Annotated in this window: 56 protein-coding genes (1 of these 56 only partly in view); 25 read left to right on the top strand and 31 right to left on the bottom strand. The window is 56.6% G+C overall.

Features of this window, described 5'->3' with window-relative positions; all coding sequences use genetic code 11:
* Nucleotides 1–6 precede the first annotated feature (6 nt).
* Nucleotides 7–1,272 carry an ABC transporter substrate-binding protein gene (locus tag WG622_RS07250; protein ID WP_209357713.1) on the bottom strand — a complete coding sequence of 422 codons (1,266 nt, stop codon included), beginning with the start codon at nt 1,270–1,272 and terminating at the stop codon, nt 7–9.
* 147 nt (nt 1,273–1,419) lie between these two features.
* Between WG622_RS07250 and WG622_RS07245 the strand changes: the two genes are divergently transcribed.
* The 6 genes from WG622_RS07245 (at nt 1,420) to WG622_RS07220 (ending at nt 8,621) form a co-directional block, all read left to right on the top strand.
* The gene (locus WG622_RS07245; RefSeq protein WP_339402969.1) at nt 1,420–2,199 is read left to right on the top strand and encodes an IclR family transcriptional regulator; all 780 of its coding nucleotides are present in this window, start codon (nt 1,420–1,422) and stop codon (nt 2,197–2,199) included.
* 23 nt (nt 2,200–2,222) lie between these two features.
* Entirely contained in the window at nt 2,223–3,284 is a 1,062-nt protein-coding gene (locus tag WG622_RS07240) for an ABC transporter ATP-binding protein (RefSeq protein WP_339402968.1), read from the top strand.
* Between the two features lie 166 nt (nt 3,285–3,450).
* Nucleotides 3,451–4,188 (top strand): OB-fold-containig protein, encoded by a 738-nt coding sequence (locus WG622_RS07235; protein ID WP_339402967.1) that lies wholly within the window; start codon nt 3,451–3,453, stop codon nt 4,186–4,188.
* Nucleotides 4,189–4,198: 10 nt separating this feature from the next.
* Nucleotides 4,199–5,872, top strand: coding sequence for a flotillin family protein (locus WG622_RS07230; protein WP_339402966.1), 1,674 nt, complete (start codon nt 4,199–4,201; stop codon nt 5,870–5,872).
* 166 nt (nt 5,873–6,038) lie between these two features.
* Nucleotides 6,039–6,650, top strand: a complete 612-nt coding sequence (locus WG622_RS07225; RefSeq protein WP_339402965.1) for an NAD(P)H-dependent oxidoreductase — start codon at nt 6,039–6,041, stop codon at nt 6,648–6,650.
* Nucleotides 6,651–6,653: 3 nt separating this feature from the next.
* Complete coding sequence (locus tag WG622_RS07220; RefSeq protein ID WP_339402964.1) at nt 6,654–8,621, top strand: cation:proton antiporter domain-containing protein; 1,968 nt, start codon at nt 6,654–6,656, stop codon at nt 8,619–8,621.
* A gap of 59 nt (nt 8,622–8,680) precedes the next feature.
* On the opposite strand, the gene WG622_RS07215 is transcribed toward WG622_RS07220, so the two are convergent.
* Nucleotides 8,681–9,241 (bottom strand): DUF4202 domain-containing protein, encoded by a 561-nt coding sequence (locus WG622_RS07215; RefSeq protein WP_339402963.1) that lies wholly within the window; start codon nt 9,239–9,241, stop codon nt 8,681–8,683.
* Nucleotides 9,242–9,406: 165 nt separating this feature from the next.
* On the opposite strand from WG622_RS07215, the gene WG622_RS07210 reads away from it, so the two are divergent.
* The 6 genes from WG622_RS07210 to WG622_RS07185 all read left to right on the top strand — a co-directional run bounded on the left by WG622_RS07210 (nt 9,407) and on the right by WG622_RS07185 (nt 13,194).
* Nucleotides 9,407–10,018: a ribonuclease D gene (locus tag WG622_RS07210; protein ID WP_339402962.1), complete on the top strand. Its 612-nt coding sequence runs from the start codon at nt 9,407–9,409 to the stop codon at nt 10,016–10,018.
* Nucleotides 10,019–10,047: 29 nt separating this feature from the next.
* Nucleotides 10,048–10,626 (top strand): LPS export ABC transporter periplasmic protein LptC, encoded by a 579-nt coding sequence (gene lptC, locus WG622_RS07205; protein ID WP_339402961.1) that lies wholly within the window; start codon nt 10,048–10,050, stop codon nt 10,624–10,626.
* Between the two features lie 10 nt (nt 10,627–10,636).
* On the top strand, nt 10,637–11,122 hold the full coding sequence (locus WG622_RS07200) for an LptA/OstA family protein (RefSeq protein WP_339402960.1): 486 nt from the start codon (nt 10,637–10,639) through the stop codon (nt 11,120–11,122).
* On the top strand, nt 11,122–11,880 hold the full coding sequence (gene lptB / locus WG622_RS07195) for an LPS export ABC transporter ATP-binding protein (RefSeq protein WP_339402959.1): 759 nt from the start codon (nt 11,122–11,124) through the stop codon (nt 11,878–11,880). The genes WG622_RS07200 and lptB overlap by 1 nt, the downstream gene beginning before the upstream one ends.
* 245 nt (nt 11,881–12,125) lie before the next feature.
* Nucleotides 12,126–12,692: a ribosome hibernation-promoting factor, HPF/YfiA family gene (gene hpf, locus WG622_RS07190; RefSeq protein ID WP_209357723.1), complete on the top strand. Its 567-nt coding sequence runs from the start codon at nt 12,126–12,128 to the stop codon at nt 12,690–12,692.
* 37 nt (nt 12,693–12,729) lie between these two features.
* Nucleotides 12,730–13,194 carry a PTS sugar transporter subunit IIA gene (locus WG622_RS07185; protein ID WP_339402958.1) on the top strand — a complete coding sequence of 155 codons (465 nt, stop codon included), beginning with the start codon at nt 12,730–12,732 and terminating at the stop codon, nt 13,192–13,194.
* Here WG622_RS07185 and WG622_RS07180 read toward each other — a convergent pair.
* From WG622_RS07180 to cysQ, 6 genes are all read right to left on the bottom strand, one after another.
* On the bottom strand, nt 13,191–14,612 hold the full coding sequence (locus tag WG622_RS07180) for a nodulation protein NodH (RefSeq protein ID WP_339402957.1): 1,422 nt from the start codon (nt 14,610–14,612) through the stop codon (nt 13,191–13,193). The two genes, WG622_RS07185 and WG622_RS07180, sit on opposite strands and share 4 nt — an antisense overlap.
* Nucleotides 14,613–14,618: 6 nt before the next feature.
* On the bottom strand, nt 14,619–16,316 hold the full coding sequence (locus WG622_RS07175) for a DUF5927 domain-containing protein (RefSeq protein WP_339402956.1): 1,698 nt from the start codon (nt 16,314–16,316) through the stop codon (nt 14,619–14,621).
* Nucleotides 16,313–17,299 carry a glycosyltransferase family 2 protein gene (locus tag WG622_RS07170; RefSeq protein WP_339403013.1) on the bottom strand — a complete coding sequence of 329 codons (987 nt, stop codon included), beginning with the start codon at nt 17,297–17,299 and terminating at the stop codon, nt 16,313–16,315. Before WG622_RS07170 ends, WG622_RS07175 begins: the two co-directional genes overlap by 4 nt.
* Nucleotides 17,300–17,448: 149 nt before the next feature.
* Entirely contained in the window at nt 17,449–18,411 is a 963-nt protein-coding gene (locus tag WG622_RS07165; protein WP_339402955.1) for a glycosyltransferase family 2 protein, read from the bottom strand.
* Nucleotides 18,412–18,612: 201 nt separating this feature from the next.
* Nucleotides 18,613–19,503, bottom strand: coding sequence for a UTP--glucose-1-phosphate uridylyltransferase GalU (gene galU / locus WG622_RS07160; RefSeq protein ID WP_209357728.1), 891 nt, complete (start codon nt 19,501–19,503; stop codon nt 18,613–18,615).
* A gap of 334 nt (nt 19,504–19,837) precedes the next feature.
* Nucleotides 19,838–20,635 (bottom strand): 3'(2'),5'-bisphosphate nucleotidase CysQ, encoded by a 798-nt coding sequence (gene cysQ / locus WG622_RS07155; protein ID WP_339402954.1) that lies wholly within the window; start codon nt 20,633–20,635, stop codon nt 19,838–19,840.
* Between the two features lie 148 nt (nt 20,636–20,783).
* On the opposite strand from cysQ, the gene WG622_RS07150 reads away from it, so the two are divergent.
* Together WG622_RS07150 and WG622_RS07145 are read left to right on the top strand one after the other, a co-directional pair.
* Nucleotides 20,784–21,605 (top strand): ABC transporter permease, encoded by an 822-nt coding sequence (locus WG622_RS07150; RefSeq protein WP_209357730.1) that lies wholly within the window; start codon nt 20,784–20,786, stop codon nt 21,603–21,605.
* Complete coding sequence (locus WG622_RS07145) at nt 21,602–22,228, top strand: SH3 domain-containing protein (RefSeq protein ID WP_339402953.1); 627 nt, start codon at nt 21,602–21,604, stop codon at nt 22,226–22,228. The genes WG622_RS07150 and WG622_RS07145 overlap by 4 nt, the downstream gene beginning before the upstream one ends.
* A 52-nt stretch (nt 22,229–22,280) precedes the next feature.
* Here the strand turns inward: WG622_RS07145 and WG622_RS07140 are convergent, their stop codons facing one another.
* Nucleotides 22,281–22,892 carry an alpha-ketoglutarate-dependent dioxygenase AlkB family protein gene (locus tag WG622_RS07140; RefSeq protein ID WP_339402952.1) on the bottom strand — a complete coding sequence of 204 codons (612 nt, stop codon included), beginning with the start codon at nt 22,890–22,892 and terminating at the stop codon, nt 22,281–22,283.
* Nucleotides 22,893–23,093: 201 nt separating this feature from the next.
* On the opposite strand from WG622_RS07140, the gene dnaK reads away from it, so the two are divergent.
* The 3 genes from dnaK to radC all read left to right on the top strand — a co-directional run bounded on the left by dnaK (nt 23,094) and on the right by radC (nt 27,135).
* The gene (dnaK, locus tag WG622_RS07135) at nt 23,094–25,010 is read left to right on the top strand and encodes a molecular chaperone DnaK (RefSeq protein WP_339402951.1); all 1,917 of its coding nucleotides are present in this window, start codon (nt 23,094–23,096) and stop codon (nt 25,008–25,010) included.
* A 77-nt stretch (nt 25,011–25,087) separates the two neighbouring features.
* Entirely contained in the window at nt 25,088–26,236 is a 1,149-nt protein-coding gene (dnaJ, locus tag WG622_RS07130) for a molecular chaperone DnaJ (protein WP_209357734.1), read from the top strand.
* A 134-nt stretch (nt 26,237–26,370) separates the two neighbouring features.
* On the top strand, nt 26,371–27,135 hold the full coding sequence (gene radC / locus WG622_RS07125) for a RadC family protein (RefSeq protein ID WP_339402950.1): 765 nt from the start codon (nt 26,371–26,373) through the stop codon (nt 27,133–27,135).
* Here the strand turns inward: radC and WG622_RS07120 are convergent.
* The 3 genes from WG622_RS07120 to secA form a co-directional block, all read right to left on the bottom strand.
* Nucleotides 27,132–28,691, bottom strand: coding sequence for a phosphate ABC transporter substrate-binding/OmpA family protein (locus tag WG622_RS07120; protein ID WP_339402949.1), 1,560 nt, complete (start codon nt 28,689–28,691; stop codon nt 27,132–27,134). The genes radC and WG622_RS07120 overlap by 4 nt on opposite strands.
* A 17-nt stretch (nt 28,692–28,708) precedes the next feature.
* A complete protein-coding gene (locus WG622_RS07115) occupies nt 28,709–29,779 on the bottom strand; it encodes a translocase (RefSeq protein WP_339402948.1) in 1,071 nt (356 codons plus the stop codon).
* 105 nt (nt 29,780–29,884) lie between these two features.
* Nucleotides 29,885–32,584 carry a preprotein translocase subunit SecA gene (secA, locus tag WG622_RS07110; RefSeq protein ID WP_339402947.1) on the bottom strand — a complete coding sequence of 900 codons (2,700 nt, stop codon included), beginning with the start codon at nt 32,582–32,584 and terminating at the stop codon, nt 29,885–29,887.
* 171 nt (nt 32,585–32,755) lie between these two features.
* Between secA and WG622_RS07105 the strand changes: the two genes are divergently transcribed.
* Genes WG622_RS07105 through WG622_RS07095 form a run of 3 tightly spaced genes read left to right on the top strand, consistent with a single transcriptional unit; the run spans nt 32,756 to nt 35,233 of the window.
* Nucleotides 32,756–33,607 (top strand): peptidylprolyl isomerase, encoded by an 852-nt coding sequence (locus WG622_RS07105; RefSeq protein WP_339402946.1) that lies wholly within the window; start codon nt 32,756–32,758, stop codon nt 33,605–33,607.
* Between the two features lies 1 nt (nt 33,608).
* Nucleotides 33,609–34,838 (top strand): bifunctional glutamate N-acetyltransferase/amino-acid acetyltransferase ArgJ, encoded by a 1,230-nt coding sequence (argJ, locus tag WG622_RS07100; protein ID WP_339402945.1) that lies wholly within the window; start codon nt 33,609–33,611, stop codon nt 34,836–34,838.
* The gene (locus tag WG622_RS07095) at nt 34,835–35,233 is read left to right on the top strand and encodes a (deoxy)nucleoside triphosphate pyrophosphohydrolase (RefSeq protein WP_339402944.1); all 399 of its coding nucleotides are present in this window, start codon (nt 34,835–34,837) and stop codon (nt 35,231–35,233) included. Before argJ ends, WG622_RS07095 begins: the two co-directional genes overlap by 4 nt.
* Before the next feature lie 101 nt (nt 35,234–35,334).
* On the opposite strand, the gene infB is transcribed toward WG622_RS07095, so the two are convergent.
* From infB to pip, 11 genes are all read right to left on the bottom strand, one after another.
* The gene (infB, locus tag WG622_RS07090; protein ID WP_209357742.1) at nt 35,335–37,824 is read right to left on the bottom strand and encodes a translation initiation factor IF-2; all 2,490 of its coding nucleotides are present in this window, start codon (nt 37,822–37,824) and stop codon (nt 35,335–35,337) included.
* Between the two features lie 8 nt (nt 37,825–37,832).
* On the bottom strand, nt 37,833–38,465 hold the full coding sequence (locus WG622_RS07085) for an RNA-binding protein (RefSeq protein ID WP_339402943.1): 633 nt from the start codon (nt 38,463–38,465) through the stop codon (nt 37,833–37,835).
* Nucleotides 38,466–38,489: 24 nt separating this feature from the next.
* Entirely contained in the window at nt 38,490–40,115 is a 1,626-nt protein-coding gene (nusA, locus tag WG622_RS07080) for a transcription termination factor NusA (protein ID WP_339402942.1), read from the bottom strand.
* Nucleotides 40,115–40,690: a ribosome maturation factor RimP gene (rimP, locus tag WG622_RS07075; RefSeq protein WP_339402941.1), complete on the bottom strand. Its 576-nt coding sequence runs from the start codon at nt 40,688–40,690 to the stop codon at nt 40,115–40,117. The genes nusA and rimP overlap by 1 nt, the downstream gene beginning before the upstream one ends.
* Nucleotides 40,691–40,847: 157 nt before the next feature.
* Nucleotides 40,848–41,468 carry a CDGSH iron-sulfur domain-containing protein gene (locus WG622_RS07070; protein WP_339402940.1) on the bottom strand — a complete coding sequence of 207 codons (621 nt, stop codon included), beginning with the start codon at nt 41,466–41,468 and terminating at the stop codon, nt 40,848–40,850.
* 106 nt (nt 41,469–41,574) lie between these two features.
* Entirely contained in the window at nt 41,575–42,009 is a 435-nt protein-coding gene (gene rpiB, locus WG622_RS07065) for a ribose 5-phosphate isomerase B (RefSeq protein ID WP_339402939.1), read from the bottom strand.
* Between the two features lie 122 nt (nt 42,010–42,131).
* Nucleotides 42,132–43,676, bottom strand: coding sequence for an ABC transporter substrate-binding protein (locus tag WG622_RS07060; protein ID WP_339402938.1), 1,545 nt, complete (start codon nt 43,674–43,676; stop codon nt 42,132–42,134).
* A gap of 55 nt (nt 43,677–43,731) precedes the next feature.
* The gene (locus WG622_RS07055) at nt 43,732–45,384 is read right to left on the bottom strand and encodes an ABC transporter ATP-binding protein (RefSeq protein ID WP_339402937.1); all 1,653 of its coding nucleotides are present in this window, start codon (nt 45,382–45,384) and stop codon (nt 43,732–43,734) included.
* Between the two features lie 10 nt (nt 45,385–45,394).
* Nucleotides 45,395–46,594: an ABC transporter permease gene (locus WG622_RS07050; protein ID WP_339402936.1), complete on the bottom strand. Its 1,200-nt coding sequence runs from the start codon at nt 46,592–46,594 to the stop codon at nt 45,395–45,397.
* Complete coding sequence (locus WG622_RS07045; protein WP_209357751.1) at nt 46,591–47,589, bottom strand: ABC transporter permease; 999 nt, start codon at nt 47,587–47,589, stop codon at nt 46,591–46,593. The genes WG622_RS07050 and WG622_RS07045 overlap by 4 nt, the downstream gene beginning before the upstream one ends.
* A 196-nt stretch (nt 47,590–47,785) precedes the next feature.
* Complete coding sequence (pip, locus tag WG622_RS07040; protein ID WP_339402935.1) at nt 47,786–48,757, bottom strand: prolyl aminopeptidase; 972 nt, start codon at nt 48,755–48,757, stop codon at nt 47,786–47,788.
* 49 nt (nt 48,758–48,806) lie between these two features.
* Between pip and ubiG the strand changes: the two genes are divergently transcribed.
* On the top strand, nt 48,807–49,553 hold the full coding sequence (gene ubiG / locus WG622_RS07035; RefSeq protein WP_339402934.1) for a bifunctional 2-polyprenyl-6-hydroxyphenol methylase/3-demethylubiquinol 3-O-methyltransferase UbiG: 747 nt from the start codon (nt 48,807–48,809) through the stop codon (nt 49,551–49,553).
* A 1-nt stretch (nt 49,554) separates the two neighbouring features.
* On the opposite strand, the gene WG622_RS07030 is transcribed toward ubiG, so the two are convergent.
* From WG622_RS07030 to WG622_RS07010, 5 genes are read right to left on the bottom strand one after another with little or no spacing between them, the layout of a single operon-like run.
* The gene (locus WG622_RS07030; protein WP_339402933.1) at nt 49,555–49,722 is read right to left on the bottom strand and encodes a hypothetical protein; all 168 of its coding nucleotides are present in this window, start codon (nt 49,720–49,722) and stop codon (nt 49,555–49,557) included.
* Nucleotides 49,719–50,171: a MarR family winged helix-turn-helix transcriptional regulator gene (locus WG622_RS07025; protein WP_209357756.1), complete on the bottom strand. Its 453-nt coding sequence runs from the start codon at nt 50,169–50,171 to the stop codon at nt 49,719–49,721. The genes WG622_RS07030 and WG622_RS07025 overlap by 4 nt, the downstream gene beginning before the upstream one ends.
* A complete protein-coding gene (locus tag WG622_RS07020) occupies nt 50,152–50,979 on the bottom strand; it encodes a carbon-nitrogen hydrolase family protein (RefSeq protein ID WP_339402932.1) in 828 nt (275 codons plus the stop codon). The genes WG622_RS07025 and WG622_RS07020 overlap by 20 nt, the downstream gene beginning before the upstream one ends.
* A gap of 2 nt (nt 50,980–50,981) precedes the next feature.
* On the bottom strand, nt 50,982–51,236 hold the full coding sequence (gene grxC / locus WG622_RS07015; protein WP_339402931.1) for a glutaredoxin 3: 255 nt from the start codon (nt 51,234–51,236) through the stop codon (nt 50,982–50,984).
* A 35-nt stretch (nt 51,237–51,271) separates the two neighbouring features.
* Nucleotides 51,272–52,000 carry a double zinc ribbon domain-containing protein gene (locus tag WG622_RS07010; protein ID WP_339402930.1) on the bottom strand — a complete coding sequence of 243 codons (729 nt, stop codon included), beginning with the start codon at nt 51,998–52,000 and terminating at the stop codon, nt 51,272–51,274.
* A gap of 14 nt (nt 52,001–52,014) precedes the next feature.
* Here WG622_RS07010 and WG622_RS07005 point away from each other — a divergent pair, with 14 nt between their 5' ends.
* The 3 genes from WG622_RS07005 to WG622_RS06995 all read left to right on the top strand — a co-directional run bounded on the left by WG622_RS07005 (nt 52,015) and on the right by WG622_RS06995 (nt 54,494).
* Complete coding sequence (locus WG622_RS07005; RefSeq protein WP_339402929.1) at nt 52,015–52,836, top strand: methyltransferase domain-containing protein; 822 nt, start codon at nt 52,015–52,017, stop codon at nt 52,834–52,836.
* A gap of 128 nt (nt 52,837–52,964) precedes the next feature.
* Entirely contained in the window at nt 52,965–54,017 is a 1,053-nt protein-coding gene (hemH, locus tag WG622_RS07000; protein WP_339402928.1) for a ferrochelatase, read from the top strand.
* A gap of 45 nt (nt 54,018–54,062) precedes the next feature.
* Entirely contained in the window at nt 54,063–54,494 is a 432-nt protein-coding gene (locus tag WG622_RS06995) for an MAPEG family protein (RefSeq protein ID WP_339402927.1), read from the top strand.
* Between the two features lie 80 nt (nt 54,495–54,574).
* Here the strand turns inward: WG622_RS06995 and WG622_RS06990 are convergent, their stop codons facing one another.
* Nucleotides 54,575–54,754, bottom strand: coding sequence for a hypothetical protein (locus tag WG622_RS06990; RefSeq protein ID WP_339402926.1), 180 nt, complete (start codon nt 54,752–54,754; stop codon nt 54,575–54,577).
* A 148-nt stretch (nt 54,755–54,902) separates the two neighbouring features.
* Nucleotides 54,903–55,505 (bottom strand): L,D-transpeptidase, encoded by a 603-nt coding sequence (locus WG622_RS06985; protein ID WP_339402925.1) that lies wholly within the window; start codon nt 55,503–55,505, stop codon nt 54,903–54,905.
* A 169-nt stretch (nt 55,506–55,674) separates the two neighbouring features.
* Between WG622_RS06985 and dalA the strand changes: the two genes are divergently transcribed.
* Complete coding sequence (dalA, locus tag WG622_RS06980) at nt 55,675–56,223, top strand: divisome-associated lipoprotein DalA (RefSeq protein WP_498371365.1); 549 nt, start codon at nt 55,675–55,677, stop codon at nt 56,221–56,223.
* On the opposite strand, the gene WG622_RS06975 is transcribed toward dalA, so the two are convergent.
* Nucleotides 56,224–56,258, bottom strand: partial view of a L,D-transpeptidase family protein gene (locus WG622_RS06975; protein ID WP_339402924.1) — the end only. 454 nt of this gene lie beyond the right edge of the window; 35 of the gene's 489 nt are visible here — the last part of the coding sequence; its start codon lies off the right edge, out of view; its stop codon occupies nt 56,224–56,226. It lies immediately after the preceding gene.

Genomic DNA, 56,258 nt, shown 5'->3' with positions numbered 1-56,258 from the left:
TAGAGCTTATTTATAGATGCGCTGCGCTGCGCGATCCAGACGTGCGATGATCTTGTCCAGATTGTCTGGCTTGACCATGAACTCCTGGAAGCCTTCCATCGCAACTTTCGCCATTTCAGCAGGTGCGTCGCGGTCAAAGAACTGCGCAACACCGCCTGGGCTGTTGGAGGACAGCATCGCAAAGCCTTCTTTCAGGAACTTGTCGTCATCCACAGAGGACTTAGAGTTCACTGGAAGCTGACCCAGGTTGTCGCCATTGTTGATCAGAGTTTGGTTCTCTGGGGACACAACGAACTTCAGGAACGCTTTTGCCGCTTCTTTGTTCTGAGCACCCGATGGGATGTGGAAGGTATCTGTTGGCGCGTCTTCAGCCAGCTCAACAGAGGCGTTGATTGCTGGGAACTGGTAGAAGTCCAGCTTGCTGTCGTCCAGACCACCGTCACGCAGTGGAGATACCGCGAAGTTACCCATCAGGTATGCGGTTGCTTCACCGTTGACCATGAATGGCATCGCTTCCTGCCAGCTATACGCTGTGTGGTTGTCGATGAACGCACCCATGTCGATCAGCTTGCGCCAGTTTGCGAAGGTTTCCGCAACGCCCGCGTCGGTCCAAGGGATTTCACCGGCCGTCAGAGCCGCGTGATAGTCGTATCCGTTGGTGCGCATGTTCAGATAGTCAAACCAGCCACCTGCGGTCCAAAGGAACTTGGTGCCGATGGTGTAGCACTTACGACCAGAGTCGATGATTTTCTGGCAGTTGGCGATCTCTTCGTCGAATGTCGCTGGCTCCGCCAGACCCAGCTCTTCGAAGATGTCCTTACGATAGTAAACACCCCACTGGTAGTAAGTATATGGGACGCCCCACTGCTTACCGTCCAGAGTCATCGCACCTTTGGTAGACGCCAGGTCCGCCAGCTCTTCTTCTGCCCAGAGGTCAGAGATGTCTTCAAACAGGCCCGCGTCTACATATGGCTTCATACGGTTCGCCGCATACCAGTTCGCCACATCCGGTGGGTTCGCGCTCAGGAAGTTACGGATCTGAGTTTTGTAAGCTTCGCGATCGATGACGGTCAGCTCGATGTTCAGATCTGGGTGCATCGCGCCAAAACGCTCTACCATGCCTTCCATAACCGCGCGTGGCGCTGGGTTGGACATGTCAGAGAAAATAACGAGGTCGCCAGACAGTTTTGCGTGGCTTCCAGCAAAAGCAGCACCGCTCAGCGCGACACTTGCCACAACAGACGCAAGCAGCGCCTTGGATTTATGGAACATGGTTTCCTCCCCTTCTGTTCCTACTCGTAAAATTTAGTTCCAAATAATGAAACTTAGTTTTAACTATTGAAAACTCTGCTATGGGTTAATAGGATTGTCAACAGGTTTTGCGCCCCTAAAAGGGTTCGAGACCGTGGAGGAGACAGAATGAACAAGCCGGCAAATAAAGACGGTACGGTTGGTAAGGCCTTGGAAACACTGGACCTGGTGGCAGGTCTGGGGCGTCCGGCGCGGTTTACCGAACTCCTGAGTCTCAGCCCCCATCCCAAAGCAACGCTCTACCGTTTCCTGCAGACGCTTACGAATCAAGGCATGCTGACTTATGACGAGGACCGGCAGACCTATAGCCTTGGTCTGCGTCTGGTCCGCATGGCACATGCCGCTTGGAAAAGCGCGTCTTTGGCACCAGTCGCCGAGCAAATTCTGGACGAGCTGGCGCAAGAGGTGGGCGAAACCATCCACCTCGCCCAGATGGAAAACGGACAGGTTTTGTTCGTCGACAAACGCCGCGCCACTGCGCTGTTTGAGACCCTCGCGCAAACTGGTCGCGTCGCGCCCGCCCATTGCACAGGGGTCGGCAAAGCTATTCTGGCCTTTATGACGCCAGAACGTCTGGAGCGCGCGCTCAGACAACAGGCATTCGTGACGTTTACGCCAGCCTCGCACGCAAGCCGCGAAAGCCTTTTGGCCGAGTTCGACGAAATTCGCAGCGCCGGCGTCGCCTTTGACCGGGAAGAACACGAAGAAGGCATCATCTCGATCGCCGCACCGATCCTTTTGCAGAACGGCAAAGTGGTCGGATCGGTCTCAATCGCAACATCAACCAGTCGCCGTTCGCTCAGCGATCTGGAAACTTTCAAACCCGCGCTCCTGCGGGCCACGCAACACATCGGAGAAGCTGCCACGGTCTGGCAGTTCCCGTCGTAATCAGTAACAGGAGACAGGACAGCATGTCAGGTGTCGCACTTTCCAATGTCATCAAGAAGTATGGCGAAACCCAGGTCATTCACGGCGTCGATCTGACGATTGAGGACGGCGAGTTCTGTGTCTTTGTCGGCCCGTCAGGCTGCGGCAAGTCAACATTGTTGCGCATGGTTGCAGGCCTAGAGGAAACCACCTCGGGTCAGATCAACATTGGCGCGCGGGATGTGACCCACGCCGACCCCTCTGATCGCGGCGTCGCGATGGTGTTCCAGACCTATGCGCTTTATCCGCATATGTCGGTTGAGGAAAACATGGGCTTTGGTCTGCGCATGAACGGCGTGCCCAAGGACGAGATCAAAAAGAAGGTCGCCGAGGCCTCTGAAATTCTTCAACTTGATCAATATCTGAAACGCAAGCCAAAGGCCCTGTCCGGTGGTCAGCGCCAGCGTGTTGCCATCGGCCGCGCCATTGTTCGCGGCCCCGAAGTATTCCTGTTTGATGAGCCACTGTCCAACCTTGATGCCGAACTGCGCGTCGACATGCGGGTTGAGATCGCGCGTCTGCACAAGGAAATCGGCGCGACCATGATCTATGTGACCCACGATCAGGTCGAGGCGATGACTTTGGCCGACAAAATCGTCGTTCTACGTGCAGGCCACATCGAACAGGTCGGCGCACCCATGGACCTGTTCCGCGACCCCGACAACAAGTTTGTGGCTGGCTTCATCGGCTCTCCGTCGATGAACTTCCTCAATGGCGTGGTCGAAGGCGGCAAAGTCCGCGTGCCCGCGTTGGACGGCGAAGTGTTTGAAACCTCGGTCGGCCTGCCCGCTGACGGAGGCGACGTTCTGGTCGGCCTGCGCCCGCAGCACCTGAGCGTCACAGAGGCGAAATCGTCGATCACTGTCGACATTTCCGAGCAACTCGGCGGCGTCAGTTATGAATACCTGACCACCTCTACAGGCGAACGCGTCGTTGTCGAAAGCAAAGACGAAGAGGTTCTGAAGTCCGGAACCACGGTCAAAGTCGCGTATAACCCTGAAAAAGTTATGTTTTTTGACGCCCAAACAGAGCTGCGCCTGCGCTGATCGCCCTAGGGTGGAACGACCCTGATAATACTTGCAAAACACCAGATTTCCGTCATTTCATACCAGCGATTTAGACGGGGATCTGGGCGCGCCTTCTTGAAATTGCCCTCGGCAGTCCCCACTTTGTATACAAATGAATACTGAAAACTGTGGGGACAGTGCATAGATGTTGCAGGGGTTTTTAACGCCAGAATTCTTTCCGTTTACCGTGTCAATCGGGCTGTTCTTCGGCCTTTTGACCTTGGAATTGGTGTTCCTCATGCTGGGCGGCTCTTTGATGGGCGACGGCGGGGACGCGGATGTCTCGGCACCCGATGCGGCCGATGCGGATCTGGATTTTGACGTCGACGCCGATCTGGCGGATCTCGACACAGATTTCGACGCGCTTGAAACGGATCTGGCGGAAACTGAACTTGAGGCAACCGCAGGCAGCTTTAGCGTGCTGGCCTGGCTCGGACTGGGCAATTTGCCCGCCGCAATCTGGCTGGCGTCCATGTTCCTGAGTTTCGGCGTCATCGGGGTCGGCGTCCAAATGGCCCTAAGCGAGACCCTTGGCCTGACGCTCAACGCCGCTTTGGCCGCGGTTCCGGCCTTTTTCGGGGCGCGCTGGTTTACCAAGACCTTTGGCACGCTGTTTGCGCGGGTCATTCCTAAAGTGGAAACCGAATCCGTGTCGGAACGGCATCTGGGCCGCCGCAAAGGCGTGGTCAGCCAAGGCACCGCCGCGCGCGGCCGCCCTGCCGAAGTGCGCGTGACTGATCGCCATGGCAACACGCAATACCTGCGCGCGGAACCCTTTCGCGATGATGAGGTGATCGCACCCGGCACCGAAGTCATCGTGATGCGTCACCGTCGCGAAGACGGCTATCGCATCGTTTCACTGGCGACTTTTAACGACAATTAATGGAGGCACTATGCAAATCAGTTTCGGCTTTTTTCTAATCGCAGCTTTTCTCTTTTTCATCCTATTTATCGGCCTCGTTCTGGCGCGGCTCTATAAACGCACGACCCGAGAAATCAGCCTCGTGCGCACCGGTTCTGGCGGCAAGAAAATCATCATGGACGGCGGCGTCCTCGTGATCCCGCTGTTGCATGAAGTGAGCCCCGTGAACATGAAAACTCTGCGCCTTGAGGTGCAACGGAGCCACGATGGCGCGTTGATCACCAAAGACCGCATGCGGGTTGATGTGGGCGTGGAATTCTATGTCTCTGTGTCCCCAACCGATGAAGGCATCGCCCGCGCGGCTCAAACTCTTGGTGCTCGGACATTCGATGTCGGCCAGCTTCGCGAAATGATCGAAGGTAAGCTCATTGACGGCCTGCGCGCCGTGGCGGCTCAGATGACGATGGACCAGTTGCACGAGAACCGTGCGGACTTTGTGCAAGAAGTGCAGAACACCGTCTCTGAAGACCTCACCAAAAACGGTCTATCTTTGGAATCCGTGTCCCTGACCGCGCTTGACCAAACCCCGTTTGAGGCGCTCGACGAAAACAACGCTTTTAACGCCGTCGGTATGCGCCGCTTGGCCGAAGTTATTGCTGCCTCGAAGAAAGAGCGGGCCGCGATTGATGCAGAGGCCGATGTCGCCGTACGCCGCGCTGCGATGGAAGCAGAACGCGAGAAGTTCCAGATCATCCGCGACGAGGAAGAAGCGCGCATTCAGCAAGAAAAAGAGGTTGAAACCCTCAAAGCCGCCCAAGAGGCAGAAATCGCCCAGCGCCGCGAGGAATCCCAGCGCGAATCCGAGACCGCACGGATCAAGCGCGAAGAAGCCATTCGCGCCTCTGAAATCGCCCGCGAACGCAACATTCGCGACGCGGAAATCACCAAGGACCGCGAGCTAGAGGTGGCCAACCAAGAGCGCCAGATCATCATCGCGCAAAAATCCGAGGAGGAGAGCCGGGCACGTGCATCCGCCGATCTCGCCCGCGCGGAATCTGCCAAAGCAGCCGAGGCGGTCACCACGGCCACAGAAGTTGCGCAGGCAGATCGTGTGAAACAGATCGCGATCATCGAAGCCGAACGCGAAGCCGAGCGTGAGGCCACCAAGGTTCGCTTGATGGCAACCGCCCAGAAGGATGCCGCCGAAGACCGGGCTGCCGCCAACCGCGAAGAAGCGCAGGGTGATGCCGACGCGATCACCATCCGCTCTGAGGCGAAGAAAAGCGACATGCTGGCCGAGGCAGAGGGTCGTCGCGCGATCACCGATGCTGAAAACGCGCTGTCAGATGCATTGATCAACATGAAGGTCGCACTGGCGCGTCTTGAAGCGATGCCGAAGGTTCTCGCCGAGGCCGTGAAGCCCGCTGAAAAGATCGACTCGATCCGCATTCATCATGTGTCGGGCCTCAATCAGGGTGGCGCTGGTGGTACCGGTGGTGGCGACGGCAAAGCGCCGATCAATCAGGCGCTGGATTCCATCATGGGCATGGCTGTTCAGATGCCTGCACTGAAAAAGCTCGGAGACGAGTTGGGACTATCCATGGACGGCAATATCTCGGAACTGCTGGATACGGATGACGCTGTCCAAGCCCCAAGCAAAGAGGTGCCCGAGGTCCAAGACCCCGATGTGCCTGAGGAGGCATAGCGCGCCTCAGCAAACAGTCAAAAAGGCCGCCAAATGAGGCGGCCTTTTCCATTTGTGCGTAGGCGAACAGCGCCTTGCAGCAGCGCATGGTTTACCTATCTGAGATCCTCGACTAGACGTTGTGTAACGGCTTTCAAAAGGTCCGCGCGTCACTCGGTGGGAGGAAATGATTTTGGCGAAACTCTTGGTTTACTACGCCCATCCGGGCCACAAATATTCCCACGCGAATAAGGCGATGGTCGAGGTCGCCAAAACGGTCGATGACATCACCTTCGTCGACCTTCTCGCCGAATATCCACGCCACACGATCAACGTGGAAAAAGAACAAGAGCGCCTGAGAGAGCACGATGTCATCCTCTTTCAATTCCCGCTGTTTTGGTATTCGACGCCGTCGATCATCAAGGAATGGCAGGATCTGGTGCTGGAGCATGGGTTTGCCTATGGGTCCGAAGGCACTGCTTTGACTGGCAAGACCATGATGCTGGCGATCACGGCCGCTGGTCCGGTTGAGGCCTATACCACCGAGGGCTACCAACACTTCCCGCTGCGCACATTCCTGACGCCGCTCGAACAGACCGCAAATCTGTGTCACATGACGTTCCCCGCGCCCTATGTGCTGCATAGCTCGCTGAAAGCACAGAGCGATGGCGGAATTGCAGACCACGCGGCCGGCTATGGTCGGTTGCTGAGCGCGATCCGCGACAATACCTACGACTTCGCTGCGACGATGGACAAAGACATCGTCACCCATGCCGACCTGCCGATCAAGGGAGCCTGATCCATGACCGACTTCCTCCTTCTCGCAACGATTTTCTTGGTGGCCGGTGTGATTGCCGTACCGATTGCCTCACGCCTCGGACTTGGGTCCGTTCTGGGCTATTTGATCGCGGGTATCGTGATCAGCCCAATCCTAGGCTGGCTGCATGTGGACGTGATTTCGATCCAGCACTTCGCCGAATTCGGCGTTGTGATGATGTTGTTCCTTGTTGGGCTTGAGCTGGAACCGAAGCTCTTGTGGGATATGCGGGCCAAGCTCTTGGGGCTTGGCGGATTGCAGGTCACGGGAACCGCGGCCGCCGTCATGGGTATCGCAATGCTCTTGGGGCAGCCTTGGTCGATCTCTTTGGCGATTGGCTTGGTCTTTGCGCTCTCGTCTACTGCAATCGTTTTGCAGACTTTGAATGAAAAGGGCTTGATGAAGTCCTCGGGCGGGCAGTCCAGTTTCTCTGTGCTTCTCTTCCAAGACATTGCGGTCATCCCGATGCTCGCCTTTATCCCACTTCTGGCCATGCCAGAGCTGATGGATCTGGCGGGCGATGCGGCGCATGGAGCTGACTCGCATGGCCCGGGTCATGGAGATTCCCATGGGGACGATCACGGAGACGGACATGGCAGCGGGCTAAGCCTCGTTGAAGGCCTGAACGGTTGGCAAACTGCCCTTGTGACAGTCGGTGCAATCGGCGCAGTTATTCTGGGTGGCGTTTATCTGACCCGCCCGATTTTCCGCTTTATCGCCATGGCAGGGCTGCGCGAACTGTTCACCGCGACGGCGCTGTTGTTTGTTGTTGGCATCGCGCTTTTGATGTCCCTCGTTGGCGTATCTGCCGCGCTGGGCACCTTCCTTGCAGGCGTCGTGCTTGCGAACTCAGAATATCGTCACGAACTCGAAAGCGACATTGATCCGTTCAGAGGCCTTTTGCTTGGCTTGTTCTTTATGACCGTTGGCGCGGGCATCAACTTTACGCTGCTGTTTGAGAATTTTGCCTCGATCATTGGTCTGACTGTTGGCCTGATCTTGCTGAAAATCGCGATCCTGCTGATCCTCGCGCGGATTTTCAACCTGCGCGGCGGGGACAAATGGCTCTTTGGACTGGGTCTCGCGCAGGCAGGTGAATTCGGCTTTGTTCTCCTGTCCTTCACCGTGGCCAATCAAGTCATCCCGACCTCGGTTGCTGACAATCTCTTGCTAATCGTCGCGCTGTCGATGTTGCTGACCCCTGGTCTCTTTATCCTCTACGAACGGGTCATCCTGCCGCGTTACGAAAAAGAGCAAGAAGAAGAGGCCGATGAGATCGACGAAAAAGGCGATATCATCATTGCAGGTCATGGGCGTTTCGGCGGCATGGTGAACCGCATGCTGCGGACGGCTGGATATACACCGACGGTTCTGGACTATTCAGCCGAACAACTCGAAGCGCTGCGTCCCTTTGGCTTGAAGGTGTTCTTTGGCGATGCCTCCCGCGCCGATCTGCTGCACGCCGCGGGTATTGAAGAAGCCAAACTTTTGGTGATCGCCATCGACAACAAAGAGCAGATCACGCAGATGGTGCACTATGTGCATTCGACCTACCCGCATGTGCACATCATCGCGCGGGCGATTGATCGCACGCATGTCTACGATCTCTATGCGGCAGGGTGTCGGGACATCATTCGCGACGTATTCGACAGCTCTGTACGGGCCGGTCGATCCGCCTTTGAAGCCATGGGCATGCACCCGTTTGACGCAGAAAAGGCCGCACAAGAATTTGTGGTCGACGACCGCCGTCTCTTGGTGGAAATGGCGGAAGTCTATGATCCGAACATTCCAACGCATCTGAACGAGCCGCTGGTCGCAAAAACCAAAGAGATCATCGAAGAGATGGATGCCAAGATTTATGGCTCGGGCCATGCTTTCAATTCACGTCTGGATCGGGGCTGGATGCCGCCGAACCTAAAAGACGTGAAAGCCATCGAAGACGAAAACAGCTAAGAGGTCCCGATTTCTTTAAAAGAAATCGACGTCGGAAACTTTCAAAGTTTCCGAGGCCTCTAGGCGAAGGCTGCGGCCAGATCTGCGGGCAGGTCAAATTCCGCGCGCACACGGGCGCGGGCCTCGTCCGACATCTTGCGCGCGGTTTTCTGCACGATGTCGAGAACCTTTTCGGCCGGATGTTTGGCCGCAAAGGGCGCAAAATACCAGGTCAGGAAAGTAAAACAGATCACGTCCTCCAGCGCCTGCACCTGCGCGTCGCGCTTGATGCCCTGCTTGCGCAGCATTTTCTGCACCTCTTCAACGTCTCCCGCCTCGTATCCGGCCTCAGTCATGAAGCCAGCCACGCGATCCGCGTGATGATCCGCCAGATCCCGGCGCCATTTCAGATATCCGGCTTTTCCTTCAGGATAATCGGCGCGTTTCAAAATCCAACGCTCAACATGCTGTCCGCGTGCCGCAATCTGCAAGGTTTCAGAAGCATCCGGAAACAGGCGCGCGCATTGTTCAGACATGCGTTGTCCATACAAAAGCGCCTCAGGCAGCCCTTCATCCAATCGCGGATCTTTTTCATTTGCCTCGTCGATATCTGCGAGAACCCGCGCGAGATTGGCCGCCATTTTATGCTCCTGTCTGTGGTGTTCACATAAGTTAAACACAGTCGCCAGACAGATTTTACCCCAAATATGCGAAATTCGGCGTGGATTTGCTGCTATCCCTGCAGCACCAATTGAATCCAAAGGACAGACCCCGTACATCGGGATCACCTGCAAACAGAGGCATTTATGGCGAACCATCTATATCAGGGCGATCTGCCCGACGGGCTTGATCTGGGCAATATCGTTGCAATCGACTGCGAGACTATGGGTCTGAACCCCCATCGCGACCGCCTCTGCGTCGTGCAATTGTCCGGCGGCGATGGCAACGCACATCTGGTGCAAATCGCCAAAGGCCAGACCGAAGCGCCAAACCTCTGCAAGCTGCTTGAGGACCCTGACGTCCTGAAACTCTTTCACTTTGGCCGGTTTGATATCGCAGCGATGCTGAACGCATTTGGCGCCACCACCGCGCCGGTCTATTGCACCAAAATCGCCTCGAAACTCGTGCGCACTTATACAGATCGTCACGGGCTGAAGAACCTTTTGCAGGAATTGCTCGGCGTTGATATCTCTAAGTTGCAACAAATGAGCGACTGGGGTGCGCCGGAGCTGACCAATGCGCAGCTGGACTATGCTGCATCCGACGTCCTCTATCTGCATCAACTGCGCGAGAAACTGAACGAGCGCCTGGAACGCGAAGGCCGCACTGCGCTAGCCCAAGCCTGTTTTGATTTCTTGCCGACGCGTGCCAAACTGGATCTGGCGGGCTGGCCGGAACAGGATATTTTCGCGCACTGATGGCAATGGGCGGGATGACATATTCCAGGATGATCGCCTGGCTCAAGATCCTGCTTCCGCTGGCGGCTCTCGTGCTCTTGTCGACCCTCTTCCTCTTTGCGCGTCCCAGCAACCCAATCGCCACCCTGCCTTTTGCGCAGGTTGAGATCGAAGAGAAGCTGCGCAGCCAGGGCATCACCGAACCCTATTTTGCAGGCCAAACCACCGCTGGAGATCTCATCGCCCTGCGCGCCGGTTCCGCCCGCCCCAATCCAGAGGCGTTGCATCTCGTGAACTCCGATGATGTCTCCGTCGATATTACCTTTCCGGATGGAGGCATCGCCCGTTTCACCTCCAAAAGCGCTGTCGTAAACACTGATCGCCAAACGGCGGATCTTGCTGGTGATGTAGAGATCAACTCGAGTACGGGATTCGACCTGCACACACAGCAACTCTCCTTAAATCTATTGCAAGGTCGCGCCCGTTCTGACGTGATTGTTCACGGATCGGGGCCATTTGGGGAATTTGAAGCCGGCAGTATGGTCTATTCCGGCGGAAGTGAGGGGCAAAATGGCCAATTCCGTTTCGACAATGGCGTGAAACTGATATACATGCCGGGCAGTAATTAGGGGAAATTCTGTGCGCCAATTCGTTTTTGCCATAGCTCTCAGCCTTGCGTCCATCGCCGCTGCATCGGCGCAGGAGTTCAAGGTGGATTTTGGTGTCTCAACCTCTGACAGAGACGCCCCGATCGAAGTATCGGCAAACGCATTGTCCGTGGACCAAGCCACCGGCAAAGCCATCTTCGACGGAGATGTCGAGATCACGCAGGGCAATATGCGTTTGACTGCGGCTTTGGTGAATGTGGTCTACGACGAAGCAGGCAATAAAATCGCGCAGCTTCTGGCCTCTGGTGGCGTGAACATCGAAAGCGGCAAAGACAGTGCCGAGGCAGATACAGCCGAGTATGACGTCGAATCTGGCGTAATCCGCATGGCTGGCAATGTCGCCTTGCTACAGCAGGGCACGCGCATCACCGCAGGGAAGATGGACGTCAATCTGAATGACAACACAGCCGCCTTCCACGGTCGTGTACGCACTGTCCTGCAACCGGGAAATAACTGATGGCAGCCCCCGAACTTCGCGTTGAGCAGGGCCTCGCCGGGTTGCAAGTCCGCAACCTGCGTAAAAGCTATCGTAAACGCGTTGTCATTCGGGACGTAAATATCGAACTCAATCGCGGCGAAGTCGTTGCCCTCTTGGGTCCAAACGGTAGCGGCAAAACCACGTCTTTCTACGCCATCGCAGGGCTAGTGATGCCCGAGGGTGGCTCTGTTATGATCGACGGTCACGATGTCTCGCGCCTGCCTATGTATCGCCGTGCCAAGATGGGCATCGGATATCTGCCTCAGGAAATGTCCATCTTTCGCGGCCTTTCTGTCGAAGACAACATCATGGCCGTGCTCGACATCGCTGAAAAAGACCGCGTGAAACGTCGCGAAAAGCTTGAAGCATTGCTGTCAGAGTTCACGATTGAACATCTGCGCCAAGCCCCTGCCCTTGCTTTGTCCGGCGGTGAGCGTCGCCGTGTCGAAATCGCCCGCTGTTTGGCAGCAGACCCCAAGTATCTTTTGCTTGATGAACCCTTCGCCGGCGTCGACCCAATTTCCGTCGGAGACATTCGCGTTCTTGTGGCCGACCTCAAGCAACGCGGCATCGGCGTTTTGATCACCGATCACAACGTTCGCGAAACGCTCGACGTGGTGGACCGCGCCTATATCCTGCACGAGGGCAAGATTCTCATGTCCGGCACGCCCGATGAGGTCGTGGAAAACGAAAACGTGCGCCGCGTCTATCTGGGTGACAAGTTCCGGATGTCCTGACACGCGCGATCCCAAGCGCGCGATTTTGAGCGAAAATCCCCCGAGTCAGATTGACAAGTGGCCTCGCGCCTGCCCCAATAGGGATATGACGCTGGTGAGTAATTTTTGGCACAGGCAGTCGCTCTTTCTTGAAAGGGCCGATGTCGGTCAGCGCGCTCACAGGTCATTTTCCCGCATTCAAGCCTAACGTGTCAAAACCATTGGTGTTTTGTGCCGCTCTGGCTTGTTCAAACTAAGGAGAACGAATGCGCACTCAGATTTCCGGAAAACAGATCGACATTGGCGAATCCCTGCAACTTTATGTGAACGAAGGAATCGACACCATCGTCGGCAAATTTGCTGGCCGACCCACGGACGCTCAGGTGGTTTTCTCCAAAAGCGCCCATGAATTTGTCTGTGAAACCACGGTCCACCTGTCGACCGGCCTGAATGTGCAAGCCAAGGGAAAATCTACGGAAATCTACTCTGCTTTCGAAAGTTGCAGCGAAAAAATGGAGACCCAGCTCAGGCGATATAAGCGGCGTCTGAAGGATCACCACAAGGATCGCGCCGAGCCGGTTGAACTTTCGGGCGCTTCATCCTATATCCTCGCCTCTGAATCAGGATCTGAGGACGCAGAGCCTGAAACGCTGTCACCGATCATCGTGGCAGAGATGGAAACCAAAATTCCAACTCTGTCCGTCGGAGAGGCGGTGATGCAAATGGAACTTGCCGGGTCTCCTGTGCTATTGTTTCGTAAAGAGGGGAAAGAGGGATTGAACGTCGTGTACCGTCGTGAAGACGGCAACATTGGCTGGATTGATCCTCAATAAAGTGGCTTTTGCCACTGGTTAGAGAGATACAGGCACTATGGACCTTTCAATGATCCTGCGCCCTGAGGCTGTGAAAGTCATTTCCGCAGCCTCAAGCAAAAAGCGTTTGCTGCATGATTTTGGTGATCTTGCGGCGAGCGCCTATGGGCTGGATGCGACCTTGATTGTAGATGCGCTGCACGAACGCGAGGGCCTTGGCCCGACCGGTGTCGGCCAAGGCGTGGCGCTTCCGCACGCGCGTCTGGATAACATCGAGAACGTAATGGGCGCCTTTATCCTTTTGGAAAAGCCTGTCGACTTTAGCTCGGTTGACCGTCAGCCGGTGGATTTGGCCTTTGCTCTCTTCGCGCCTCGCGACGCGGGCGTTGATCACCTCAAGGCTTTGGCATTCGTGTCCCGCCGCCTGCGTGATGCTGCGGTGTGCACCAAGTTGCGCGCAAACCCTGAGGCGGCGACGCTGCACACAATTCTAACCGAAGAAGACGCAGTTCAGGCGGCTTAACGCCAGCTTTTGAACGCAAAGGCTTCGTAATCACGCGCGTAGGTCACCTGCGCGCGTTTTTCTATGTCGGGATCATAGATGTCTGCCAGATCAAACGGCAAGGACACAGGGCGCTCGACAAAGCCATGGGGCCCAGCGCCAACCTCTGAGGCCAGCCTTGGAAGGCTATTCACCAGATCGTCTTCGCGCAGGACGTGGTCGGGCGCTTGAAACCCTCCAAACCCTTCAAGCACGCTGGCTTGCGAGACCCAATGACCATCCTGACGGATCGCGGTTTGCCCGTTCAGATTGGCCTGAAGCCAGGTCAAAAACGCATGGAATGCCTTGCGATGATCGTCTTTGGAGTAATTCGCCCCCTCCATTGCCTCGGGGATCGGAAGTTCAAAGCGATTGCGCAACGTGCGGCGGATCTTGTGATAGCTGCCGGGACCATCCGACAGGATCCGCGTGCAAAAGACCTCATGCGCCCGCGCGACGGGGTGGCGCAGGACCGTAAAGCTGCGATGTGGCAGGTGACGTGCCTTCCAGTCGCGTAGCTGCCTTTGGTTGAGGTTGCTGAGCAAGCGATCCGCACCGCCTGCGATCTCTGCCATCCAATCCGTGACTGCAGTTGTTGGCCCACCCTGCATCGGCATAAACAACAGACCAGCCCCTTTGGTTGCGACGTAGCTTGGCACCGCCGCACCGCGTCGGGGTTCGAAATTTGGCGTCCTATTCAGATTGAACCGATCCAAAGTTGCCAAAGCCGCGCTGACGTCGTGGATATTGGACACTTTCTCGGAAATCGGGCTGGGATTCTGACGCTTGAGCTTGCTGTCCAGGCTTTCAAGCCGCGCGTCGCTGCCTAGGAACGTCGCCAGACCATTCATAACGTCCAGATCCTGCAGATCCTCATAGGCGACATAGAACGCAGTTTGACCGGTCTTTTGCAATCCGTTCATCAGCTTGACCTGAAACGCCTGCAGCCGCGCCACGTGATCCGCGAATTCATTGCCTTCAAAGGTGATCTGGCTGTCCCGCCGCTTGCGCACATCGGTCAATTTCCATTGTCCCGTGGCCTGTGCGATCTTCCAGCTGACGAAGCTGTCCAGCGGATTGCGCGTCAAAATGATCTTGGCGCAGCGGGGATCAACGAGGATTTCGTCCAAAACCCGCGGGTCATGGTCATTGAAAAACCGAAACCCTGCCAGGTGATCTGGATCGTCACGCACAGCCTTTAGAAGCACCTGTGGGTCAGCGTCGCGAGTCGCCTGATCGATGCCCAAGACCTCTGTGTAGTTCGGATAGGCTATGAAATGCGGATTGAACGCCTCACCATAGCACTTAAACCCCTCAAAGGCGTTCAGATTGGCCTCTAGGAAATTCGACCCGGTCCGCATTTCTGCGAAAACAACGAAATAGTCAAAGCGATCAGACATCTAAGATCATTGCACCAGATAGGGCCGTCGCGACGGCGTTTGAGACTTAGGTTGCTGTGGTTCCACCGTGAAATCGCCCAGCAAATGCGGATGCATGCCGGCATTCTTGAGGGTCTGCACAAATTTTCCAAAGCCTGTCAGGTCGGTCATTGTGGGCAACCACGTCAGGCGGTTTTGCGGATAGGTTCCGATTTCATCGACAATGATCTGCAGGGGCTCGACCGGAGCTTCAAGAAATTCGGACATCGTCCAGATCCGGATCTTGGCTTTCACCCAGGGGGACTGCAGAACTTTCAGGAACTCCGCCTCTCTTTTTTGCAATAGAGCAGCTTTGCTTCGAACAACGTCAATGTCTCGGCCTGATTTGAACAAAGGCGCAGCCCAGGCGCCCGAAATCACCGAGATCTGCGCGTTCGGATCTTTGGCAATCAGCCAGTTGTTCGCCTGATTGTCCTGTGGGCCAAATTGGAAACATTGCCGTTCGCCGCGGGTGTTCCAGATCAGGTTCGTCAGAAAGCTACGAGGGTTATAATCCCGCAGTCGCGCACTGTCAGACAAAGCGCCTTTATAGACGGTCACGCGGTCTTCAAACTCTACCCGCTCGGGCGCAAACAGATGGCCATGCACTTTGCAGCCCGTGTTCAAGGCCAGCCAGCTTTCAAAATCTTCAAAAAGATCAGAGAACCCCTGGAACACGGAATAGGGCGCAGCCGTGACCCCGCTTTCAAAATGTGGATCCGGAAAGCGGGACTGCATATAGAGGCCATCGCGCCCCGCATTGCGCCGTTCGGTGGATTTGGCAGACAGGCGGTTGATCATCGAGGCGTTTGGGTCGGCAGTATTGTCCCCTTCGCCGCGCCCATTGGGAAAGGTTTGGTAAAGCCGCTCGGCCTTGGGCCAAATCTTGCGCGCCACAAAGCAATCAGACCGCCGCAAAAGCTGCAGGTGATCGTCGTAAAACACATGCGGCTTGCCCTGAAAATCAAACTTCGAGAGCGTCAAGGACCGGCTTTCGATCAGGTTCGAATGAAGCCGCACCATGGTCTGGAAATAGCTTTCGTCAGGGATCCAAACAGACTTAAAAAACCGGTCATACCGCGCCCTATTTGGATCCTGCAGAATGGCCGTCAGGGTCTTGCGCGTCAGGCACCACCATTGCGACCCCATATGCGGTACGAGCTTTTCAGGCACCTTGCGCTTGACCTTGAACCGCCGCTGCAAGTCGACAAACTTGTCAAACCGCCAGCGTTGCTGTTGCCACGAGAACGGGAAATACAACGTGAAACGTTCTTCCTCGAGGCCTGACACAGCCCAAGGCGCATCCGCGATCGCGGCGCTTTCGATAAAATCTGTTGCGGGACGCGCGTCCAGGTAGGTCTGCAGTTCCTTGATCGGACGCAGCGGAAGGCAAGACCCGGAGCTGAGGTATATGCGCTCGACACCCTCAAACTCTGCCAGCATCATTTCGGCCGCCGATTGTGTCGCCGCGACCAAGCCCCACATGCCCCAAACACATGTATGTCTTGCGCAGAATCTCACATCGGGCCGATCCGCCAGAGCGCCTTCGAAGGCTTTGAATTCCTGTTCCGAAACCTTGGCATCCACGTGGATCACCACAGGACACCCCGCCTCGGACCAAAGGCGCGCAACCTGTTCTGCGCGATCAAAAGCGGTATGGACCAACAAAAGGACGCCGATAGTCATGCCCAGCTTCCTTTGCTCATAAGGCCAAGGATCTCAAGCTGGCGCCAGTTGATATATTTCTCAGAACCCTCGCACCAAAGATCCGGCTGGTCTCGCAGTGTTTGGGCATAGGCCGCATATTCCGCGCCGCCCGCGTAATGCTGTTTGCGCAGCTCTTCCTCTTTGGCCTTTTCGGTGAAGGTATCCAAGAACTTTGTGTGAAGTAGAATGCCGCTGGCTTTCTCGCCGCCCCATTCTTCATAAACGTGGTTCAACCCTCTGGGCATCAGCGAGTGAGTCGAGCTTGCGAAGGCATAGCTCTTGTCCCATTTCACCAGGGGAATTTTGTTCAAAGCCGGCGCTTTTTGGGGGTTATCCTCGAAAAACACACGCGCCCGAGGGCCGCCTTGGATCCAAAGATTGCCAAGCAGATGGTTCTTGGAAATCGCGTAATTCCCGGGATCAAACCATTGCGCGATCTCGAGCGGATCCTGACCTGATCGATAGGCGTGGTCGGTCAGTTGTCCCTTGGGGTACATGTCCAGCAACATCGCCGGGAAACAGCGCAGCCTTGAACTGTCCAGCCAATCCGTCAGTGCCTTGATGGGGCGACTGTCGCAAAACGGATAGATCAGGAACTCGTCGGGATCGACCACCAGCGTCCAATGCCCATGGCAATACCGCCGCTTCAAGGCGTTCATCCAATCCACTCCGAAGCGTGCGTCTTTGTAGCTACCGGAGGTATGCCACACCGAGATATCGGCCTGCCCCGTGAGGTGCTGCATCACGCCATCGGTGCTGCCATTGTCGACAATCAGGAAGTGATCGATCCCAAGATCTCGGTAGTATCTGAGGAAATACGGCATGCGGATCGCTTCGTTAAACAGCGTACAGACCAAAAGAGTATCACCGGGCTTGATCCGCCCCGTATTGTCCTGAACCGCAGAAAGTTGGCGCGATTTTCGGCGCGCGCGCAGCAAATAGCGTTTCCGCCGCAGCCTCAGCTTATAGGTGCTCCAAAGCCCCACCTAACGCATTTCCTTTTGACTTATCGTACCGCTTAGCGACCGAGATTCTACGCTCGGTTTGATTTCCGACAATATGTCATGGATTTAGGGACTCGCATAACGAAATATGCGCGGGATGGCTAAATCTAGGGGCGATCTTTGGGCAAGGCGACATTGAGCCGTTTCGCCCCTTTTCCTATGCCGATCAGGTCCAAATCCTCGAGTTGCTGTGGGCCTTCGTGTCGCAAGCAAGTCTCGTCCCAAAGGACTGGGCTGGAGGCCACATCATCGTAATATCCGTCAAACAATTCTGGCCGCGTAAAATGCTCTCCGCGTTGCTTTTCAATTTCTGATTTGGAAACAATCTCTGGCAAGAATTTTGTGTGCAACAGAGCCCCCGACGGCGTGTCGCCGCCCGGACCGTCGTAAATCATGTTCAGCTGCGGCGGCAGAATTGAATGAGTAGAAATCACATAGGCCCAGCGCCTATTCCACTTCATCAAGGGCAGTTTATTCAGGGTCGGAGACCGCCGGGGCCGGTTTTCAAAGAACTTGCGCTCCCGCAAACCACCCTGCACCCAAAGGTTATTCAACGGGCCTTGGCGCTCACGCCGATACGGACCGGGATCGAAATAAGGCAATGTTTCAATAGGATCCTGCCCTGCTTCGTAAACCGCATCGCCCAACGCGTCTTTCGGAGCCATATCAAGCATCAAGGCGCCAAACCCGATTAGCGCGTTCTGATCCAGCACCGAAGTTAGGCTCGGCAAATCGGCACCCAAAGCTTTGGGAAAGACAAACAACTCGTCTGCATCCACAGTTAGGCACCAGTGTCCGTGACCAAATTGCGCCAAGAGCCGGTTGATCCAATCCATCCCAAACCGCGACGTGCGATAGCTCGCCTTTGTTTCCCAAATGGAAACATCAGCGTGCCCCCTCAGCAGAGCCCGCGTGCCATCATCGCTGCCATTGTCCACGATCAGAAAGTGATCGACCCCAAGACCACGATAGTAGTCCAGAAAATACGGCAGGCGATTTTCTTCGTTTCGCACAACGGCAAAGAGCAAAATGTCATGAGATGCGATCTGATCGCTGTTGTTCTGAACCACCTTTAAGTGACGGCGAGCACGGAAAGCACGCCACAATAATCCCTGCCTACGTCGCCTAAGTCTTAGGCGACGCCACAATTTTGGGCGTTTATAGTCGAGCGAGCCGACGTCGGGCATTCACAAAAGCCTTTTAGGTTTGCGCAGCGGATCTGCTGGCAAACCTAAAAACTTCCTGCTCTTAACCCAATAGAAATTTTCTGCTTATTCCGCCGCAGTCCGCAGCATCAGCATGGATTGCAGATACTCCATCAACTCGTCGCGCAATTCGTCACGCTCTAGCGCACAGGCGACGGTTGCTTGCAAAAAGCCTGCTTTCGACCCGCAGTCAAACCGCGTGCCTTGGAATTTATACCCAAAGACGCCACGCTGGTCTTCGATCTCTTTGGCGATGGCGTCTGTGAGCTGGATCTCTCCGCCCGCGCCGGTTCCAGTTGAGTCCAGGTTCCGCAGCACTTGAGGCGACAGGATATAGCGCCCGATCACGGCCAGGTTCGATGGCGCCTCCTCTCGCGAAGGTTTTTCCACCATGCCATTCACAGAAACCACATTGCCCACATGAGTGTTGATGTCCAAAACGCCATAAGAAGAGATCTTGTGGTTCGGCACTTCCATCGCCGCCACCATGGAGCCGCCCTCATAGGCGTCGACCATCTGTTTTAGGCAAGACACATCGGATTTAATAACATCGTCCGGAAGAAGCACCGCAAAAGGTTCATCCCCGATCAATCGACGCGCACACCAAACCGCGTGCCCAAGGCCCAGCGCCTGATTTTGACGCACGTAGGCGATGGCACCGCTCGGCAATGTGGCCTTTTCAACCTCGGACAAGAGTTCCGTTTTGCCCTTGGCCGCCAGCTTGCTTTCAAGCTCGGGCGCTGCGTCAAAATAATCCTCAAGCGCAGATTTTCCGCGAGACGTCACGAAGATGAACTCTTCAATGCCAGCTTCACGCGCCTCATCGATCGCATATTGAATGAGCGGGCGGTCCACCAAAGTCAGAATCTCTTTTGGGATGGATTTGGTCGCCGGAAGAAACCGCGTGCCCATGCCGGCCACAGGAAAAACCGCCTTTGTAATGCGTTGTTTTGACATCAAAAATCACCTCTTACTATGGATCACTGGCGGGCTTTACCTTTAGCGTCCGAATCCTTGCTATCCGATTACCGCGTCCAAAATTTGGCAAAACTTCGACCGCGTTGGGTTAACGGAAACCGAGACCCGCGCCGCATACGGTCACGGGATCTGGCGTAAGTCGTGGAGGGAAAAAACACACCAAATCATCCGTGACCGGCTTGGGCTTGCCCCGCCGTTGGTAAAGAGATTGACTTGGATTTGAGGGAATTTCTCTGGGCAGAGCGGTAATCGCCCTACCCAGACGGATGATGGACCCATCCGAAGCTGTGAAGATTGCCCCGTACGGGACGCCTTAAGCGGGTTTCAGATCCACACTAGGGGCAAAGGCAATGAAGAACGGATTCGCGAATCCCTCTTTGCCGTAGACCAGTGGGCTGTGGTCATCGAACCGCACAACCTGTCCGCCAGCACCTGCGAGGACCGCGTGACCTGCGGCCGTGTCCCACTCCATCGTGCGACCGACGCGCGGGTAAAGATCCGCTTCGCCCGTTGCCACAAGGCAGAATTTCAGAGACGAGCCCGCGCTCTTGCTGTCTTTGACCGCATATTTGTTGATGTAGTCATCCGTGGCCTGATCGCGGTGCGATTTGGATGCGACGATCATTAGCGCGTCATTGTCGGCGTCTGACACGTGAATTGCTCGGGTCTCGCCTATGGTGGTCAGATCAAAATCACCGACTTCTTCGACCGCAGAGCCGTCGGCCAAAGTAAAGAACATCCGCTGACGCGCAGGCGCATAGACAACGCCACGGGTTGGGACGCCGTTTTCCACATAGGCAATGTTCACAGTGAAATCGCCGCGACGGTTGATGAACTCTTTCGTTCCATCCAGAGGATCGACAATCAGGAAGGTATCCACGTCCTGATCATGGCTGTCTGATTGCTCCTCAGTCACCAGAGCAACGTCGGGAAAAGCCGCAGTGAGGCCTGCGGAAATCAACGCATCTGCCGCCTGATCTGCGATGGTGACAGGGCTGTCGTCGGACTTGAGTTCTACGTCGAAATCGTCGGACTCATAGATCTCCATGATCTTTGCACCGGCCTCAATCGCCAGTTTCCGCATAACTTCGGTCAATTTGTCGTAATTCACTGCCTGCTCCAGCCTCAAGATTCGTTGAAGTTTTCGTTCGGTTTTCTTATGATGACTTCACGACGGAACAGCAAGAAGTCCGCCACCGCCCGCGCGAAAATCGTCACGAAGGTCGCCCGGCACCCGAGCAGAAAGGCTGACAGCAGGCATGTTTGAGCAGTCAGGTCCAAGAACGACGTTGCAATCGGCAATCACAATTGCCGAGCTTGTGTATCATTCGATTGTTCGGATGGTGCGCAAAACCCATGGCAATGCGGTCATGTCGATCCTGCTGAATATGATGCAGGCGGCGATCTTTGTTCTGGCGTTTTTCTTTATGTTTTCGCTGCTGGGCCTCAAGGGCGCGGCGATCCGGGGTGATTTCCTCTTGTATATCATGTCGGGGATTTTCCTTTTCATGACCCACACCAAGACCATGGGCGCCGTGGTCGGCAGTGAGGGGCCAAGCTCTCCGATGATGAAACATGCGCCGATGAACACGGCGATTGCGATCCTGGCGGCGGCATTGGGGACGCTCTATATTCAGATGCTCTCGTTGTTGGGGATCCTGTTTATTTACCACGTGGCCTTCACGCCCGTGGTGATCGAGGATCCGATGGGCGCGCTGGCGATGCTGATGTTGGCCTGGTTCACGGGGATGGGCGTGGGGCTGATCTTTTTGGCGATCAAGCCGTGGTTCCCGACCTTTGTCAGCGTTCTGAACACGGTCTATGCCCGCGCCAATATGATCGCGTCGGGCAAGATGTTTGCAGCCAACACGCTGCCCAGCTTTATGCTCGCGATGTTTGACTGGAACCCGCTGTTTCACGCGATTGACCAAGCGCGGGGTTACACCTTCATCAACTATGTGCCGCGCAATACCTCTGTGATGTACCCTCTGATTGTCGGATTGGTGCTTTTGATGATAGGCTTGATGGGAGAGTTTTATACCCGCCGACAGGCATCCCTCAGTTGGTCTTCGCGTCGATGAAACATGTCCTTGCAGTTCTGCTTCTGACCCCAAGCTTGGGTTTGGCAGATGGGCATTTGTCGCCTGATGTGCCCAGCCTTGCCAAAGTGACCGGCGTTGCCAGCAACGACAGCCTGAATGTCCGCGTGGACCCGCATCACAGCACCGATATCGTGGGTACTCTGGATCACAATGCTACGGGCGTCGAAGTCGTGGATCACTCGCCAGACGGGCGCTGGGCCTTGGTCAACAGCGGCGAGGCGAGCGGTTGGGTACGCAATAAGTTTTTGACCCAGACCTCGGACGCGCCATGGCATGATTTTGAAACGCCACTGGCTTGTGTTGGCACGGAACCTTTCTGGTTCTTTGGTCTGAGCGCAGGGGCTAGCGTGGCGACGTTTGAGGCCATCGATGTCGCTCCGACAGCCTTTGCTGTGGACTGGACCAGCGGTTTGGTTGCCCGCCCAACTCGGGAAATTGGACTGGGCGCTGGAAACTCAGACGCGGGCTTTTCCGCTTTGATCGAAGAAGGTGCCTGCAGCGACGGTATGTCAGATCGCAGTTTTGCCCTGACGTTGCGCCTCTTCATTCATCAGGATGGCGCGACGGCCGGATATGGCGGCTGTTGCTCTCTGGATCCTTGACGCCCGGATTTTTTGAAAAAATCCGAAGTCTTTCTCTTTCAAAGAAAAAGACCTATTCCACCGCCCGCAATGTCAAATTGATGCGACCACCTTTCGGCAACAGCGTCGACGAGCCAAACCGGATCTTATCCACGCCGTGATAAGCCAGCCGCGCTGAACCGCCCATGACCACCACATCACCAGATTTCAACCAAAGCGACTCTGTGGAGCCACCACGCTCGACAGATCCCATGCGAAACAAAGCCTCATCCCCCAAGGACACTGACACAACCGGCCAGTCAAAATTGCCTTCATCCTTGTCCTGATGCATGCCCATCTTGGCACCTTCGCCATAGAAATTGACCAAACAACAATCCGGCGCCCGCGAAACGCCCGACACCGCCTCCCATATCGCCAAGACAGAGGCGGGGATCGGTGGCCAGTCCATCCCATCTGGATGTTGCGCCTGATACCGATAGCCCGACCGGTCCGTCACCCAGCCCAAAGCCCCGCCCGAGGTCATTTTGACCGACATTTTCCGCCCACCCGGCGTGACCGGTGCAAACATCGGCGCAGCCTCGGCAATAGCACGAATATCCGCGACCAATTCCTCTTGCTCGGAGCGCGACAAAAGCTCTTGAAACACGTCAAAACCGCGAATCTTCAGCGGTGTCGCCAAGTTCATTCGTATATCCTCACATTCACTCCCAAGATTCCTGCGAAAATTGGCTTTTAAGCCCCAATCTCACGCTTGCAGCACCTATTTAGCATCCCTATATACGCTTCGAAGCGTCTTGGCTGAATGGTCAAACGCAGCAGGATCGGGGCGAGATGCCAAAACGGGTCTTCGCTCCGGAACATCGCCTTAAGTTAGAAGGGATATGACATGGGTAAAGTAATTGGGATTGACCTCGGGACCACAAACTCCTGTGTGGCAATCATGGACGGCTCTCAGCCACGCGTGATCGAAAACGCCGAAGGCGATCGCACCACGCCATCTATCGTAGCATTCACCGACGACGAACGTCTGGTCGGCCAGCCGGCGAAACGCCAGGCGGTCACAAACCCAGACAACACCGTATTCGGTGTGAAACGTCTGATCGGTCGTCGCTTTGACGATCCAGCTGTTGAAAAAGACAAGAAGATGGTGCCGTTTGCCATCGTCAACGGCGGCAATGGCGACGCTTGGGTGGAAGCTCAGGGCGAGAAATACTCCCCATCTCAGATCTCTGCCTTCACTCTGGGCAAGATGAAGGAAACCGCCGAGGCATACCTTGGCGAAGACGTGACCCAAGCGGTCATCACCGTGCCAGCGTATTTTAACGACGCTCAGCGTCAGGCGACCAAAGACGCGGGTAAAATCGCGGGTCTCGAAGTTCTGCGCATCATCAACGAACCAACCGCCGCGGCTCTGGCCTATGGTCTGGACAAAGAAGAATCTCAAACCATCGCGGTCTATGACCTTGGCGGCGGTACCTTCGACGTGACCATTCTGGAGATCGACGACGGCCTATTCGAAGTGAAATCCACCAACGGCGACACGTTCCTTGGTGGTGAAGATTTCGACATGCGCATCGTGAACTACCTCGCGGATGAGTTCAAAAAAGAGCACGGCGTCGATCTGTCCAAGGACAAGATGGCTCTGCAGCGTCTGAAAGAAGCTGCGGAAAAAGCGAAGAAAGAACTCTCCTCCACCACCCAAACAGAGATCAACCAACCGTTTATCTCGATGGGCAAAGACGGCGCGCCACTGCACATGGTCATGAAACTGACCCGTGCGAAGCTTGAGTCTCTGGTATCCGACCTGATCAAGAACTCTCTGAAGCCATGCGGCGCAGCGCTGAAAGACGCAGGTCTCTCTGCATCGGACATCGACGAAGTGGTTCTGGTTGGCGGTATGACCCGTATGCCAAAGGTCATCGAAGAGGTGACCAAATTCTTTGGCAAAGAGCCACACAAAGGTGTGAACCCTGACGAAGTTGTGGCCATGGGCGCGGCGATCCAAGCCGGTGTTCTGCAGGGCGACGTGAAAGACGTTGTTCTTCTGGACGTAACGCCTCTGTCCCTGGGTATCGAAACCCTGGGCGGTGTCTTCACCCGTCTGATCGACCGCAACACCACGATCCCAACCAAGAAGTCTCAGGTCTTCTCGACGGCTGAGGACAACCAGAACGCCGTGACCCTGCGTGTGTTCCAGGGCGAGCGTGAAATGGCTGCGGACAACAAGATCCTGGGTCAGTTCAACCTCGAGGACATCCCTCCAGCGCCACGCGGCATGCCACAGATCGAGGTGACCTTTGACATCGACGCAAACGGCATCGTGTCCGTTGGCGCCAAGGACAAAGGCACCGGCAAAGAGCAGTCCATCACCATTCAGGCCTCTGGCGGTCTGTCTGATGAGGACATCGAAGCGATGGTCAAGGACGCCGAGGACAACGCCGAGGCGGATAAAGAGCGCAAAGAGCTGATCGAAGCGCGCAACCAGGCAGAAAGCCTCATCCACTCGACTGAAAAGTCCATGGAAGAGCATGCCGACAAGGTTGACCCAACCACCATCGAAGCGATCGAACTGGCAATCGCGGCTCTGAAAGACGATCTCGAAGACGAGAAAGCCTCTGCCGAGAAGATCAAGTCCGGTGTTCAGAACGTCACTGAAGCCGCGATGAAGCTTGGCGAAGCGATCTACAAAGCCTCCCAAGAGGCAGCCGAAGGCGAAGCAGCGCCAGCGGATGCGGATATGGGCGCGGGCGATGATGACATCGTGGACGCGGACTTCGAAGATCTGGACGGCGACAAGCGCTAAGCGCGACGTCGGACCCTGATTGATGGGCCGGTCCTCATCGGATCGGCCCTTATCATTCCGGCGGTTAGGAGAAACCTATGGCAAAACGCGACTTTTATGACGTGCTTGGTGTCGGCAAAGGGGCCTCTGCGGATGAAATCAAGAAAGCCTATCGCAAGAAGGCCAAAGAATATCATCCGGATCGCAACGCCGACAACGCTGAGGCCGCTGAGGTCAAGTTCAAGGAAGCCAACGAAGCCTACGAGATCCTGAAGGACGCTGAAAAGAAAGCTGCCTATGACCGCTATGGTCACGCGGCGTTTGAAGGCGGCATGGGCGGTGGCGGACGTGGCGGACACCCGGGCCAGGGCGATTTCGCAAGTGCGTTTTCGGACGTTTTTGACGACCTTTTCGGCGACTTTATGGGTGGCGGCGGCCGTGGCGGCGGACGCCAACGCGCCGCGCGCGGCTCGGATCTGCGCTATAATCTGCGTGTGACCTTGGAAGAGGCCTATTCCGGGCTTCAGAAAAGCATTCAGGTGCCTGCATCCGTCAGCTGTGGATCCTGTAGTGGCACGGGCGCTGAGGGCGGGGCCGAGCCAACAACATGTCCGACTTGTTCCGGCATGGGCAAGGTCCGTGCGCAGCAGGGCTTTTTCACAGTGGAACGCACCTGTCCGACCTGCTCCGGTCTGGGCAAGATCATCCAGAACCCCTGTAAGGTCTGTGGTGGCGCGGGACGGGTTGAGAAAGACCGCTCGCTTTCCGTCAATATCCCGTCAGGCGTTGAAACCGGCACACGCATCCGTTTGGCCGGCGAAGGCGAAGCGGGCATGCGTGGCGGACCAAACGGCGACCTCTATATCTTTATCGATGTGGCCAAACACGAGATCTTTGAACGCGATGGTGTGAACCTCTTCTGTCGTGTGCCTGTGTCCATGGCGAGCGCGGCGCTGGGTGGCGATATTGAGGTGCCGACGATTGACGGTGGCCGTAGCCGAGTAAAAATCCCAGCAGGCAGCCAGTCTGGGCGTCAGATGCGCCTGCGGTCTAAAGGTATGCCAGCGCTGCGTGGTGCGGGCCAAGGTGACATGTTCATCGAGATCGCCGTGGAGACGCCGGTCAATCTGACCAGCCGCCAGAAAGAGCTCTTGCGGGAGTTCGAGCAGGAGTCCAAGGAAAACAACCCTGAGAACGACAGTTTCTTTAAGTCGGTCAAAGGGTTCTGGGACTCGATGAAAGGTTAGTAAAGCGGGGCCTCTTGGCCCCGTTTTCATTTGGGGCTTTGCCCCCTTGGCTACGCCAATTCCCCCAGGATATTTGCGGCAAGAGAAAAGCCGTTCAGCTTTGATTAACCAAGCTCGGGCAGAATTAGCCCGTGATGTCCAATCGTGGTTTTTCAGATGTGTCTATGCCCTTGTTTCAGGGCGACGAGGCAAGGCCCGCGCCTTTGTCCAATGGGCAGATGCCATCCTACATTCGCGATCATCGCAAGCGGTTGCGCGAGCGGTTTATGGCGGCAGGCGGGGAGGCCTTACCGGATTACGAATTGCTAGAGCTCTTGCTGTTTCGCGCCATTCCACGTCAGGACGTGAAGCCCTTGGCGCGGCGGTTGCTCGAGGTCTTTGGGTCCTACAATGGGGTTTTGTCCGCACCGGTCGCGCGTTTGGGAGAGGTGAAGGGCGTTGGCGCTGCGGTGATTTGCGAGCTGAAGCTGATCGAGGCTGCAGCGCATCGTTTGGCGCGCTCAAAGGTCATGCAGAGGCATATTCTTAGTAGTTGGGACGCCTTGCTGGATTATTGTCAGACCACCATGGCGCATCGCGATATTGAACAATTCCGCATTCTGTTTCTGGACACGAAAAACACATTGATTGCCGATGAAGAACAGGCGCGCGGGACGGTCAATCATGTGCCGGTCTATCCGCGTGAGGTGGTGAAACGGGCTTTGGAATTGAATGCAACCGCGTTGATCCTGATCCACAACCATCCCTCGGGCGATCCGACGCCTAGTCAGGCGGATATCGAGATCACGGAACAGATCCGCGAGTCCTGCAAAGTCATGGGGATCAAACTGCACGACCATCTGGTGATCGGCAAATCGCGCGAAATGAGCTTTCGGACTGCAGGTCTGCTGTTTGACTAGCGTACCCAGACCTCAACGCGGCGGTTCACTCGGCGCCCCCAGGCGGTGTCGTCACAGGCGACGGGAAAGGCCTCGCCGTAGCCGGTGCTTTTGAGGGTGACCTGGCTGAGGTCCGCGGTTTCAGAGGCAGCCTTCACGGCCTCCAGCACGCGATTGGCGCGGCGCAGAGACACCTGAAGGTTCGCGCTTGCACCGCCGGAGCCATCCGAGAAGCCGACAAAGGTCAGTTCCTGACCGTCGAAGTCTCCGCGTTCCAGTCGTTGCGCGAGGAGTTCGACGTTTGACAAAGAATGCGCGTCCAACTCGGACACACCTGCCGTAAATCGGAAGGTTGTTGTGAGACGTCGTTGCGGCGACAAATCGACAACCATCTGCTGCAGATCCTCAATCGAGACCGCCTTACCTGCTTGCCCAATCGCATTGACCAGCCGCTCACCCTGCTCGGACATCGGGATTTCTTCGCTCGCCTGATCCACATAGCCCGCGCGGCGGATCACAAATTGCGCCGCATCGCTTTGCACATAGCGCAAGAAATCGCGCACGACCTTGGGTTGGCGCAGCGCCGGAATATAGAGATACATCGGCGTGGACAGCGGGTAATCCTCGGTTTTAATGCCGCGCCGTGTCGCGGAAATCTCGTGACCGCAACCACCGGTCAATTTCATAGGCAATGCCCCACCTGTGCGTTCAAAGGCCGAAATGCCCAGCGCAAAGGGGTCAAACTGCACCGACCGCACCAGATCCGACAGGTGCGGATAATAGAGGACTTTTGATGAAAATTTTAGGTTTGCGGGTTTCATCAACTCGTCTTCGATGGCCTGCAAAAGGCCGGACCCCGGAGCTGGCAAATGCAGGGAGATCGGCGCATCCGCACCGCCCAGTTCTTTCCAATTCTCGATCTTGCCTGCAAAGACCCGTGCCAACTGCAAGGCAGAGAGCGATTTCACAGGGTTGCCGAGTTCTGTCACGGGGATCAGCGCACTGAGGGACAGCACCCGGCTACGGTTATCATGACGCAGATCGCCAAGGCCTGATTCCTCGGCGCGCGCTGCCTCGGGATCGCGGATTTCGCGCAGGGCCATGGCGATATCGGCTTCATTGGCGATCAGATCGGCAAAGCCTTCGTCGGTGGTTGTGGCATTGATCGCAAACCGCGCGATGGTTTCGCCGCTTTGCTGGTTGTTCAATTCATACAGCACAAGATTATCGTTAGAGGCATCGCGGAGGATCGAATAGCCGTTCCTGAGTGCAAAGGCCTCGACCAGAGCTGGCACAAGCACATCTGCCATGCTGCTCGCGCCAGAAATCACCACCTCGGCCACATAGTTCGTGAGGCTTGGGCAGGCAGGGCCCTCACAGTTCACGCCTGTCCCATCGACGGTCAGAACGCCGTAAATCGTGTCGATTCGGTAAAATTCGCCGTCAAATCCAAGCAAAGTGCCTGAAATTTCCACAGCCCCATCTGGTGCGGACAGCGTAATGTCCTGCGCCGCCGCGGTGAGCACACCTTGAAATAGACAAAGTGCGGCGAGGACCGCCGCACGAAGATGCCGCATAAATGAATCCCTACTGACTAGCCTTTTTGGGCGAATGTCAGATCTTGAAGCAGATTTTGCAGCACGAGGAAATCACCAGTTGCGCTACAGCCGGGAATTTCTACGTTGAGTGTCTTTTTGATCGGCGAGCCGCCGGGTTTGACCTGCAAGGTGGTTGCAGAAATCGCGCGGCCACAGTTGGCACCATTGACCTCGGCTTCGACGGTCAATTGTACGTCACCTGCCTCGGCCGCATTGACGGTTGGGAAAGTATAGACGTCGGCCATACGGGACAGCTCGCTAAAGCCATCACCCAGGCGCATAAGAAAGCCGCCACGTCCGCCAATCACAGCGGTCAAATCACGGTCGTTGCCAAACCAGACATGGCCTTCTTCGCCGTAGTTTGCGCCAAATTCCAGCGCGTGAATTTGCAGACCTGTTTCGCCCATCCATTGGACAGCAACACGGTCGTAGAACTGCAAGGAGCCTACGTCAGCCGTCGCAGAGGCCGCGTAGCCGTTGGGGAATGTCACATCAAACTGCGCGTCCATCGCCATTGCCGGGACGGAAATCTCGAGCACGCCATCGGCATCCAGAACCTCGGAAAAGGTCAGACCCGCATGGGTGATGGTCACGCGATCGCCGGGCAGGCAGCTCGCGGATACACTCAGGTTCACCATGGCCGCAACGGCTGGGGTCGCCGAAACGGCAATGTCACAACCCAGAAGCGGAGCGTTTTCCTCTTTGGGCATGCTGGCCACAGGAACTTCGCTGGCGACGGTCAGAATAATCGGTTGGGCAGGCAGGCTGGCTTCGGCGTAGCGCTCTTCTGGCATGGCCGGCAGCGCGTTGTCCGCGTCGTTGCGGCCCAAAAGCACGTTGGCATTGAGGCCAGTGTCGATGGATTTCGCAATCAGCTTGTCGCGCGGCTCTGCAACGGCCGAGGCCTCAAGAGGTGAGCCACTTTGCATCAGGAACCCAATGGCCCCCGCGGTCGCGACGGTAAAGGCCACCAAGGCCACCTTGGTTGCACTGTCTTTCTTGACGGAGAAATTCTTCAACCGCTTGAGTTTATTTAGGCGCTTAAGTTTCATTGCCTTGAACTTCATCGGGCCTACTCCTGCTCACAAAAACCCAAGTGTGTTTCTGAACAGGAAAAAGGGCGCGAAAGTGGCGCCCTTTAGGTGATTTTTGGAAACTTTAGGGGGATCAGCTTACGAATAGCTGCCGTGGCAATGCTTAAATTTCTTACCAGATCCACAGGGGCACGGATCATTTCGGCCCGGATTTCCCCATGTGGAGCGGTCGTCTTCGTCAAAGCCTTCGACCAACGGAACATATTTGTTCTTCGGAGCCTCACCACCCGGCTGCGCCTGGTTGATCGCTTCTTGCTGTGCCTGGATCTGTGCAATCATCGCGCGCTGTTCTTCTTCGGTCAGCGGGCGGATCTTACCAAGGTTTTTGGTGACCTCTTCGCGCAGACCTTCCAGCAGGCCTTCAAACAGTTGGAAGGCCTCGGTCTTGTATTCGTTCAGCGGATCCCGCTGGGCATAGCCGCGGAACCCAACAACAGAGCGCAGGTGTTCCAGCGTCAGCAGATGTTCGCGCCACTTGCTGTCGATGGTCTGCAAAAGCAGCTGTTTCTCGATGTTGCGCATGGCGTCGGGACCAAATTGCACGGCCTTTTGCGCCATGAATTCATCGGCTGCCTTTTCCAGACGTTCCTGAATGTCTTCGTCGTCCACGCCTTCTTCGGCGGCCCATTCCACAACCGGCGCATCGATGCCGACGTTTTCCTGTAGCGAGGCCTTAAGGCCTTCGGTGTCCCATTGTTCGGCATAGGATTTCGGCGGCATATGGATGTCGATCAGATCAGCGATCACTTCGTGACGCATGTCCTGCACGATTTCAGACAAATCCTCGGCTTCCATGATCTCGCGGCGCTGGCCAAAGATCACTTTCCGCTGGTCGTTCATCACGTCGTCGAACTTCAGCAGCTGTTTACGGATGTCAAAGTTGCGGCCCTCGACCTTCGCCTGAGCGCGCTCCAGTGATTTGTTCACCCAAGGGTGCACGATAGCTTCACCCTCTTGCATACCCAGAGTGGACAGAACCTTGTCCAGACGGTCAGAGCCGAAAATTCGCATCAGGTCGTCTTCCAAAGACAGGAAGAAAGCCGAGCGACCCGGGTCCCCCTGACGGCCAGAGCGGCCGCGCAGCTGGTTGTCGATCCGACGGCTTTCGTGGCGTTCAGTGGCTAGAACGAACAATCCACCGGCCTCTTTGACCGCGTTTTCGTCCGCTTGGTGGGCGTCTTCGATCCGGGCCCGAATCTCATCGGGATTAGCCTCGGGATCGGCGGCAATGGCTTCCATGATCTTAAACTCGACGTTACCGCCGAGCTTAATGTCGGTCCCACGGCCCGCCATGTTGGTCGCGATGGTCACCGCGCCCAGCTTGCCCGCATCGGCGACGATCTGCGCCTCTTGCTCGTGCTGGCGCGCGTTCAGAACGTTGTGCTCGATCCCCGCATCAGTCAGCAATTGCGACAATAGTTCTGACTTCTCAATCGAGGTCGTGCCCACGAGGGTCGGCTGACCCTTTTCTTTGGACTCTTTGATCGTGTTCACAATCGCGTCGTATTTTTCCTTGGCCGTGCGATAGACCGCATCGTCTTCGTCCTTACGGGCCACAGGTCGGTTGGTCGGAACCTCGACAACGCCCAGACCATAGATCTCGGCAAATTCCTCGGCTTCGGTCAGAGCCGTGCCGGTCATGCCGCCCAGCTTGTCATAAAGACGGAAGTAGTTCTGGAAGGTCACCTGCGCCAAAGTCACGTTTTCAGGTTTGATCGAGACGCCCTCTTTGGCCTCAATCGCCTGATGCAGACCTTCGGACAGACGACGGCCCGCCATCATACGGCCGGTGAACTCGTCGATCAGCACGACTTCGTCACCGCGCACGATATAGTCTTTGTCTTTGGTAAAAAGCTTATGCGCCCGCAGACCCTGATTCACGTGGTGCACAATCGTGGTGCTTTCCGGATCATAGAGCGACTGCCCCTCGGGCAGGATCCCCGCCTCAAGCAGTTTGGCCTCAAGCCAGTCGTTGCCGTCGTCGGTAAAGGACACGGCGCGTGTCTTTTCATCTAGCGTAAAGTGTTCGTCGCCGATATCAGGAATGATCTTGTCGATCGCCATGTACATATCGGTGCGGTCGGCCGCAGGACCCGAGATGATCAGCGGGGTCCGGGCTTCATCGATCAGGATCGAGTCGACCTCGTCCACGATGGCGAAATAATGGTCGCGCTGGAAGATCTGGTTCAGTTCGGACTTCATATTGTCGCGGAGATAGTCAAAACCCAGCTCGTTGTTGGTGGCGTAGGTCACGTCACAGCCGTAGGCGGCTTTCTTCTCTTCATCCGGTTGCTGCGGATAGACAACGCCGGTGGTTAGACCCAAAGCGCCATAGACCTTGCTCATCCACTCGGCGTCACGTTTCGCGAGGTAATCGTTCACGGTAACGATGTGCACGCCTTTGCCGGTCAGAGCATTCAAATAGGCCGGGAAGGTCGCCACGAGGGTTTTACCCTCACCGGTTTTCATCTCAGAGATATTGCCCTGATGCAGGAACATACCGCCCATGAGCTGCGTATCAAAGGCACGCAGGCCAAGCGCGCGTTTCGCGGCCTCGCGGCAGTTCGCAAAGGCTTCGGGCAAGAGCGCGTCCAGGCTTTCGCCGCCTTCAACGCGTGACTTATATTCAGCGGTCTTTTCGATCAGCCCCTCGTCGCTCAGAGCTTCAAACTCTGGCTCCAGCGCGTTGATCTTTTCGACTATGGTTTTGGTCGCCTTGATCTTTCGGTCATTCGGCGTTCCGAAGACCATTTTGGACAGTTTTCCAAAACCCAACATGCGAATGTGTCCTTCGTTGACAAAATCTTTAGCCGCTTGTGCTTGCTCGTTCTGATGCCTGCTCATAGAAACAGGGCAAAGGACTCGTGCATCGGCCTCAAAGCGATGTAAGCGCCTATATATACAGTGTCAACGCCGCCCCCCGTCGCGGCCCGAACCAAGGACGTTTCGATGTCAAAAACACTCAGAGCTTTGCGTATTTCTGCGGCAGGTCTTTTCTTTGCGCTTCCTGCTTTTGCTCAGGAAACACCGTCGGCTGACACCGTTGTGGCTACGGTGAATAACGCAGAGATCACGTTGGGTCACATGATCGCGGTGCGCGAGACATTGCCAGCGCAATATCAGCAATTGGCGCCTGAGGTTCTGTTCAGCGGCATTCTGGACCAGATCATTCAGCAAACCCTGCTGGCGCAAGCTGTAGGGGATGATATCCCGAAACGCACTGCGAAAACGCTAGAAGTCCAACGCACGGCCATTCTGGCAGACGCAGCGGTGGATGCGGCGCTTGCCGAACGGGTGGATGATGCAGCCTTGCGCGCGATGTATGACGCGAAATACGGCGATTTCACCGGCGCACAGGAATTTGATGCGAGCCACATTCTGGTGGAAACCGAGGAAGAAGCCCAGGCCATCGCCACCGAAATCCGCGCAGGTGCTGATTTCGCCGAAACCGCCAAAGCGAAATCCACCGGCCCCTCCGGCCCACGCGGCGGCGCTTTGGGCTGGTTCGGCCCCGGTCAGATGGTGCCTCCGTTTGAAGCGGCTGTGGCTGAGTTGAAGGTCGGAGAGGTCTCGGATCCGGTTGAGACGCAATTTGGCTGGCACGTGATCATTCTGAACGACACGCGTACGCAAGAGGCTCCCACATTCGAAGCGGTTTTGCCGGAAATTCAGGTGGACGCGGAAAACGCAGCCGCAGCGGCCTATGTGGCAGAGCTAGCAGAAAGCGGGACAGTGGACCAATCCGCGGCCGAGGGCCTGGACCCGAACCTTATCGCGCAATTCGAACTGCTGGACGAGTAAATTGGCTGACATCACCGCTGTCTCCCCGCTCGCACCTGAGGGATTTCCAGAACTGCCTGTGATCGACGGTGTGCGTTTTGCCGCCGTCGAAGCGGGTGTGAAATATCAGGGTCGCAAAGACGTGACCCTGATCGAGCTCGCGCCCGGATCGTCAGTCGCCGGGGTGTTCACCAAATCCGCGACACGCTCGGCCAACGTGTTGGATTGTCAGGCGAAGGTCGGATTGGACAGCGATGCGGGTGCGGCGTTTATCATCAACTCCGGCAACTCGAACGCCTTTACGGGACGCGCCGGAGAAGGCTCTGTCGCGGCGATTTGTGAGGCCGTGGCGGGCGTCACAGGCCTGCCGCAGGAGCGTGTTTTCACCTCGTCCACAGGCGTCATTGGCGAGCGCCTGCCTCATGATCGTATCACCGCGAAGATCGACGAATTGGTGGCTGGCCTAGCGCCCGACTCCATCGAAGACGCAGCCCACGGTATCATGACCACCGACACCTACGCCAAGGGTGCTGGAACGACGGTTATGATCGACGGCCATCCCGTGAAGATCGCAGGAATCGCCAAAGGATCCGGCATGATCGCGCCGGATATGGCGACGATGCTGGTCTATATTCTCACCGACGCCAAGGTCGAACGCGCGCTTCTCCAACAGATCCTGTCAGAGCTGACGGATGTGACGTTTAACGCGATCACCGTGGATAGTGACACCTCGACCTCGGACACGCTGTTGCTGGGCGCAACGGGCGCATCTGGCGTTGAGATCACAGAACCCGAAGGACCCTTCGCAGCGGGTTTGCACGAGGTCATGCTGGAGCTGGCGCATCTGGTGGTACGCGACGGTGAGGGTGCGACGAAATTTGTAGAAATTTCGGTGACCGGCGCAGCGAGCGATCAGGACGCGAAAACCCATGCTTTGGCCATCGCAAACTCTCCGCTGGTGAAAACGGCCATCGCGGGCGAAGACCCCAACTGGGGCCGCATCGTTATGGCCATCGGGAAATCAGGGGCTGCAGCGGATCGCGACCTGCTGACCATCCATTTCGGAGACGTTCTGGTGGCCGAAAAGGGCTGGGTGGCAGAAAGCTATTCCGAGGAAGCAGGTGCGACCTATATGAAGGCCCAAGAGCTGGCGATCCGCGTGGATCTGGGCCTTGGCGACGGAGCGGCGAAGGTCTGGACCTGCGATCTGACCCATGGCTACATCACGATCAACGCGGACTATCGATCATGAAGTCTGTTCTGGTATCCGCAGTTTGTCTGATCGACCGCGACGGTCGCGTGTTGCTGGCGCAACGGCCCGAGGGGAAATCCATGGCGGGTCTCTGGGAGTTTCCTGGCGGCAAGGTTGAGGACGGTGAGACGCCGGAGGTCGCTCTGATCCGCGAGCTTGAAGAAGAGCTTGGCATCAACACCTGGGAAAGCTGCCTCGCGCCGTTGACCTTTGCGTCGCACGCTTACGAGAAGTTCCATCTGCTGATGCCGCTCTTTGCATGCCGCAAATGGGAGGGCACCCCGATTGCGCGCGAGGGTCAGGTGTTGAAATGGGTCTATCCCAAGGATTTCCGCGACTATCCGATGCCGCCTGCGGATATCCCGCTTATTCCGATGATCAGGGATTGGGTCTAAACGGAAACTTTAAAAGTTTCCGACTCCGATTTCTTCAAAAGAAATCGAAACAAAAAACGCCGCCCATTGGGCGGCGCTTTCCATTTCTATCCGTTAGACACTTAGTCCAGCGTCCGCGCCACTTCTTCGCGCTCAAAGATCTCGATGACGTCGCCTGCGCGGATATCATCGTAGTTCTCAAACGCCATGCCGCATTCCTGACCGGACTGAACCTCTGCCACTTCGTCCTTGAAGCGTTTCAGAGTTTTCAGTGTGCCTTCGTGGATCACCACGTTGTCGCGCAGAAGACGCACGCCAGCGGAACGCCGCGCCACGCCTTCGGTGACCAGACAGCCTGCAACCTTGCCCACGTTGGACACTTTGAAGACGTCTTTGATCTGAGCGTAGCCGATGAAGGTTTCTTTGATCTCTGCAGACAGCAGACCCGAGGCTGCCGCCTTCACGTCGTCCACGAGGTCGTAGATCACCGAATAGTAACGGATCTCGACGCCCTTTTGGTTCGCCGTGTTGCGCGCCGAGGTATTGGCCCGGACGTTAAAGCCCATGACCGGTGCGCCGGAGGCCTCGGCCAGACCAATGTCAGTCTCGGTGATTGCACCAACGCCCGAGTGCAGCACGCGGACGCGCACCTCGTCGTTGCCGATCTTTTCCATCGCCTGAACGATCGCTTCGGCAGAGCCCTGCACGTCAGCTTTGACCAGAATTGGCATCTCAGAGACGTTCTCGTCGTCTTTCGCCTTCTGCATCAGCTGTTCCAGCGTGGTCGCAGCACCGGCCGCCGCACGTTTGTCTTTCGCGGCTTGTGCACGGTATTCCGCGATCTCACGCGCCTGTGCTTCGGTCTCGGTCACGTTCAGAACGTCACCAGCCTCTGGCGTGCCGTTCAGACCCAGCACCTCGACAGGCACCGAAGGTCCGGCCTCTTTGACGCGCTCGCCCTTGTCGTTGATCAGCGCACGGACCTTACCGTATTGCTCACCCACAACAAAGATATCGCCTTGGCGCAGGGTGCCTTTCTGAACCAGAACGGTCGCGACAGGGCCACGGCCCACGTCAAGCTGCGCTTCGATCACGGCACCTTGGGCGGCGCGATCTGGGTTGGCTTTCAGTTCCAGAATTTCGGACTGCAGCGCAATCGCTTCGAGCAGCTCGTCCAGACCTTGGCCAGTGTGCGCGGAGACCTCAACGTCCTGGACCTCACCAGACATCGCCTCAACGATGACTTCGTGTTGCAGCAGCTCGGAACGCACTTTCATCGGATCAGCGGCTTCTTTGTCGATTTTGTTGATCGCCACGATCATCGGCACTTCGGCCGCTTTCGCGTGGTTGATCGCCTCAATCGTCTGCGGCATGACCGAGTCATCCGCCGCAACCACCAGAACAACGATATCCGTCACCTGCGCACCGCGAGAGCGCATCGAGGTAAAGGCCGCGTGGCCCGGAGTATCCAGGAACGACAGAACCGTACCGCTGTCGGTTTTCACCTGATACGCACCGATGTGCTGGGTGATACCGCCAGCTTCGCCAGCCACAACTTTGGCGTCGCGGATTGCGTCCAGCAGAGATGTTTTACCGTGGTCAACGTGACCCATAATGGTGATGACCGGAGGACGTGGCTGCAGGTCTTCATCCGCATCATCCACATCGGAAATCACGTCTTCGACGTCAGAGTCGGACACGCGCACCACTTTGTGGCCGAATTCCTCGATGATCAGTTCCGCAGTATCCGCGTCGATGGTTTGGTTCTGCGTCACCATCATGCCCATTTTCATGAGCTCTTTGACAACATCCGCCACACGTTCCGCCATACGGTTCGCCAGTTCAGAAACCACGATGGCCTCTGGCAGTTGAACGTCGCGAATGACCTTTTCACGCTCTACAGAGCCGCCCATCGCCTTTTGACGCGCGCGTTCCTGTTTCCGCTTCATCGAGGCGAGGGATTTCTGACGTCCGCCCTCGCCGCCTGTCGCCTGGGACAGAGTCAGCTTGCCGGAACGGCGACCTTCATTGCGGCCACCGCGGCCACGGTTCTCGCGCTCGCGATCCGCTTTGCGTGGGGTCGCGGCAGGTGCCGGACGGCTGGACAGATCACGCTTTGGACCGCTCTCTTTCGCAGCGGGGGCAGCCTTCGCAGCCGCAGCTTCGGCCGCCGCGCGTTGCGCAGCCACTTCGGCTTCTTTGCGTTTTTGTTCTTCGGCTTCGGCCTTCGCCTTGGCGCGCTCTTCGGCTTCGCGTTGCTCGCGCTCTTTCGCTTCGGCTTCGGCGCGGCGACGTGTGCGTTCCTCTTCGCGCGCCTTTTCCTCGGCTGCGCGGCGTTCCGCCTCTTCGCTTTCGCGCGCTTTCGCGGCCTGAAGCGCCTTTAGGCGACGCGCCATTTCCGCATCAGAGATGCCCGCCGGACGTTTAGAAGGATCACCACCGACTGCTCCGCCGCCCGCAGGCTTACCGGCGCCCGGCTTGGGCACCACAACGCGCTTGCGTTTGGTTTCCACCACGACGTTCTTGGTGCGCCCGTGGCTAAAGCTTTGCTTTACGTTGCCAGGACGCGCGCCGCGCAGACCCAATGTCTTTTTACCGTCACTATCGCTCATGTAGCTTTCTAATCCTTCCGGGCGGCCCCTGCCGCCTTATTTTCCAGCGTATTTTGTCGTATGCCCTTAAGTCGTTGGGCTTCCTCTACAACACGTTGCGTGAGTCCACCAGACGCAAGCGCACTATGAATCACAGTTTGTCGCCCAAATGCTGCCCCCAGCTCGGCCTGCGTGAGCCAACCGATATAAGAGCCATAGTGCGGCGTGCTCAGTTTGGACTTGCCGCGTTCAGAGCCATCCACCGCCTGAATCAGCACTTCGGCGTATTCTTTGGACAACCAGTCTTTCACTTTTTCATACCCAGCGACCGCTTCGCCGGACTTTCGTGCAAGGCTGATCAAGTCTACCACACGGCGCGCGATTTGGCTTTCCACCTCATCCGCGAGCCCGTCTGGCACGGCAACTTGCTGCTTAGCGGCGCGCGAAAACGCGCCTTTCTTGCATGCTTTCTCAAGCGCAGCCCGATCTGCCGAGACATAGATCCCGCGACCGGGCAATTTGCCCAGAATATCCGGCACGATCTGACCATCCGGCCCCACAACAAAGCGGATCAACCCAAACTTAGGGTTCACCTCGCCCGTTGCAATGCACTTGCGCTCAGGACCGTCGCTCCGGTCTTTGGTTCGCCCACCGCGTCCCATCTTTCAGCCTCACGAGGCCTGAGATCAGGCCTCGGCCTCCTCGGATGCGTCGCCCTCGGCGGCGTCTTCTTCGGCTTGCGCCAGCAACTCGTCAGGATCCACCCAACCCAGCATGACGCGCGCGGTCATGATCATGTCCTGTGCTTCTTCCAGAGTGACGCCGAACGGCTCTAGGCTACCGTCGTCTTTGGAACGCTCACCGTCGACCGTTGTCCAACCACCGGCCAGTTCCCAGTCCGCGCAGGTTGCGAAGTCTTCCAGAGATTTCACATCGTCTTTCGCCAGCGCTTCTACCATTTGGGCAGTCAGGCCTTCGAATTCAATAAGGCTGTCCTCGGCGCCCAGCGCACGGGCCGCTTCCAGAGCCGCCGCAGCTTGTGCTTCGAGATATTCACGCGCACGGGTTTGCAGCTCGCTCGCGGTGCCTTCGTCGACGCCATCGATGACCAGCAGTTCGTCGATCTCGACATAGCCAACTTCTTCGAGGTTGGTGAAGCCCTCAGAGACCAGCAACTGAGCAAAGAACTCGTCGATATCCAGCGCTTCTTGGAACAGCGCGGTGCGTGCTTCGAATTCCTTCTGACGACGCGCGGATTCTTCGGCCTCGGTCATGATGTCGATATCAAGGTTCGTCAGCTGAGACGCCAGACGCACGTTTTGACCGCGGCGGCCAATCGCCAAAGACAGCTGCTCTTCTGGAACAACCACTTCGATCTTGCCGGCTTCCTCATCCAGAACAACCTTAGAGACCTCTGCAGGCTGCAGCGCGTTCACAAGGAAGGTCGGCTGATCTTCGTTCCAAGGGATGATGTCGATTTTCTCGCCTTGCAGCTCGTTGACAACGGCCTGCACGCGCGAGCCACGCATACCAACGCAGGCGCCCACAGGGTCGATGGAACCGTCGTAGGAAATCACAGCGATCTTGGCGCGGGAGCCTGGGTCACGGGACACGGCTTTGATCTCGATGATGCCGTCATAGATCTCTGGCACTTCCATTTTGAACAGCTCGGCCATGAATTCTGGCGCGGTGCGGGACAGGAAGATCTGTGGGCCACGTGTCTCGCGGCGGACGTCTTTCACGTAGCAGCGGATGCGATCATTGGGGCGATAGCTCTCGCGGCCGATCTTTTCGTTACGACGCAGGATCGCTTCACCGTAACCCGCAAGATCCACGATAACATTGCCGTATTCTTCGCGTTTGACCTGACCGTTGATGATGGTGCCGGCCTTGTCTTTGAACGCCTCATACTGACGATCACGCTCAGCTTCGCGGACCTTCTGCAGGATCACCTGTTTCGCAGATTGCGCAGCGATACGGCCGAGTTCCACCGGAGGGATTTCCTCGACATAGGTGTCGCCGACCTCTGGGTTTTCCAGATACTGTTTGGCCTGCTCTACAGTGAACTCCGCCTGATAGTTTTCAAGCTCTTCGTCCTCAACCACGGTGCGCACGCGGGTGAAGGTCGCGCGGCCAGTCTTGCGGTCGATCGACACGCGGATGTCCATTTCCGCGCCGTAGCGGGACTTGGCGGCGCGCGCGAGGCTTTCTTCCATCGCTTCGACAACCAGACCTGGGTCGATCATCTTTTCGCGGGCCACGGCCTCGGCGGTTTGCAACAGCTCCAGCTGGTTTGCAGAGGTAATTGCCATTATTCAGTCTCCTCGGAACCCGTCTCGGTTTCAATGTCGTCAAATGCGTCTTCGTTCAGCACTCCGGCCTCTTTGCGTTGACGCAGCATTTCTTTGATCAGCTCATCGGTCAGCACGAGCTTGGCGTCAGACAGCCAGTCAAACTGCAGACCCACGGTGCCCTGTTCGATGTTGATCAGCACTTCTTCGCCCTCAACACCCGCAAGCACGCCTTTGAAGCGTCTCTGACCGTCGATCAGCTCGCTGGTTTCCACCTTGGCTTCATAGCCTTCAAAGGTGTCAAAATCTTTCAGGCGCGTCAGAGGGCGGTCGATGCCGGGGCTGCCGACCTCAAGCGCGTAACCGTCCTCAATCGGATCCTCGACGTCCAGAACGGCGCTGATCGCATTGCTGATCTGCGCGCAGTCATCGACCTCGATGCCGCCTTCGGGCTTTTCCGCCATGATCTGCAACGTATGGGTCTTGCCGCCCATAAACCGCAGGCGCACCAGCTCGAACCCCATGTCCTCAATGACAGGGCCAACGATCTCGGCGAGACGGCGATCCATCGCAGATTTGGCAATCATATTGCTCATGCGTATGTCCAATTTGAGCGACGGGCACAAAAAAACGGGCCCGCGGCCCGTTGTCGTTTCCGGTGGGCGCTGGGTGTCCAGCGCGCCGCTGTTGAGGGGGATATAGGCGGTTCGGCCTGAGTCTGCAAGCCCTCAGTTGGGAACCGCCTTATGGGCCTTAGTCATCGCGCCATTTCGCATCCCGATGCGAGCCGTCGCAATAGGGTTTATTCCCAGAAAGACCGCAGCGACAGAGCACATATTTCCGCTCTGATTGCCCCTCGCCCTGTGGAGGAACTGGGGACACCACGTCCTTAACCCAATAAGGGCCGTTCTTCTCGACTTCGATCTGCGCGCGGTCGGCGAAAAGGTGGGGCGGCATTTCATCCGCCAAGGCCAGTGCTCCTGACGGGCAGGCCTCAATCACAGCGCGCACTTCTTCGGCTGCCCCTTTGTCGGGCTGTACCCAAGGTTTTTGAGCGGGGTTGAAGATATGGCTCGCGAGCCGTCCACATTCCGCCGCATGGGAACACAAAAGCGGATTATATGTCACCGAGACCTCGGACCCTTCATAAGTGATGATCCGATCCCGCCCCGCTGGCGTTCCGCCCCGGCTTTCAAACCCGGCCTCTTTGTGCGAGCCGTCGCAAAACGGTTTGCTCTTGGACGCCCCACAGCGGCAGAGCGCCATGATCGGTTTGGTTTCGACCTCGCTGCCGTCCGTGTTTTTCATGGACGAAAGGCCTTTGACCACAAGCGGGCCGTTCTCGCGTTCTTCGATGGCTGGGGTGTCAGACATGCCGTCTCCTCCTCTGGCTATAGGGAAGAGGCTAGCGCGAACGCTATTTTTTCCAAATAGGGTTAACCGCGCGCCCATGCACAGACGCGCCGCCGTTTGGCGAGACTTAGGCCTCGATCATATCCACGCGCGTTGCGTGGCGGCCGCCCTCAAACTCGGTGTCCAGAAACGCATCGACTATTTCCATCGCGAGACCAGCGCCAATCACGCGCGCGCCCATCGACAGCATCTGTGCATTGTTGTGGGCGCGGATCATTTTGGCGGAAAACACATCTGAGCAGACGCCACAGCGGATGCCCTCGACCTTATTCGCGGACATCATGATCCCCTGCCCTGTGCCGCAAATCAGAATACCCAGATCCGCGTCTCCCTTGGCAATCATCTCGGCAGCTTCGCGGCCATGTTTGGGGTAATGCGTGCTTTCCGAGGTCATCGGACCGATATCAATCGCCTCGTAACCGCGGTCGGCCACATGGGCGGCAATAGATTTGCGCAGCTCGATATCAGCGTGGTCGCTGGACAGAACGATACGTTTGGTCATGGCTTTTAGATCCCCAAATCAGAATGTGAGCGCCTTTTGTCCGGAAACGCCCGTCCGAGCAATCCCCAAAAGAAAACGCCCCGCAAAATGCGAGGCGTTCCCTGTTTGATATGGCGTAAAGCTTACGCGAACCACCAACGCTCGATGATACGAGAGCTGTCCATCTGGAACACGTTGCCGATTGTGCCAGAGTTGGTCAGCTTGGTGCTGTGCGCGTCGACGTAGTTTGCGTACATCGGGATCACGGTACCACCTTCTGCGGACATGATTGCCTGCATCTCGTAGTACTGCTCGCGACGCTTGGCCGAGTCGAGCTCCGCACGTGCGGTCAGCAGCAGCTCTTGGAAACGTGCGTTTTCCCACGAGGTGTCGTTCCAAGGCACACCGGATTCATATGCGGTGGAGAACATCCAGTCCTCGGTCGCACGACCGGACCAGTAGCAGGCACACCATGGCTTCTTGAGCCAGACGTTGGACCAGTAACCGTCTGCAGGTTCCTGAACCACGTTGATGTCGATGCCGGCTGCTTTCGCGGAGGCTTGATACAGCTGCGCTGCGTCAACCGCACCAGAGAAGGCCGCGTCAGAGGCGGACAGATCTACGGACAGACCGTCCAGACCCGCTTCTTTCAGCAAGGATTTCGCCAGGTCCGGATCGTAATCGTTCAGTGGCAGATCCGCTGCGTAGTATTGGTTCGCTGGACCGATAGGAATATCGTTCGCAACCGCACCGTGACCCAGAAGGATCTTGTCGACCATTTCCTGACGGTTGATCGCGTGCTTCAGAGCCTTACGGACCTTCACGTTGTCGAACGGCGACAGGCCGGTCAGCATTGGGAAGGTGAAGTGCTGGTTACCAGTAACCTCGAAGATGTTGATCATCGGGTTCGCTTTGAGCAGCGCTTCGGTTTTGAAGTCCACGCGGTTCACGGCGTCAACCTGACCGGTCATCAGCGCGTTCATACGTGCAGAGGCATCGTTAATCGCGATGATTTCAACAGAGTCAAACCACCCTTCTTTGCCGTCTTTATAGTGACCGTCTACACGGCTCAGAACGGTGCGTACGCCTGGGTCAAAGCTCTCGACCTTATAAAGGCCTGTACCGATGCCTTTCGCGATCGCTTCTTCAACCTGACCGGCTGGATAAATACAGATGTGGTAATCAGACAGCAGGAACGGGAAGTCCGCGTTGCCGGCTGCAAGCGTCAGAGACAGCTCGTGGTCGCTGATCTTGTTCATCTCGGTGATCGCCGAAACGATTGGCTTCGCCGCGGATTTCGCGCCTTCGGCCACGTGCATGTTGAGCGATTCCATAACGTCATCCGCGCCAAACGCTTTGCCGTTGTGGAAGGTTACGCCCTTACGCAGTTTGAAGGTCCAAGTTTTCGCATCTGGAGTCGCTTCCCAGCTTTCCGCCAGTTCGCCGATCAGCTGACCGTCTGCGGCAACCTGTGTCAGGGTGTCAAACACCGCGCCGTGCGCAGTTGTAATCATGTAGCTGTCAGAGTGGGTCCGGCTGTCCCAGCTGTCGGATGTGTTTGCACCCGCCAGACCAAGACGCAGAGTACCACCGCGACTTGGGGCTGCCTTAAGTGGCACGCCGGAAGCCGCCAGAACACCAGCTGCTGCACCGGTCTTTAGAAGGCCGCGTCTGCTAATTTGTGTCATTCTCATTCTCCCAATTGAGGACTATGTCGTGTTTTTGGTTATTATTATTAAGAGGTTACATTTTATTTACGGCAGCATCGCCGATATTGTCGACCCCTCGCTCGTTTAACAGATTTGTCAGCCAATCCGGGTCCATCTCTGGCACCGAGCTGAGCAACAGATCTGTGTAGGGATGATGCGGAGGCTTGAACATGTCTTCTTTCAGACCTTGTTCCACCACGCGCCCATCCTTCATCACCACAACCTCATCCGCGATCGAACGGACCGTCGCGAGGTCGTGCGTAATAAACATATAGGACAGCCCCAAAGTATCTTGGAGGCGTGCCAAAAGTTTTAGGATGCCTTCAGCCACCAATTGATCCAAGGCCGAGGTGACTTCATCACAAATGATAAACTTTGGCTCAGCGGCCAAAGCGCGGGCAATCCCGATGCGTTGTTTCTGACCGCCAGACAGCTCAGATGGCAGGCGATTCATATATTGGCTGGGCTCAAGTTCGATTTCCTCGAGCAAATGTTCGACTCGGCGGCGTTTTTCATTGCCTGTCAGGCCCATATAGAATTGTACCGGACGACCGATGAGTTCGCCTATGGTCTTGCGCGGGTTCAGCGCCGTATCGGCCATCTGATAGATCATCTGAGCCTGCCTGAGCTGGCCGCGATCACGTTTGCGATAGTCCAGCGGCAAGGCTTGCCCGTCAAATTCGATGTGACCCTTGGTTGGCGGCAAAAGACCCGTAATACAGCGCGCCGTTGTCGACTTGCCAGAGCCCGACTCCCCCACAACCGCAACAGTACGCGCTTCGTGAATATCAAAGCTCACATCATGCAGAACCTTGGCGGTGCCATAGGCTGCATCCACACCTTTAACGGAAACCACCGGAGTCGTGCCGGTGTGAACCGCAGGCTGTTGCGGACGCTGGAAGCTGCGAACCGCCCAAAGCGACTTGGTGTAGTCTTCTTGTGGATCAGACAGCATCTTGCGCGTCTCAGCCTCTTCGACCTCATCGCCTTTCAGCATGACTTTCACCTTGTCCGCCATCTGAGCAACAACCGCGAGGTCGTGCGTGATGTAGATCGCGGCGGTGTCGAACTCTTCAACGATCTCGCGGATCGAAGCCAGAACCTCGATCTGCGTGGTCACATCTAGCGCCGTGGTTGGTTCGTCAAAAATGATCAACTCGGGGCGACAGGACATCGCCATCGCGGTCATCGCTCGTTGCAGCTGACCCCCGGACACCTGGTGTGGATAACGGAAACCGATTTCGTCCGGGTTCGGCAGACGCAGCTTGCGATAAAGCTCGATTCCATCCGCTTCGCTTTCAGACTTGGACATGACGCCATGCTGCACCGGTGCTTCGGTGTGTTGATCCATCAGGCGATGCGCCGGGTTAAAGCTCGCTGCCGCCGACTGCGCCACATAAGCGATGCGCTTGCCAAGGAGGCCGCGCTTTACCGCCGCCGAGGCCGTGACCAGATCGACGCCGTCAAACTCGACTTTGCCGCCCGTGATCTTACAGCCATCCCGCGTATAACCCATCGCCGCCAGACCCAGTGTGGATTTGCCGGCACCGGACTCCCCGATCAGACCCATCACTTCACCCTTGCGCAGCTCAAAGCTCGCGCCTTTGATGATCGGATGCCAAACCTCATCAGAGCGGCCATCGATGTAGATATCAGAAACCTTCAGAAGGAGATCTTTTTCAGCCATGTCTATCTCCTTATTCTTTCAGGCCCGAGGATGCGTGCAGCATCCAGTCGACAACGAAGTTAACGGCCACGGTGAGCAAAGCAATCGCTCCGGCTGCCAGCAGCGGCGCTGTCGCCACCTGCGGGGCAAAGGCCGCAAAGTTGATGAATTGTGCAAGGTCACGCACCATTGTGCCCCAATCCGCGAGCGGAGGTTGGATCCCCACACCCAGGAAGGACAGCGACGCGATGGTCAGGAACACAAAGCAGAAGCGCAGACCGAATTCCGCCAGCAATGGCGCAACGGCGTTCGGCAGGATCTCGCGGAACATCAGATAGCCCAGACCTTCACCGCGCAGCTTGGCCGCTTCGATATAGTCCATAACCACGATGTTCAGACCGACCGCACGGGCCAGACGGAACACGCGGGTTGAGTCGATCACCGCAATGATGATCACCATGTAGAAGGTCAGCAGGCCTTTTTCGGATCCAGCCCAAGCGGATGCGATGGTCATCAACAACAGCGCAAAGATCAGAGACGGAATCGCCATCAGAACATCGACGCCGCGCGACAAAAGCTGGTCAAGCCAGCCCTGCAGAACGGCTGCAAGGAAGCCAAGGCTCGCCCCAATAAAGAACGCCAGACATGTGGTCGCGAATGCGATGCCCACCGTGTTCTGAGCGCCGTAGATCAAACGGCTTAGGATGTCGCGGCCGATCTGGTCAGTGCCCAGTGGATAGTCCGGATTGCCTCCCATGGCAGGATTGCCACCTGGCACCACATTCGCGGCACCCAAGATCTCTTCCTGACCATAAGGCGCAATGGCACCCGCAAAGATCGCCACGAAGGCATAGATCAGGATCATCATGACACCGAAGCTGGCCGTCAGCGGCATGCTGCGGAACAGTTTCCGAGACCCCGCCGTGCCGACGGTGCGGCCCAGCAAACGGAACAACCATGCTGCAATCCCAAACAGGATGAACCCATCCACGGCCACACGGAAGAAGAAGTATTTGTTGGCAATCGCAGGATCCGCCGTACGCGCCAGATAATAGGTCCACACCGCCCAAACCAAACAGACCGCACCCAGAACATAGCCAAAGGCCACGCCTGTCGGCATATCGCGGAAAAACGGCGCATTCGACGTCGCCTTCTGCCCCACAAAACGGAACACCCAACCAGCGGCCCAAAGACCCACGAAAAAGAGAATAATTTGGATCCAGATATTCATTTCGGATGCCTCAGACGTGGGTTGGAGATGATCGACAGAATATCCGCCGTCAGGTTCAATAGGATGTAGGCGGTGGCAAAGATCAGACAGCAGGCCTGAACGACCGGAATGTCGCGGATCTTCACACTATCCACAAAGAGCTGTCCGATGCCCGGATAAACAAAGACCACCTCAACCACCACAACGCCGGTGATCAGATAGGCGAGGTTCAACGCGATAACGTTGATGATCGGGGCCAAAGCATTCGGCAACGCGTGCTTCACTATCACCCGCGCGGGGGACATGCCCTTCAGACGCGCCATCTCGATGTATGGCGACGCCAAGAGGTTAATAATCGCCGCCCGCGTCATCCGCATCATATGTGCAGTCACCACCAAGGTCAGCGTCAGCGCTGGTAGGAGTGTTTTTTCCAAACGATCCGAGAACGCCATATCCGCGTAAATATTAGAAAGCGACGGCAGGATCGGGTTCAAAACCGCAAGGAAGAGGATCAGCACATAGGCCAGAAAGAACTCTGGCGAAGAAATTGAGCTGAGTGTGAAGATATTGGCGCCGCGGTCAAACAGAGAGTTCCGATAAAGCGCTGCCAAAAGACCAAGGATAATGGAAAACGGCACCGCAATCATCGCGGTCACACCGGCCAGGAACATCGTATTGGCAAACCGTGGGGCAACCTGAGCCGCCACCGATCCAAGTCCGCTTCCGGTGTCAGACCCTGCAAAGCTCGCGAAGTTCGCTTGCGCAAAACTATTGCCAAGATCGCCCTGAACCGCCCCGCCGAGCCATTCAAAATAGCGCGTCACCGGAGGCTTATCGAGCCCAAGATCCTGACGGATTGCCGCGACCGCTTCGGGCGTCGCCCCCTGGCCCAAGATGGCCTGCGCAAAGTCTCCGGGCAGCATATTGACCGCTGCAAAGATAACGATGGACACAACAAACAGCGTAAGCACACCTAAGGCCAAACGCTGTGCGATAATTCGTAAAATAGAGGCCAATGGTCCTCACCTGGTTGGGTCTTGTTTTTTGTTAAGAACCATCGTGAGTTGAGGATGTCTGGCTGTAAAGCGTGTAAATATGAAATCAGAGAAGATCTTGTGTGTTGACCACTTTTTAACCGCAACAGCTTGCTTCGCTTGTACAATTTAGACGAATTCGCCTAATTTTTGGACATATACAATGCTAAATCTGGACTTATGTCCGGGCAAGGGAATCCATAGTTCTGACCAATTCCGCACTGATGCCCGGTTCCGACAGCGCATGGCCTGCATCGCGGATAATGCTGAGATGCGCGCCGGGCCAAAGATCCGCGATTTTCTGCGCCGTATGTGGCGGGCAGATCATGTCATAGCGCCCTTGCACGATATAGCCGGGGATATCTGCGATCTTGTCCATGTTCTCAAAGATCTGGCCATCTTGTTCGAGAAAACCAGCGTTTATGAAATAATGGTTCTCAAGACGCGAGAAAGCATGCGCATATTCCGCCGGAGGCGTCGCTGTGCTGCCATCCGAATAAACCGACGCCAAAGCATTTTCCCAAGCGGCCCAAGCACGGGCATAAGCAACCTCGGTGGTACGGTTTCCGCTAAACAAACGCTTGTGATAGGCGGCAATCATGTCGACCCGCTCGTCTTCTGGGATCATATTCGCAAATTTCGCCCAGGTTTCCGGGAAAAACTGCGCGGCCCCTCCGCCATAGAACCAATCCAGCTCGGCGCGGGTCATCGCAAAAACACCGCGTAGAACAAGCGCCGTCGGCCGGTCTGGATGCGCTTGGGCATATAGCAAGGCCAGCGTTGCCCCCCAGCTGCCGCCAAATACCACCCATTGAACAATGCCCAGCGCGGCACGGATCCGTTCGATATCCGCGATCAGATGCCAGGTCGTGTTGTTCTCGATCGAAGCATGGGGTTTTGACCGTCCACAGCCCCGTTGATCAAACAGCACCACGCGATAAACCTCGGGATCGAAATAGCGCCGCATTGTCGGGCTGCACCCACCGCCGGGGCCTCCGTGAAACACCACAACAGGTGTGCCATTTGGGTTGCCAGATTGCTCGACATAGATCTGATGACCATCGCCCATATCCATCATGCGCTGATCGAAAGGCTCGATCGGCGGGTAAAGGAAAGAAACTGCGCGCTTTTGACCTGAATGTTTGTCCATAGTGACACTATATAGTAACTCGCGCCCAAAAGATCATATGGAGATCAGAATGCAACCCGAGTTGAACACCGTCGACCCAGCGGAAGTCGCCAAATTCGAAGCCATGGCCGCGGAATGGTGGGACCCAAAGGGAAAGTTCAAACCATTGCATATGCTGAATCCCTGCCGTCTGGACTATATCACGTCGCAAATCGCCGCGGAGTATGGTCGCGACTTGGGAACGGAACGTCCCTTCGAAGGCCTCACGATCCTGGACATCGGTTGCGGCGGAGGTTTGCTCAGCGAACCAATGGCCCGCCTTGGTGCGACCGTCGTCGGCGCGGATGCCGCCGAGCGCAACATTCCCGTCGCCAAGGTCCACGCCGAGCAGTCCGGCCTGACCATCGATTACCGCCACACCACGGCTGAGGCGATTGCTGAAGCAGGCGAGCGCTTTGACGTCGTTTTGAACATGGAAGTCGTCGAGCATGTGGCCGACCCGCAGGAATTTCTGACCTGCTGTCAGACCCTGCTGAAACCAGGTGGGATCATGATTTGCTCCACTCTGAACCGCAATCCTAAAAGCTTTGTCATGGGCATCATCGGCGCGGAATATATCATGCGCTGGCTGCCCAAAGGCACGCATGAATGGAGCAAGTTCATCACGCCGGATGAGCTCTATGATTTTCTAGAAAAAGGTGGGCTGACGCCTGTGGATCGCAAAGGGTTTGTATTCAATCCGATCACCTGGGGCTGGTCGATCTCGGATCGAGATCTCAGTGTGAACTACGTGACCACTAGCCAGAAACCTGCGTGAACTACTCGGTCACACAGGCCTCTGTGTCATAATCATAACGTCCGCCCTGCTCGACGCAGGCGTCTACAGCGGCGGTGTGCTGAATTGTCGGGATCGTATATACAAGAATAAAGACAACGGCGGCCCCAACCGCGACCAAGTTCATCGATTTCTTGCGCGCGGGCGTCACCCGTTTTCCTCGAGTTTGACGCGCAATTCGCGCAGGATCGGCAGAGCGGAACGCACGCGGTGTTCTCCGATGTCTTTGACCACTTCGGAAATGATCGGCGCGATATTCGCGAGCGCTGCGTCCCGCGCCCTTCGCCCGGCCGGGCTGATCGTTACCAGTTTGCGCCGCGCATCGTCCCAATCGGGCCGGATATGCACATTGCCCGCCGCCTCAAGTTTCGCCAGCGTATTGGTCATCGCCCCACGCGTAACATGGAAACTTTTCGCAAGTTGCGCCGGAGTCCGCTCGCTGCCGGAATGCGCCAGGTGGTTCAGCACAGAAAAATGCGACAGCTCCATGCCTTTTGGCAGCGCCTTAGACAGACGGTTGCGCGCCAATTGGTCGGCCATCAGGATCTCGCTGAACAGCGAAACCGCCAGCGCGTCGGTGTCATTCTGCGATTGGGCCATCGAACTCTGTCTCATGGGTCAGCGAAGGCACGCGGCGGCGCGCCTCGGATACTTGGTCGCGGTCAAGTTCCACATATAGGGTCACCGGATCAACCCCTGCCTCGGCCACAATCTCTCCCCAAGGTGAAATAGCCAGAGAATGCCCATAGGTCTTGCGCCTTGGCGCGTTTTCTCCGCACTGACCGGGCGCGAGGATCCAGCATCCGGTTTCAATTGCACGCGCCCGAAGCAAGGCATGCCAATGCGCAGCCCCTGTGACCTGCGAAAAGGCGGCCGGAACGGTGATCACCTCGGCGCCCGCTTTGGCCAAACGATTGAAAAGATGCGGAAACCGGACATCATAACAGATGGTCAGGCCGATCTTGGCGAAAGGCGTGTCCGCCAAGACCGCACGCGCGCCCGGCCTGTAACCGGCGGATTCGCGATATGTCTCTTCGGGCGTCACCTGCACATCAAACATATGGATCTTGTCATACCGCGCGCGGATCGCGCCATCGGGATCGATCAAAAACTGCCGATTGGCAAAGCGCCCGTCGGCATCACTGGTTTTAAGTGCCAAAGACCCAATCGTCAGCCAAATCCCATGCGCCTTGGCGGCCTCTCGCAAGCCCGCCAACGTCTGATCATCAGCCTCAAGCTGCAACACCGCATTTTGATGCGAGCGACTGGCCGAGACGCAATTGGACACCTCAGGCGTCAGCACATATCCCGCACCCTGCCCCGCAGCCTCGGCGATCCGTTCTTGCAACATAGCAAGATTGGCCTCCGGATCCTCGGACGAGGTGATCTGCAACAGGGCGGTTTTCATGGTTAGGCCAGCATCCGATCCAGCTTACCGCTGTGCTCAAGCGCCATCAGATCGTCACACCCGCCGATATGCTCTCCATCGATAAAGATCTGCGGAAAGGTGCTGCGGCCCCCAGATCGTTGCACCATCTCGGGCTTACGTTCAGGGTTGTCCCAGACCTTCACCTCGACATAGGCCACCGATTTACGGTCGAGCAAAGACTTGGCGGCGGAACAGAACCCGCAAAGCGGGCGCGTATATATCTCTACGTTTTTCATAAGTCGTCATCCTAGCTGACATGTGTCTGCGCGATTTAATGGTGCATTGCAACGCGCGCCAGCGTGATGACGTCAATTTTCCGTGGGCTTGCGGGTGCCAAGGCCAAAGCACAGGCCTCAAGAGTGGCCCCTGTGGTCATCACATCATCCACGAGCAAGACCGCCTTTCCTTCAATTCGGGCGAGCCGCTTCGCATTCAAAACAATCGCGCCCTTCATCGTTTCAAGGCGCGCCTCTCTCTTTCCTTTCATCGGCGCGGTTGCCGTTTCCCGGATCAAAGCATCGGGGCAATGGGATACCTCTAGCCGCGCGGCCAAATGCCCGGACAATAAAGCCGCCTGATTATAGGTCCGCTTGAAGAGGCGTTTCCAATGCAACGGCACCGGCACCAAAATCGTATCCGCCTCAACAAGATCCCGTGCCTTGCGTTCCATCCAACCCGCCATAGGCCGCGCCATATCCGTGCGATCTCCGTGCTTCAGGCGCATGACCAATTTCCGAGACAGGCCGTCATATTCCAAAACGGCCCGCCCCCTGTCCCACGGCCGCGGAGACAAGAGACAGGCGTCGCAATGGGCAATCTCAGTTGGGTCCGGCCCCAGCAAAGGCACGCCGCAAGCATCGCAACTGAGCCCCGTCACAAAGGGCGTATCCCGCCAACACGTGCCACACAGACCAAAGTCCCCCTCCACCAACTCGCCACATCCGACGCAACGCGCGGGATAGATCATTTTCAGCAAGGTTTGTGCTTGGCGAAATTTCATCCTAGATACCGCCCATGACCAAAACGCCCCCAACATTGACCGACCGCGCAGCCCTTATGCGCAATCGCCAGCGCGCGGATCTGGACCGGGGCATGTTCCTGCAAACCCTCGTGGCTGACGACATCGAAGATCGCCTCTCCATGGTTAACAGGGACTTTACAGATATCGCGATTGTGACCGGCTTCCCTGACATCTGGCGCGCGCGGCTGCCCAAGGCCACGATTGTCCAAGATACCGACACCCTCGCGCTCACCGCTAAAAGCCATGACCTGATCATCCATGCCCTCGCGCTGCATTGGGCCAATGATCCCGTTGGCCAGCTTATCCAATGTCGCCACGCGCTGAAGGATGATGGCCTGCTGCTGACAGCCAGCTTCGGCGGCCAAACCCTGCAAGAGTTACGCGCCTGCCTGGCCCAAGCCGAATCCGAACTCACCGGAGGCCTCAGCCCCCGCATCCTCCCGATGGGAGAAATCCGAGACCTCGGCGCTCTATTGCAACGCGCTGGCTTTGCCCTTCCTGTTGCGGACAGCCTGCCTTTGGATGTCAGCTACGAAACCTCCCTGGATCTGATGAAAGACCTGCGCGCCATGGGCGAAAACAACGCGCTTTTCACGCGCCGCAAAACGCTCTCTACCAAGGCGCTTTTTGCCCGCACCGAAGATCTCTATCGTCAGTCTTTCATTGAAAATAACCGCCTCAAAACCACCTTCGAGATCATTTTCATGACCGGCTGGACCCCCGACGAAAGCCAGCCGAAACCCCTGCGCCCGGGTTCCGCCAGCACGCGCCTCGCGGATGCGCTTAAGACCAGCGAAACCAAGCTGAAGCCGTAGTCCTTTTTCTCTTGCCATAAATATCCAAACTTGGGGCGCAGCCCCAAAATGCCGCATTGCATCACTTCGCGATTGACCCATGTCGCCAAGAGACTATCTCTGCTGAAATCCAAACCGATGAGAAGCCAATGACCGACTTAGCCACCCGCCCCGAGCACGCCCCTGCTGACCACCCAAAGGTCGCGCGCGGCAAAACCGGCATCCTTCTCGCCAACCTCGGCACGCCGGATCACTACAGCTATTGGCCCATGCGCCGCTATCTGAACGAGTTTCTGTCGGACCGCCGCGTCATCGACTATGCGCCCTGGAAATGGCAGCCCTTGTTGCAGCTGATCATCCTGACCAAACGCCCCTTCACGTCAGGTGAGGCTTACAAATCCATCTGGAACCACGACAAGGGCGAGAGCCCCCTGATGACGATCACCAAAGACCAAACCGCCAAATTCGCAGACCTCATGGCCGCGCGTCACGGCGATCAGGTCATGGTCGATTTCTGCATGCGCTATGGCAATCCTTCCACCGAATCCAAAGTGCGCGAGATGGTCAAAGCCGGCTGCGAACGCATCCTGTTCTTCCCGCTCTATCCGCAATACGCAGGCGCGACCTCGGCGACGGCCAACGACCAGTTCTTCCGCGCTTTGATGAAAGAAACCTGGCAACCTGCGTCGCGCACAATTGAGCCTTACTACGACGACCCACGCTATATCGACGCCTTGGCCAATTCTGTCGAAGAGGCATACGGCCAACTTGAAAAACGCCCCGATATTCTCGTGGTCAGCTACCATGGCATGCCATTGCGCTATCTGATGCAGGGCGACCCGTACCATTGCCAATGCGCCAAGGTTACGCGACTGTTAAAAGAGCGTCTGGGTTGGAAAGACACCGATCTCGTCACCACCTTCCAATCCAAATTCGGCCCCGAAGATTGGCTCCAGCCTTACACGGTCGAAGAGGTCGCGCGTCTGGCCAGCGAGGACGGCAAGAAAAACATCGCCGTCATTGCGCCGGCCTTCTCGGCCGATTGCATCGAAACGCTCGAGGAAATCAACGAAGAGATCAAAGAGAGCTTTGAGGAAGCTGGCGGTGAGCATTTCACTTATATCCCTTGCCTGAATGACCGCGACGATCACATTCAGGTTCTCGCAGATATCGCGACGGAAAACTTGCAAGGCTGGCTCTGACTCATAAGCTCCGCGATCAGAAACCCCCTGAACGCGGAGACCTTCATGTCGCTTCAAATCTTTCTGCAACCGGTTGTTGCTCTTATCCTGTGGACCTTGGTGATTTGGTGCTGGCTCTATGCCACCCGCATTCCGGCCATGAGCAAAGCCCATGTGCACCCGCAATCCGCCCAAAGCCCTCGCGGAGACTGGCGGCAAAAACTACCGGAAAATGTGAATTGGGTGGCAGACAATTATAACCACCTGCATGAACAGCCGACAGTGTTTTACGCGCTTATGGGAACCATCGCCCTGACTGGTCTGCAATCCACGGCTGCACTTGGACTTGCATGGGCCTATGTCGGGTTTCGGATCCTGCATTCTCTTGTGCAGACCCTGGGGAACCGTGTGATCGTGCGATTTACCTGTTTCGCACTGGCAAGCCTTGCGTTGATTGCTTTGGCAATCACAACGGCACTCAGGATTTTTAGCGCTTAACGAAGAGACTAGCGCAAAAAAAAGAGGCGTTGCCAACGCAACGCCTCTTTCTGAATAAAGCAGGGTGACCTGCCTTAAACTTAGTTGTCCAGAGCAACCGCCAGGATCGCCAGAACCAGCAGAGGAACAACGATGTTGGAAGAAGAAGACGCTGCGTCTTCAACAACAACTTCTGGTTCCATCATTGCTTTGTCCATGCCGCCTGCGAATGCGGTGGAAGCTGCTGCAGTCATTGCTGCTGCGAGAACGAGTTTTTTCATAGTAGTACCCTCCAGTATCAGCTTGCGCCAAAATTAAAGAATGAGCGCAAGCGCGTAAGACTTACCTCGTGATTCCTGTGTAATGTCTTGAAAGCGATCTTTGCAAACCTAATCACACACTTATCTCGGGCTCAGCGCCACAATGTGGTCAAATTAGCAACACTTGGGTGCCAACTTTGGCCAATTCGAACAGTTCTGCGATGTGCTCATTGTAAAGCCCGATACAGCCATTAGACGATCTGCGCCCGATTTTACGCTCATCATGCGTGCCGTGGATCCGGTAGTAGGTCCAGCTCAGATAAAGTGCATGAGTCCCCAATGGGTTATCCGGTCCGGGACCGACAAATTCAGGCCATTCTGGATTGCGTTCCAGCATCGCTGGGGTCGGCCGCCAGCTGGGGCCCTCGACCTTGCGTACAACTTTAGTGCGACCCAATCGGGTCAGGTCTTCAGTCAGTGGAACAGAGGACGGATAGAGCTTGTAAGTGTTTCCATCCTGGCTCCAATAATGCAATGCGCGGCTTGTTGTATCGCAAAGTATCGCGCCATTTTTCAGATTCTTGAAATATGGCTCCCAAGAAAGACCCCGAAAGCTCGACGCATTTCGGCGCACAGTTTCGATATCTGCTTCGATTTCTGTAGTCGAATCCGCGTTCACATCATCCTGCGCCAAAGCAGGCGCGCCGATAAAGGCCGTGCTTGTTGCCAGAAACGTGCGTCGATTGACGCGGTCAAACGGCGATTTACTCATGATATGCCCCTCAATGACATAGGTTTGGCGGCAATTTATGGCGCTAAAGCCGCAGTCGCAAATCAAACAAGCGTCATCTTGCCGTGGTCACGGGAATGTGGGCTTTCAACGCAACGATACACCCGCTAAAGATCTCTGCACGCGAAAGATAGAGCCAAGAGGGGGTCTCATGCGCATTCTTGCCCTGATGATGAGTGTTGTTCTGGCCGTATCCGGCTGCACGCTTGGCGCGCCATCCGAGCCCACTTTAGGCGCCGACGGCAAACCTTTGCCCCGCCTTTACCGGATCAAGGACCGCGATGTTGGCAAGATCCAATTGCGCATGCTGGATTCCGTCAACGCCCTGCGCAGCGCCACCGGCGTTGAAGCAGTTGAGATGGATGCCAATCTGATCGCCGCTGCCGCCACGCACGCGCGCGACATGTCGATCCAAAACCGCCCGTGGCACTTCGGCTCTGACGGCTCGTCGCCCATCGAGCGTGTGGCGCGGTCTGGCTATGTCGGCACACTTGTGGGCGAAAACATCTCCGAGACCTACGAGACGGAACTCGAAACCCTCGCGGCATGGATGGAAGAACCCGGCTCACGCACCGTGATCATGGATCCAGTGGCGACCGATATGGGCTTTGCCTGGTTGCAAGAGGCGAACGGCAAGATCTGGTGGGTGCTGGTTCTGGGTGCAGAAACCGAAGCTGAGCTGGTTGCCGAGCTGCAATAATCACTCGCGAATGACGATCTTGGTGCCGGTTTCGA

Origin of the sequence: Cognatishimia coralii, from assembly GCF_037478305.1 — a bacterium.
GTDB lineage: Bacteria > Pseudomonadota > Alphaproteobacteria > Rhodobacterales > Rhodobacteraceae > Cognatishimia > Cognatishimia coralii.
This window is presented reverse-complemented; position numbering and strand designations above follow the sequence as displayed.

Excerpts from the sequence above, each read along its gene's own strand:
- WG622_RS07250 (WP_209357713.1), bottom strand. The coding sequence starts at position 1,272 with ATGTTCCATAAATCCAAGGCGCTGCTTGCGTCTGTTGTGGCAAGTGTC.
- WG622_RS07245 (WP_339402969.1), top strand. The coding sequence starts at position 1,420 with ATGAACAAGCCGGCAAATAAAGACGGTACGGTTGGTAAGGCCTTGGAA.
- WG622_RS07240 (WP_339402968.1), top strand. The coding sequence starts at position 2,223 with ATGTCAGGTGTCGCACTTTCCAATGTCATCAAGAAGTATGGCGAAACC.
- WG622_RS07235 (WP_339402967.1), top strand. The coding sequence starts at position 3,451 with ATGTTGCAGGGGTTTTTAACGCCAGAATTCTTTCCGTTTACCGTGTCA.
- WG622_RS07230 (WP_339402966.1), top strand. The coding sequence starts at position 4,199 with ATGCAAATCAGTTTCGGCTTTTTTCTAATCGCAGCTTTTCTCTTTTTC.
- WG622_RS07225 (WP_339402965.1), top strand. The coding sequence starts at position 6,039 with ATGATTTTGGCGAAACTCTTGGTTTACTACGCCCATCCGGGCCACAAA.
- WG622_RS07220 (WP_339402964.1), top strand. The coding sequence starts at position 6,654 with ATGACCGACTTCCTCCTTCTCGCAACGATTTTCTTGGTGGCCGGTGTG.
- WG622_RS07215 (WP_339402963.1), bottom strand. The coding sequence starts at position 9,241 with ATGGCGGCCAATCTCGCGCGGGTTCTCGCAGATATCGACGAGGCAAAT.
- WG622_RS07210 (WP_339402962.1), top strand. The coding sequence starts at position 9,407 with ATGGCGAACCATCTATATCAGGGCGATCTGCCCGACGGGCTTGATCTG.
- lptC (WP_339402961.1), top strand. The coding sequence starts at position 10,048 with ATGATCGCCTGGCTCAAGATCCTGCTTCCGCTGGCGGCTCTCGTGCTC.
- lptB (WP_339402959.1), top strand. The coding sequence starts at position 11,122 with ATGGCAGCCCCCGAACTTCGCGTTGAGCAGGGCCTCGCCGGGTTGCAA.
- hpf (WP_209357723.1), top strand. The coding sequence starts at position 12,126 with ATGCGCACTCAGATTTCCGGAAAACAGATCGACATTGGCGAATCCCTG.
- WG622_RS07185 (WP_339402958.1), top strand. The coding sequence starts at position 12,730 with ATGGACCTTTCAATGATCCTGCGCCCTGAGGCTGTGAAAGTCATTTCC.
- WG622_RS07180 (WP_339402957.1), bottom strand. The coding sequence starts at position 14,612 with ATGTCTGATCGCTTTGACTATTTCGTTGTTTTCGCAGAAATGCGGACC.
- WG622_RS07175 (WP_339402956.1), bottom strand. The coding sequence starts at position 16,316 with ATGACTATCGGCGTCCTTTTGTTGGTCCATACCGCTTTTGATCGCGCA.
- galU (WP_209357728.1), bottom strand. The coding sequence starts at position 19,503 with ATGTCAAAACAACGCATTACAAAGGCGGTTTTTCCTGTGGCCGGCATG.
- WG622_RS07150 (WP_209357730.1), top strand. The coding sequence starts at position 20,784 with ATGTTTGAGCAGTCAGGTCCAAGAACGACGTTGCAATCGGCAATCACA.
- WG622_RS07145 (WP_339402953.1), top strand. The coding sequence starts at position 21,602 with ATGAAACATGTCCTTGCAGTTCTGCTTCTGACCCCAAGCTTGGGTTTG.
- WG622_RS07140 (WP_339402952.1), bottom strand. The coding sequence starts at position 22,892 with ATGAACTTGGCGACACCGCTGAAGATTCGCGGTTTTGACGTGTTTCAA.
- dnaK (WP_339402951.1), top strand. The coding sequence starts at position 23,094 with ATGGGTAAAGTAATTGGGATTGACCTCGGGACCACAAACTCCTGTGTG.
- dnaJ (WP_209357734.1), top strand. The coding sequence starts at position 25,088 with ATGGCAAAACGCGACTTTTATGACGTGCTTGGTGTCGGCAAAGGGGCC.
- radC (WP_339402950.1), top strand. The coding sequence starts at position 26,371 with ATGTCCAATCGTGGTTTTTCAGATGTGTCTATGCCCTTGTTTCAGGGC.
- WG622_RS07120 (WP_339402949.1), bottom strand. The coding sequence starts at position 28,691 with ATGCGGCATCTTCGTGCGGCGGTCCTCGCCGCACTTTGTCTATTTCAA.
- WG622_RS07115 (WP_339402948.1), bottom strand. The coding sequence starts at position 29,779 with ATGAAGTTCAAGGCAATGAAACTTAAGCGCCTAAATAAACTCAAGCGG.
- secA (WP_339402947.1), bottom strand. The coding sequence starts at position 32,584 with ATGTTGGGTTTTGGAAAACTGTCCAAAATGGTCTTCGGAACGCCGAAT.
- WG622_RS07105 (WP_339402946.1), top strand. The coding sequence starts at position 32,756 with ATGTCAAAAACACTCAGAGCTTTGCGTATTTCTGCGGCAGGTCTTTTC.
- WG622_RS07095 (WP_339402944.1), top strand. The coding sequence starts at position 34,835 with ATGAAGTCTGTTCTGGTATCCGCAGTTTGTCTGATCGACCGCGACGGT.
- infB (WP_209357742.1), bottom strand. The coding sequence starts at position 37,824 with ATGAGCGATAGTGACGGTAAAAAGACATTGGGTCTGCGCGGCGCGCGT.
- WG622_RS07085 (WP_339402943.1), bottom strand. The coding sequence starts at position 38,465 with ATGGGACGCGGTGGGCGAACCAAAGACCGGAGCGACGGTCCTGAGCGC.
- nusA (WP_339402942.1), bottom strand. The coding sequence starts at position 40,115 with ATGGCAATTACCTCTGCAAACCAGCTGGAGCTGTTGCAAACCGCCGAG.
- rimP (WP_339402941.1), bottom strand. The coding sequence starts at position 40,690 with ATGAGCAATATGATTGCCAAATCTGCGATGGATCGCCGTCTCGCCGAG.
- WG622_RS07070 (WP_339402940.1), bottom strand. The coding sequence starts at position 41,468 with ATGTCTGACACCCCAGCCATCGAAGAACGCGAGAACGGCCCGCTTGTG.
- rpiB (WP_339402939.1), bottom strand. The coding sequence starts at position 42,009 with ATGACCAAACGTATCGTTCTGTCCAGCGACCACGCTGATATCGAGCTG.
- WG622_RS07060 (WP_339402938.1), bottom strand. The coding sequence starts at position 43,676 with ATGACACAAATTAGCAGACGCGGCCTTCTAAAGACCGGTGCAGCAGCT.
- WG622_RS07055 (WP_339402937.1), bottom strand. The coding sequence starts at position 45,384 with ATGGCTGAAAAAGATCTCCTTCTGAAGGTTTCTGATATCTACATCGAT.
- WG622_RS07050 (WP_339402936.1), bottom strand. The coding sequence starts at position 46,594 with ATGAATATCTGGATCCAAATTATTCTCTTTTTCGTGGGTCTTTGGGCC.
- pip (WP_339402935.1), bottom strand. The coding sequence starts at position 48,757 with ATGGACAAACATTCAGGTCAAAAGCGCGCAGTTTCTTTCCTTTACCCG.
- ubiG (WP_339402934.1), top strand. The coding sequence starts at position 48,807 with ATGCAACCCGAGTTGAACACCGTCGACCCAGCGGAAGTCGCCAAATTC.
- WG622_RS07025 (WP_209357756.1), bottom strand. The coding sequence starts at position 50,171 with ATGGCCCAATCGCAGAATGACACCGACGCGCTGGCGGTTTCGCTGTTC.
- WG622_RS07020 (WP_339402932.1), bottom strand. The coding sequence starts at position 50,979 with ATGAAAACCGCCCTGTTGCAGATCACCTCGTCCGAGGATCCGGAGGCC.
- grxC (WP_339402931.1), bottom strand. The coding sequence starts at position 51,236 with ATGAAAAACGTAGAGATATATACGCGCCCGCTTTGCGGGTTCTGTTCC.
- WG622_RS07010 (WP_339402930.1), bottom strand. The coding sequence starts at position 52,000 with ATGAAATTTCGCCAAGCACAAACCTTGCTGAAAATGATCTATCCCGCG.
- WG622_RS07005 (WP_339402929.1), top strand. The coding sequence starts at position 52,015 with ATGACCAAAACGCCCCCAACATTGACCGACCGCGCAGCCCTTATGCGC.
- hemH (WP_339402928.1), top strand. The coding sequence starts at position 52,965 with ATGACCGACTTAGCCACCCGCCCCGAGCACGCCCCTGCTGACCACCCA.
- WG622_RS06995 (WP_339402927.1), top strand. The coding sequence starts at position 54,063 with ATGTCGCTTCAAATCTTTCTGCAACCGGTTGTTGCTCTTATCCTGTGG.
- WG622_RS06990 (WP_339402926.1), bottom strand. The coding sequence starts at position 54,754 with ATGAAAAAACTCGTTCTCGCAGCAGCAATGACTGCAGCAGCTTCCACC.
- WG622_RS06985 (WP_339402925.1), bottom strand. The coding sequence starts at position 55,505 with ATGAGTAAATCGCCGTTTGACCGCGTCAATCGACGCACGTTTCTGGCA.
- dalA (WP_498371365.1), top strand. The coding sequence starts at position 55,675 with ATGCGCATTCTTGCCCTGATGATGAGTGTTGTTCTGGCCGTATCCGGC.